The sequence below is a fragment of the Streptomyces antimicrobicus genome (genome assembly GCF_020532625.1).
In the GTDB taxonomy this organism is placed as follows: domain Bacteria; phylum Actinomycetota; class Actinomycetes; order Streptomycetales; family Streptomycetaceae; genus Streptomyces; species Streptomyces antimicrobicus.
In genome coordinates this window covers 1-46,141 of record NZ_JAJAUY010000037.1, presented here as the reverse complement: position 1 = coordinate 46,141, position 46,141 = coordinate 1, and the positions used below count along the sequence as shown (strand labels likewise).

Genomic DNA, 46,141 nt, shown 5'->3' with positions numbered 1-46,141 from the left:
CCGCATCCGACCGCCCCGACGCCCCCGCGGCCGCGGCGCAGCCCGCGCTGGCGCACCTGCACGGCCTGGAGCGGGTGCTCGTCGAGCTCGACTCCCCGCTGCGCAGCACCCGGCCCTCGCCGCTGGTCGGTTCCTGAGCCGCCCGCGCAAGCCCCTCGGCGCTACATCACCCGGAGGAGGTGTTCCTCCTCCGTCCGGCCCCCGCCCCTGACCTGCGGCATGTACAACGGGTGAGTGTCCACCGCACATTCATGCGGCAAATACAGGGTGGATCTGGCCGGACAGGGGGTAACCGCCCGGAATGGAAATACTTCACGAGCGCCTGACGACCGCTCAGACGGCGGACGCGGCGGAGGAGTTCATCCGGCTCTTCCACAGAGAGACCCCGGGGGCGGGTGATCCGGGCCATCGTATCGCGGCCGTACGCGCCGAGATCGAGGAAACCGGAACCTACCGCCACACCCCCGAGGAACTCGTGCACGGTGCCCGGGTCGCCTGGCGCAACAGCAACCGCTGCATAGGCCGGCTCTACTGGAACTCCCTGCGGGTGCGCGACCGCAGGGAGATCACCGGCGCCGACGAGATCGCCGCCGAGTGCGTGGAGCACCTGCGCGAGGCGACGAACGGCGGCCGGATCCGCCCGACCATCACGGTCTTCGCCCAGGAGACCCCCGACCGCCCCGGCCCGCTCATCTGGAGCGAGCAGCTGATCCGCTACGCCGGCTACGGCGACCACCCCTCGGTCACGGTAGGGGACCCCCGCAACCGGGAGCTCACCGAGGCCCTGCGGGCCCTGGGCTGGTCCGGCGGGGCCGGCACCCCGTTCGACCTGCTCCCGCTCGTGGTGCAGGGGTGCGACGACAAACCCCGCTGGTTCGACCTCCCCGCCGACGCGGTGCTGGAGGTGCCCATCGAGCACCCCGGCGAGGACCCCTGGGCGGACTGGGGCCTGCGCTGGCACGCGGTCCCGGCCATCTCCAACATGTGCCTGGAGATCGGCGGGGTCCACTACTCGGCGGCCCCGTTCAACGGCTGGTACATGGGCACCGAGATCGGCGCCCGCAACCTCGGGGACGCCGACCGCTACAACCTGCTGCCCCTGGTGGCCCGCAGGCTCGGCCTGGACACCGGCAGCGACCGCTCGCTGTGGAAGGACAGGGCGCTCGTCGAGCTGAACCGGGCGGTGCTGCACTCCTTCGACCGCGCCGGGGTCACCATCGCCGACCACCACTCGGAGTCCCGCCGCTTCCTGACCCACCTCGCCCGGGAGGAGCGCAAGGGCCGCGACGTCGGGGCCGACTGGTCGTGGATCGTGCCGCCGATCTCCGGCTCCGCCACCCCGGTCTTCCACCGCACCTACGAGGACCGGCAGGCCACGCCCGCCTTCGTGCACCACGAGGGTGCGGCGGACCGGGCCGCAGGGCGGAATCTGGTCTAGACCTTCTGCTACGGTCGGCGCACGGATCCGGCGCCGGACCGTCAGGAGAGGGGAACAGCGTGGGAAGTGGACTGCGGGCCCACATCGGCTCGTTCACGTCGGCGGGCGGCCGCGGGATCACCACCGCGGCCGTCGATCCGGCGACCGGCGGCCTGACCCCGCTCTCCGTCAGCGACGCCGTCGCCGACCCCTCGTACCTGGCGCTCTCCGCCGACGGCGGCGTGCTCTACGCCGTGAGCGAGAGCGAGCGGGGAGCCGTCCAGGCCTTCCGCACGTCCGCCGGGGGCGGGCTCACGGTCCTGGGTCCCGCCGCGCCGGTCGGCGGGTCCGGCCCCACGCACCTGTCCGTCGCCGGGAGGAGGCTGTTCACCGCGCACTACACCACGGGCGGCGTCGGTGCGCTCCCGCTGGCGCCGGACGGACGGATTTCGGGGGCCGCCACGGTCGTGCGCCACCGGGGCTCCGGCCCCGACCCGGACCGCCAGGGCGGGCCGCACGCGCACCAGGTGCTGCCCGACCCCGGCGGCCGCTGGGTGCTCGGCGTCGACCTCGGCACGGACTCGGTGCGGGTGTACGGTGCGCGGGACCCGGAGCTGCGCCTGCACGCGGAGACCGCGCTGTCGGCCGGCAACGGTCCCCGCCACCTCGCCTTCCACCCGGACGGCGAGGCGGTCTACGTGCTGGGCGAGTTGCGGCCGCTGCTGACCGTCTGCCGCTGGGACGCGGCGGCCGGGCGGCTGGAGGTGGTCGGAGAGGTTCCGGTGGCGCAGGAGGCGGCTCCGGGCGCCGTACGGGCCTACCCCTCGGCCGTGGTGGTCGCCCCGGACGGCCGGTTCGTCTGGGCCGCCGTCCGCGGCGCCGACACGATCGCGGTGCTGTCGCTCGCCGACGGACCGCTGCTGCCCCGCCCCACCGCCTGCGTGCCCAGCGGCGGCCACTGGCCGCGCGACCTCGCCCTCGGGCCGGCGGGCCGGCTCTACGCGGCCCACGAGCGCTCCGGTGACGTGACCTGGTTCGACGTGGACCCGGCCACCGGACGGCCCCACCGGGCCGGCTCGCTCGCGGTACCGGCGGCCACCTGTGTGGTCTTCGGCTGAGGCCCGCGGTCGCCGGGCGGCCGGGTCCGGTTGACCCGCGGCCGCCCGCGACGACACGAGGCCCGCACCCGTCGACCGACGGGAGCGGGCCTCGCGGCACGCGCCGGCCGTCCCGCGGCCGGCGGTGGTGTCAGTGGGCGCCGGCGTTCTGCGGCAGGCCGAGGGCGGCGCCGTACTGCGCCACCGCGAGCTTGCCGATGGCCGGGTACGCGCCGAGCACCTCGGCGGTGGCGCAGTCGGCCTCCTTGCAGGCGGTGTCCAGCAGGCCGTCGGCGGCCTCCGGGCCGATCAGGTACGGCGCGAGCGCCAGCTGCACCGAACCGGCGCCGCGCAGCTGCTGGGCGACCGAGGCGACCGAGCCCTCCTGGTCGAGGGCGGCGGCCATCACGGGCACCGCCAGCCGGGCGGCCAGCAGCATGCCGGTGATCCCGGCGGCCTGGACGGCCTCCTCGCCGCCGGTGGTGGCCAGGATGATGCCGTCCGCCGCGGTGGCGACGGTGAACAGCCGCGCCCGGTCCGCGCGGGCCAGGCCCGCCTCGGACAGCCGGACGTGCAGGCCCTCGGCCAGCAGCGGGTGCGGGCCCAGGACGTCGGCGAGCTCGACGGCCGCGGAGCTGTCCATCAGGGCCTGCCGGATGCGGCGCAGCAGGTCGGCGTCGGGGCCGGCCAGCAGCGGGACCACCACGGCGTCCGGGCCGGTGGGCGCCGGCACGTCCTGGCCCGCGGCCCGGGCGAACTCCGCGCGCGCGGCGCGCTCCTGCGCCACCGCGGTCAGCACGCCGGAGAGCGAGGGGAACTCAGGGGCGGAACCGTCCTGCGGGTCCTCGCCCTCCAGGTAGCCGATCCGCGCGTCCAGGCCGGGCAGCTCGGAGCGGCCGATGCTGAGGATCTCCTCCGCGAGCCCCCGCGCGGCGGCGGAAGGGGCACCCGGCACGGCGAGCACCAGCGCGGGCGCGCCCTCGGGCGCGACCGCGGGCTCGGGCCGGCGGTGCCTTCCGGTCGGGCGGGGTCGCGGCATTCGTACGGGCAGGCCGTTCGCGGGCCCAGTGGGGGTGCTCATGGCGCCGCATGCTACTGGCTTATCGGAACCAGGTGTTCGGGGAGGGGTGGGCTGAGTGTTATCTGTCCGTATTTATCCGGTGAAGAACTGACAGGTTCAACGGGCGGCCGGCAGACTCCAGTCCACGGGCTGCGCCCCTTGCCGCACCAGCAGGTCGTTCACCCTGCTGAAGGGCCGCGAGCCGAAGAAGCCGCGGTCGGCCGACATGGGGGAGGGGTGCGCCGACTCCACCGCCGGCAGGTCGCCCAGCAGGGGCCGCAGGTTGCGGGCGTCGCGTCCCCAGAGCACCGACACCAGGGGGGTGCCCCGCGCGACCAGGGCGCGGATGGCCTGCTCGGTCACCGCCTCCCAGCCCTTGCCCCGGTGCCCGCCGGGCTTGCGGGGCGCGGTGGTCAGGGCGCGGTTCAGCAGCAGCACGCCCTGCCGGGTCCACGGGGTGAGGTCGCCGTTGGCGGGCCGGGGGTGGCCCAGGTCGCTGTGCAGCTCGCGGAAGATGTTCTCCAGGCTGCCCGGGACCGGGCGCACCTCGGGCGCCACCGAGAACGACAGGCCCACCGCGTGCCCGGGGGTCGGGTACGGGTCCTGTCCCATGATCAGGACCCGGACCTCCTCGAAGGGCTGCTGGAAGGCGCGCAGGACGTGCGCCCCCGCCGGGAGGTAGGTGCGTCCGGCCGCGATCTCCGTGCGCAGGAAGTCGCCCATGGCGGCGATCTGCCCCGCCACCGGCTCCAGCGCGCGTGCCCAGCCTGCTTCGACGATCTCGTTCAACGGTCGTGCTGCCACATCGGGTCACTCTAGTGGCCGATCACCGCCGCCCGGACACACAGGACGTCCGGCAGGTGCGAGGCCAGCATCTGCCAGCTGTCGCCGTCGTCGGCGCTGGCGTACAACTCGCCGTTGCGGTTGCCGAAGTAGATGCCGGCCGGGTCGGCGTCGTCCGTGCACAGCGCGTCCCGCAGCACCGTGCCGTAGTGGTCGCCGTCCGGCAGGCCCGCCGTCAGCGGCTCCCACGTGGCGCCCGCGTCCCGGGTGCGGAAGACGCGGCAGCGGCGTTCGGCCGGGACCCGGTCGGAGTCGGCGTTCAGCGGGAAGAGGTAGGCGGTGTCCGGCCGGTGCGGGTGGGCGGCGACGGCGAACCCGAAGTCCGAGGGGAGCCCGGCGCCGATGTCCGTCCACCGTCCGCCGGCGTCGTCGCTGCGGTAGACCCCCCAGTGGTTCTGCAGGTACAGCCGGTCGGTGTCGCCGGCGTCCTGGGCGATCTTGTGCACGCACTGGCCGAACTCGGGGTGCTGGTCCGGCAGGAAGACGGCCGACACCCCGCGGTTGGACGGCGCCCAGCTCGCGCCGCCGTCCCGGGTGCGGAACACCCCGGCCGTCGAGACGGCGACCGTCACCGCGTCCGCGTCGGCCGGGTCCGTGATCACCGTGTGCACGGCCTCGCCCCCGCCGCCCGGCATCCAGTCCTTGCGGGTCGGGTGCTCCCACAGCGGCCGGACCAGCTCGAAGGACTCCCCGCGGTCGGTCGAGCGGAACAGGGCCGCCGGCTCCGTCCCGGCGTACACCACGTCCGGCGCCTCGGGGCCCGCCGGGTGCAACTGCCAGACCCGCTCCAGCGAGGCCCCGGTGTCCTTCGGGAACCGCACCGCCGGACGGGCCGGTTCCCGCCAGGTGGCCCCCAGGTCGTCCGAGGTGAACACCGAGGGCCCCCAGTGGGCGCTGTCCCCGCCCACCAGCAGCCGGGGCGTGGGCCCCCGCCGGTCGACGGCGACGGCGTACACGGCCTGGGCGTTGAAGTGCGGGCCGTCGAAGTGCCACGGACCGTCGTCCCGACGGCGCCCGACGAACAGGCCCTTGCGCGTTCCCACCAGCAGCAGCACATCGGTCATGGCCGCACCCTCCGGACGTCGGTGTCCTGAAAAAAGCGTCTTGCGGACAGTCTGCACCCGGCCACCGACAACGGTCCGGTCGCGCGATGCCGTGCCGCCCACCCTTTCCGCACCGCTGGTACGAGAGGTCTCGTACTACGAGAGATTTCGTAGTACGGTGTCTCTCGTACTTACAGGTCGAGGTCCTGGAGAGCCCCTCATGAGCACTGCCCTGTTCGAGCCCTGCACCCTCCGCTCGGTCACGCTGCCCAACCGCCTGTGGATGGCGCCCATGTGCCAGTACAGCGCGGAGGCCTTCGGGCCGAATGCGGGCGTGGCGAACGACTGGCACTTCACCCACTACGCGGCCCGCGCCACCGGCGGCACCGGCCTGATCCTCCAGGAGGCCACCGCGGTCTCCCCGGAGGGCCGGATCACCCCCTACGACCTCGGCATCTGGAACGACACCCAGGTCGAGGCGCTGCGCCGGATCACCGGGTTCCTCACCGCGCAGGGCACCGTGCCGGGCATCCAGCTCGCCCACGCCGGCCGCAAGGCCTCCACCGGCAGGCCGTGGAAGGGCGGCGCCCCCGTCGGCCCCGAGGAGCACGGCTGGCGGCCGAGCGCGCCGAGCGCCGTCCCGTTCGACGAGGGCCACCCGGTGCCGCACGAGCTCACCGTCGACGAGATCCACCGGATCACGGCGCAGTTCGCCGAGGCCGCCCGGCGCGCCCTCGCCGCCGGGTACCGGGTGGTGGAGATCCACGGCGCCCACGGCTACCTGATCGGCGAGTTCCTCTCCCCGCACAGCAACCGGCGCACCGACGCCTACGGCGGCTCCTACGAGAACCGCGTCCGCTTCGCCCTGGAGGTCGTCGACGCCGTCCGCGCCGTCTGGCCGGCCGACCTGCCGCTGTTCTTCCGGATCTCGGCCACCGACTGGCTGGCGGAGAACGGCTGGACCGTGGACGACACCGTGCGGCTGGCCGCCACCCTCCACGAGCACGGGGTGGACCTGCTGGACGTCTCCAGCGGTGGCCTGGCCCCCGGGGTCCGGATCCCGACCGGCCCCGGCTACCAGGTGCCCTTCGCCGCCCGGGTCAAGGCGGAGACCAGCCTGCCGGTGGCCGCGGTGGGCATGATCACCGAGCCCGAGCAGGCGGCGAAGATCCTCGCCAACGGCGAGGCCGACGCGGTGCTGCTGGGCCGCGAGCTGCTGCGCGACCCGTACTTCGCCCGCCGCGCCGCGCGGGAGCTGGGCGCGCAGGTGCGCACCCCCGACCAGTACCACCGGTCCTGAACCGGCACTTCGTACCATGGGGGAGGGGACAGACCACCGAGCGAGCGGAGCACAGCACATGACGGAACGTGAGGCGGCCCGCACCCTCCCCCATCCCGAGCCCGCCGACATCCGGCTCGAGGGCGTCCTGCACGCCCTCTCCGACCCGGTCCGGCTGGTGATCGTCCGGGAACTGGCCGACAGCGAGGACGAGTTGTCCTGCTCGCACTTCGAGCTGCCGGTGACGAAGTCGACCACCACGCACCACTTCCGGGTGCTGCGCGAGTGCGGTGTCGTACGTCAGACCTACCGCGGCACGGCCAAGATGAACGGCCTGCGCCGCACCGACCTCGACACGCTCTTCCCGGGCCTCCTCGACAGCGTGCTCACCGCCGCCGCCGCCGAGGAGGCCCGGCTGGCGCCGTAGGCACGCGACCGGTCGCCCGGCTCCGCTACGACGCGCCCGCAGCGCCCAGCAGCCCCGGCCAGTCCGGGATCTTCACCGAGCCCCGTCCCAGGGTCCGGCCCAGTTCCCGCTCGGCCGACTCGATCGCCAGCCATCCCGGCCACGTGACGGGCCGCAGCCCGGCCGCCCGGAGGGCCTCCAGCGGCTCGTCCGGCAGGTCGCGCCGGGCCAGCGCGCCGGCGTCCTGGAGCAGGGAGGAGGCGGTCTCCTTGGCGCACGGCCGGTTGGTGCCGATCACCCCGGTCGGCCCGCGCTTGATCCAGCCCGCCACGTACTCGCCGACCGACACCCGCCCGTCGCGGACCACCCGGCCCGCGGCGTGCGGCACGGTCCCGGTCGCCGGGTCGAAGGGCAGTCCCGGCAGCGGCACCCCCAGGTACCCGACCGAACGCAGCACCAGCTGCGCCTCGACGTCCTCGTACGTCCCGGTGCCCCGCACCCCGCCGCGCCCGTCCGGCACGGTCCGCTCGAACCGCACCGCGGCGGCCCGCCCGGCCCCGTCGCCGAGCACTTCGACCGGACGCAGGAAGAACCGCAGGGCGATCCGCCGCTCCGCGTCCCGCGGGCCCTGCTCCGCCCAGCCGCGCAGCACCTCCACGTTGCGCCGGTTCCCGGCGGGCAGAACGGCCGCCGGGTCGGTGTACGCCGGGTCCAGGGCCAGTTCGGCCGGGTCCACGTCGACGGCGACGCCCGGCAGGGTGCCCAGCTCGCGCAGCTCCTTGGTGGTGAACTTGCCCTGCGAGGGCCCGCGCCGGGCCACCATCTCCACCCGGCGCACGGCACTGCCGGCCAGGGCGTTCAGTGCCCCGTGCGGCATGTCGGTGGGGGCGAGCTCGGCGGCGCCGCGAGCCAGGACGCGGGTCACGTCCACGGCGACGTTGCCCGCCCCGACCACCACCGCCGCGTGCACCCGGGACAGCCCGAACGCCTCGTCCTCGGCGTCGGGGTGGGCGCTGTACCAGGAGACGAACGAGGTCGCCGAGTGCACCCCGGCCAGGTCCTCGCCGGGGATGCCCAGGGTGCGGTCGCGGGCGGCCCCCACGCAGTACACCACCGCGTGGTACAGCTCCCGCAGCCGTGCCGTGCTCAGCTCCGGTCCGCCGACCTCGACATGGCCGAGGAAGCGGATGCGCTCGTCCTCCAGCACCCCGCGCAGATTGCCCTGGAGCGACTTGATCTTCTCGTGGTCGGGGGCCACGCCGTAGCGCACCAGCCCGTACGGGCACGGGAGGCGGTCCAGCACGTCCACCCGGACCCCGGGCACCTCGCGCTGCGTGACCAGCGCCTGGGCGGCGTAGACCCCGCTGGGCCCGGATCCGACGACGGCGACACGAAGCATGGCGGAGCTCCTCACCACGTTGGTTCCCAGGATGGCACCTGCCCCTGCCGGCGTCAGCCCATCGCGCGCATCCGGTGGATCTCGGCCGTCTGCTGCACCACCACGTCGTTCGCCATCTCCTCGACGGTGACGTTGTTGCCGCCCGCCAGTACCTCGCCGGCCATCTTCAGGGCGCCCTCGTGGTGGGCGATCATCAGGGTCAGGAAGAGCCGGTCGAAGGCGGCGCCCCGGGCCTCGGAGAGCTCCTTGAGCTGCTGCTCGGTGGCCATCCCGGGCATCGCGTGGTGGTCGTGCCCGCCCGCTGCGGCGGCGGGCGCGGGGTGCTTGGCCAGCCACCCTTCCATGGCCCCGATCTCCGGCTTCTGGGCCGCCGAGATCCGTTCCGCGAGCCGCTTGACGGCGTCGCCCGAGGCCCGGTCCGGGGCCAGGGCCGTCATGGTCAGCGCCTGCCGGTGGTGCTCGATCATGTGCCGCACGTAGCCGTGGTCGGCCGCGTTGGGGCTGTCGTCAGGGCGTTCCTTCGCGGCCTGCTCGGGCGAGAGCGTGCGCGCGTCCTCGCCGGGACGCCCGGGGGCGATCACCACCGGCCGGCCGTCCGCGGCGGCGTCCGGGCCGTCGCCGTCCTGACAGCCGGCCAGGACCAGGACGAGCGAGACGACGACGCCCGCGAACGCGGTTGGCCGCAGTAACCCTTTTGCCATGTCCATGAAAAGGAAGATACTGCCCGGGTCTGCACGTACTCCAGACGTACCCCAGGGAGAGCACCGTGACGACTTCCCACCCCCACCGGGTGCGACGCAGGAGCCTGGGGGTGGCCGCGACCGCGGCCGGACTCCTCGCCACCCTGCTGGCCGCCGGACCCGCGGCCGCCACACCCGACCCCGGCGACCTGCGGATCACCCCCGGCGCCCGGTCCGCGACCGGTTCACCCGGGCAGGACCAGATCGTCCACAGCCCGAACGTCAAGCACCTGACCACGGTCCCGAGCCCCGACCCGGAGCGCATCAACACCGACCTGGCCTTCCAGGGCCGGTACGCCTACGCCGGCAACTACAACGGCTTCACCATCTACGACATCGCCGACCCCAAGGCCCCCAAGACGGTCACGACCGTGCTCTGCCCCGGTGGCCAGAACGACATCTCGGTCTCCGGCGACCTGCTCTTCCTCTCCACCGACTCCTCGCGCAGCGACGACTCCTGCAACAGCATCTCCCAGCCCGCGACCGAGAAGTCGTCGTGGGAAGGCATCAAGATCTTCGACATCAAGGACAAGAAGAACCCCAAGTACATCAAGTCCGTCGAGACAGCCTGCGGTTCCCACACGCACACCCTGGTCCCCGGCGACCGGGACCTCTACCTCTACGTCTCCTCGTACTCCCCGAACGAGGCCTATCCCGACTGCCGGCCGCCGCACGACGGCATCTCCGTCGTCAAGGTGCCCCGCAGGACGCCCGAGCAGGCCGCCGTGGTCGCCTTCCCGGTCCTCTTCCCCGACGGCGGCAACCCCGGCGCGCCCACCAACCCGGGGGTGTCGAAGACCACCGGCTGCCACGACATCACCGTGCTGCCCTCGAAGGACCTGGCCGCCGGCGCCTGCATGGGCGACGGCATCCTCTTCGACATCAGCCGGCCCGAGCAGCCCCGCGTCATCGACCGGGTGCAGGACAACGTGAACTTCGCCTTCTGGCACTCGGCCACCTTCAACGAGCGCGCCGACAAGGTGGTGTTCACCGACGAACTCGGCGGCGGTGGCGGCGCCACCTGCAACGAGGCCACCGGACCCCACCGCGGCGCCGACGGCATCTACGAGATCCAGGGCCGCGGTGACCAGCGCAAACTGGTCTTCCGCAGCTACTTCAAGATCCCGCGCCACCAGGCCGACACCGAGAACTGCGTCGCCCACAACGGTTCCCTGGTCCCGGTCGGCGGCGGCCGCGACATCATGGTCCAGGCCTGGTACCAGGGCGGGGTCTCGGTCTGGGACTTCACCGACTCCACCCGGCCCCAGGAGATCGCCTACTTCGAGCGCGGCCCGCTCACCACGGACACCCTGAGCCTGGGCGGGTCCTGGTCGGCGTACTACTACAACGGCCACATCTACTCGAACGACATCGTCAAGGGCCTCGACGTGCTCAGGCTCGACGACTGGCGCACCGCGCCGGCGAAGTGGGTGTGGCTGGACCGGCTGAACGTGCAGTCGCAGCCCGAGTACCACTGAGCCCGGTGGGGTCCGGGGAGCCGACGGCCCCGCCCTCAGAGGAGTGACGTTCCGCCGGGCGGTGCGCCGTCCGGCGGGACACCCAGCTCCCAGTCCAGCCCGTAGCGCTGGAACAGCTCGGCCCGCAGCCGCGCGAGCGGCATCGGCGCACCGGGCAGCAGGAGGGCGAACACCGCGCCCATCAGCAGCGCCCGCAGCATCGGGTAGTCGGTGTCCACGTCCGTGCTGCCGTAGCGGGAGAGGGTCTCCCACAGCAGTTCGGCCAGCCGCTGCTGCTCCGGGCACTGCACGAAGCCCTCGGCCTGGAGGATGCCCGCCATGTGCGTGCGCAGGAGCAGCGGCTGGTCGCGGGCCAGGCCCAGGACGGCGTCGACCGCCCGGGCCAGCAGCTCCCGGCCGGCGTCCGCCCCCGAGGGGAGCGGCTCGCGCTCCAGGGCCGCCCGCAGGGTGCGGTGCATCAACCGGTGCACGGCCGACTGCAGCAGCTGGCGCTTGCCGGGGAAGTAGTACGAGACCAGTCCGCGGGCGGCGCCGGCCCGTTCGGCGATGTCACCCAGGGTGGTCGCCTCGTACCCGCGTTCGGCCACGAGCTCCACGGTCGCCTGGAGGAGCCGCTCCCGCGAGCGTCTCCGCAATTCTTCATTGACCGATGCGCTGCGCGGGGACATGCTTACTCCTGCGTTGACTGGCTCGCAGCCAATATACTCAGCGCAGGATTCCGGTGTTGGGGCGACGCGGGGGATCGCCTCAACACCGGTCTCGGCATGCTCCGGTACGCCCGGGCCGCTCAGCGTTCCTCGAAGACCAGGTCCTCCGGCGGCACGCTCAGCCGCACGCTCTGCCCGTCCACCTCCACCACCGTGGACAGCCCCGTGAACTGGCCGCGCGGGAGCACCAGCACCCGGTCGGCCCGCTGGTCCAGGAACGCCCCGAACCCCCCGAGCGACGGATCGCCCGCCCCCAGCGTCAGGTAGTCGGCCAGCCGCCGGAACAGCTTCGGCAGCACCACCGTGCTCTCGCTCAGCGACGCCAGCCCGTCGATCTTGGCGCCGCTCAGGGTCTGGTCCAGCGGCCACACCCCGAGCCCCTCCTGGCGCGCCGCGGCCACAGCCGCCGTCATCTCCTCGCGCAGGTCGACGTAGAGCTTGGTGTAGTACGTCGGGTAGGCGAGCCCCCGCCGCAGCTGGTGGACGTTGGCGGTCTGGCGCAGCAGGGGCACGTCCACGTGGAGCGCGCTCCCGCTCGGCGCGGGGGCCGGGCCGCGTCCGGCGAGGGCCACGCAGCGGCCGTTGACGTCGGCGCCGCGGGTCAGGACGTAGCCGGGGACGGCGGCGGGCTCGGCGGAGCTGACGGTGCCGTGGGCGTCGCGCAGCACCGACAGGAAGCCGAGCCAGCGGATCAGCTCGTCCGCCGCCGCCTCGGCGTACGGGGGCGGCTGGTGCAGCTCGGCGCCGTGCGCCGGCACGTAGTGCGTCTCCAGGGCGTCGATGCCGTCCAGGCGCAGCTGGGCCGAGCCGGCCTTGTTGCGGCGCACCGGGTGCGGACCGGGGACGAGGTCCCAGTGGGCCGGGTCGTCCGGCACGAACCGCACCGAGTCCCCGTCCGGCCGGGCCCCCAGGACCCGGAAGCTTCCCTCGATCACGAGCATGGGCATGGCGGCCTCCCGGGGGCACCGTACGGGCGAGTGGCGGACCGTGAGCGAACCTGCGGACGAATCCACGAACGAATCTGCGGGCGAACGTGCGGGCGAACCTGTGAGCGGACCCGCATCAGGATCGCGGTTGTCCGGCCGCGGGAGAAGAGGGCACCTCGACCGGGGCCGGCCGCCGTGCCCCGCCGAGCGCGACCAGTGCCACCACCGTGCCCAGCAGCCAGCCGCCCACCACGTCGGACGACCAGTGCACCCCCAGGTAGATCCGGGTCAGGCCGACCCCCACGACCGAGACCACCACCGCGAGCCGGACCGGGCGGGAACGGGGGAACAGCGCCAGCAGCAGCACGCACACCGCCGCCGCCGTCAGGGCATGGCCCGACGGGTACGCCGCGTACTCGGCGGAGGCCACCGGGTCCGGCCACAGCGGTCGCGGCCGCCCCACCAGCGCCTTCAGCCCCTGCGACACCAGCGCGGCCGCGACCGTCGCAGCGAGCCAGCGGACGGCGAGCTCGCGCTGCCCGCGCAGCAGCAGCCACGCCACGGCGAGGGCGGCCAGGACGCGCATGGTCCACGGGTCCCACACCCAGTCGCTGAGCACCCGCACCACGGCCACCCAGCCGGGATGCGCCACCGCGTGGGCGTGCAGAATCTCGGCGATCCGCGCGTCGGCGGTGAGCAGAGCCCGTGGGCGCAGGACGACCAGCACGGTCAGGACGACGGCGAGCACGGTGCTGACGAGGGCGGTGAGGCGTACGGGACGGCTGTGCATGCCTTGGATCCTCGCACCCTCGGACGTCCCGACCGCGGACCCGTCCGCCGCCGCGCCCGCGCCGGCCCCGCCCCGCACGGCGGCTACAGCGCCCGCAGCCCCGGGACGAACGCCACCAGCAGCGGCACCGCCGGAACCAGCGTGGCCAGCGCCGCCACCCGCAGCCGCCGCCCGGCGGACAACCGCGGGGTGGCCGCGAGCAGCCGCCGTACGCGCTGCGGCACATGGTGGTCCGCCGGGGCGCACGGCCCGAACACCCCGCGGTCCTCGTTGAGTCCGACGAGCGCCAGCGCGACCGTGAGCCGGCCGAACCGCCGCGAGGCCACGTCGTCGGCCGCCAGCTCGACCAGCCGGTGCATCTGCGCCTCGAACGCGGCGAACACCGGCACCTGCGGGAACCCGCCGGCGAGCGCCCGCGAGCAGTGCAGCAGCCAGTCGTGCCGCGCCGCCGCGTGCCCCTGCTCGTGGGCCAGGACGGCGTCCAGCTGGCGCCCCTTGAGCCGGCGCAGCGCGGCCGTCGTCACCACCAACTGAGGTGCCGGGCCCGGCAGCCACCACGCGTCGGGCCGCTCGCCCTCCAGCAGCACCAGCCGCTCGCCGCCCGGGTCCTCGCCGGGCAGCAGCGGTGCGCGCACCAGGAGTTCGGTCCGTCGCGCCGCGCGCCGGGCGCGGGCCCGCAGCACCTCGCGGGTCAGCATCGCCCCGCTCCACACCGCGCCGCCGGCCAGCACCACCGCCGTGCCGGCCGCCCACGGCCCGCCCGCGCCGAGCGCGTACGCCTCGACCACCCCGTGCGGGGCGGTGGCGAACAGCCGGCCCCGCACCGCCTGCCACGCCGCCGCCGCACTGAGCAGCATCGACAGTCCCAGGCACAGCAGCACCGCGGCCACCACGCACTGCCACATCCACAGCGCGACCACGGGTTCGCGTTCGGGCCAGTCGGCACGGGCCAGCAGACGGGGGGCGACCATCGCGGTCAGGGCGCCGAGCAGCAGGAGAACGGCGGGGACCATCATGCCTCTCAGCCTATGAGCGGGGGACGACCCGCGGGTACGGTCCGGTGTCATTGGTGACGCAGGACACGTTTGCCGCGGCCGCCACCCCGGCACCCCTGCGCCGGCGGGGACTTCACCCCGCGCGGCGCGCCGCACGCACGGCGGGCCTCACCCCGCGAGCAGCATCGCGAACATCCCCAGTCCCATGGCGAGGCGGCACGCGCGGGTCAGCTCGCCCGCCCCGCCGGGCACCGCCGCGCCGGGCACCGCCGCCCCGGCGACCGGCGCGGGGCCGCCGCCCGCCGGTACCAGGCGGGCCCCGACCAGCAGCACGTACCCGGCGAAGTAGCACAGCAGCGCCCCGGTCAGCAGCGGTACGCCCGCCGCGGCGTGCCCGTGCCCCTGACCCGGCCCGGCGGCGGAGGCGGCCAGCGCCATGTAGAGCATGGCCGCCGAGCCGACCAGGTGGTGGGCGTGGTGCACACCGCCGCGCAGCAGCCACAGCGCGTGCACGGCGGCCGCGCCGAAGACCGCCACCAGCGCCCAGGACAGACCCGGCCCGACCGGCAGCGGCGCCGCCATCGCCGCCATCCCGAAGCCCATCACGGCCTCCCCGGACGCCACCGCGGCCGCCGGGCCCCGGCCCGCTCTGCGCACCCGGCCCAGGCAGTACGCGCCGCTGGCCGCGCACAGCAGTACCAGCAGCCAGGAGAGGACGGACGTCGTGGGACCGTGCACGGGACGACCTCCCGGATCGACCGACGGTGTCATCGAAGTGATGCCCGCCCGTCGCCGGGCGCACGCCGCCGCCGGGTTACCCTCTGCCCATGGACACCGCCGACGCCCCCACCGCCGCCCTGACCTTCCGCCCCGCCGAGGAAGCGGACGTCCCCGCCCTGGTGGAGCTGGTGGAGTCCGCGTACCGCGGCGAGGGCAGCCGCGCCGGCTGGACGACGGAAGCCGACTACCTCGACGGCCAGCGCACCGACGAGGGCGGCGTGCGCGAGGTCATCACCACCCCCGGCAGCGTCCTGCTCGTGGTCGAGCGCGATGGCGAGCTGGTGGCCTGCTGCCAGCTCGAACACCGCGGTGACCACGCCTACTTCGGCATGTTCGCGGTCCGCCCGACCCTCCAGGGCGCCGGTCTCGGCCGGGAGATCCTCGCCGAGGCCGAGCGCCGGGCCCGGGAGCAGTGGGGCGCCACGCAGATGCGCATGACCGTGGTCAACGTCCGGGACGAACTCATCGCCTACTACGAGCGGCGCGGCTACCGCCGCACCGGCGAGCTGAGCCCCTTCCCGTACGGCGACGAGCGCTTCGGCATCCCGCTGCGCGACGACCTCGCCTTCGAGCTGCTGGTCAAGCCGCTCTGACGCGGCGGCCGCGCGCACCGCACCGCGCGCAGCCGCGCGCACCGCACCGCACTGCACGCCGGGGCCCGCGCCCCGGACGCGCCCCGCGCCGCTCGCGTGCGCCCCGCACGCGCCGCCGCCCGCGCCCCGCGCCGCTCAGGCCGTGAACCGCCCGGTCCGCCGGATCTCGGGGAAGCCGGTCGCCGCCCCGTCCAGCTCCAGCGCGCGGGCCAGCCGCAGCTGCTCCTGGGTGTCGACCGTCCAGCCGGTGACCTTCAGGCCGGCCGTGTGCGCGGACTCCACGGTCTCCAGCGTCAGCCGGCGCAGCTGCAGAGCGACCGTTTCGGCACCCGCCGCCAGCGCCCGGTCGACGATGTCCTCGCCGTGGTGCCCGGCCGTCAGCACGGTCCGTACCCCCGGCACCAGCCGGGCCGTCTCCACGAGCACCGCGTCGTGGAAGGACGACACCGCCACCCGGCCCGTCAGGTCCAGCCGCCGCAGCGCCTCGGCGAGCGCCCGGGCGGTGGCCGGGTCCTGGACCGAGGCCTGCAAGGGGGCCCTCACCGCCTCCAGCACCTCCTCCAGGACCGGCACCCGTTCCCCGAGCCCGGCGTCCAGCTCGCGCAGTTCGGCCAGGGTCAGGTCGGCGACGGCGCCGGTGCCGTCGGTGGTGCGGTCCACCTCGGCATCGTGCAGGACGACGAGGGCGCCGTCCTTGCTGAGTCGCAGGTCCAGCGCGATGACGTCCATGCCGGAACGTTCCGCGCGCACGAACGACCGCAGGGTGTTCTCCGGTTCGACACCCATGACCCCGCGGTGACCGATGGTGAGGAAAGTCAAGGTTCTCTCGCTTCCGTCGACGGCGGCTCCCGCGCGGTCACGGTGTCCCGACCCGGACCGCGCGGTGAGGAGGCAGCCTAGTCCTCCGGCGCGGCGTTGGGACCGCCCGTGCACGGCCCCGCGAAGGCCGTACGACCGGTTCCCGCCAGGGCTGTGCGGGCCCGCGGGCGCCCGTCCGGGTCACCCGCCCGTGGGCGCGTCCTCAACGCCTTGACCAGGGCCGGAGCGGGCGGCCTCCACGGCTGCCAGGTCCTCCAGCAGCGCGTCCGCGAGCTCCAGTTCCGCCAGGTGCTGCCGCTCGCTCCAGCGCAGCGCCAGCAGCGGGAAGGCCCACTCCCCGACATCCCCGGCCTGCGCCATCGCGGCGCGTACGCAGGCCAGTTCGGCCCGGGTCCGCTCCTGGTGCCCGGCCACCAGGGCGCGCAGCCGCGCCGGGTCGGCGAGATGACCGAGCCAGATCCGCAGCAGCAGCCCGTGCTTGAGCACCGGCGGCCCGGCCTCCGCGGTGTCCGCGGCCCAGTCGGCCAGCGCCGCGCGCCCGGCCCCGGTCAGCGCGTACCGCCGCTTGGCCCGGGCCTCCTCGGGGCCCGACCGGCTGGAGGCGACGAGCCCGAGCCCTTCCAGCCGGCGCAGTTCGGCGTAGATCTGGCTGATGGCGGGCGCCCAGTAGAAGAAGCGCAACGAGGAGTCGGCCCATTTCTTCAGCTCGTACCCGGTGCGCTCGCCGGGGAAGGAGAGCAGCCCCAGTACGGCCCAGGCGGTGGGCGACAGCTCTTGCTTCCTCGCTTTCTGACGACTAGTCATATTCCTGATTGAAGTAGGACCGGACACCGGACGCAACCCTGGAGGCGTCGTGAAGTTCTCCGTGATCTTCGAGGCCCAACTGGCCGATCCCACCGTCGAGCGCGAGCACCAGGTCATCCACGACTGCGTCGAACAGGCCGTGCTCGCCGAAGCCGTCGGCTTCGACCGCGTCTGGGCCGTGGAGCACCATTCGCTCAAGTGGTACGCCCACATGAGCGCTCCGGAGGTCTTCCTCTCGTTCGTCGCCGCCCGGACGTCGACCATTCGCATCGGCCACGGCGTGGTGTGCATGCCGTTCAACTTCAACCACCCCGCCCGGGTCGCCGAACGGGCGGCCATGCTCGACCTGCTCTCCGGCGGGCGGCTCGACCTCGGGGCCGGGCGCGGCGGGACCGAGCAGGAGACCAGCCTGTGCGGGGTCGACCGGGAGCGGACCACCCAGGAGGTGGAGGAGGCGCTGCGGATCATCGGGCGGGCCTGGCAGGACGAAGAGCTCGAATACCACGGCGAACTGATCGACATCCCGCCGCACCCGATCCTGCCCCGCCCGCGCCAGACGCCCCACCCGCCGCTCTTCCTGGCGTGCAGCCGCGCCGAGACCCTGGTGCAGGCGGCCGAACTGGGCGTCGGTGCCCTGGTGATGGGCTTCGCCGGGCCCGGCTCGATCGCGCAGATGCGCGGCGTCTACGACGCGGCGATCGCCGGCCGGGACGGCTCACGGTTGGTCTCCACCGCCGTCAACGACCACTTCTCCGTGCTGTGCCCGACCATCGTCCTCGACGACCGGGAGCGGGCCCGCCGCATCGGCACCCGGGGCCAGCGGTTCTTCGCCCAGGCGATCGGCCACTGGTACGGCGGCGCCGGCGTCCCGGACGAGGCCGTGGTGCCCGGCGCCGACGAGGCGGCGGAGCTGCGCCGGGCCGCCGAGCAGGTCGTGGCCCGGCTGCACGAGCAGGCCGTCCCCGTGCGGCCCTCCGCGACCGCCACGTTCAACGCCGACCACGCCTACGGCACGGCGGACGACGCGATCGCGTACGTCGAACGGCTCAAGGCGGCCGGGGCGGACGAGATCATGTGCCTGGTCCAGATGGGGACCGTGCCGCAGGAGGCCTGCCTGGAGACGCTGCGGCAGTGGGGCGAGAAGATCATCCCGCAGTTCCGCTCCGCCTGAGCACCGTCCCACCGCACCCAGTCCGACCCTCCCGAGAGGAGCGACGTGTCCGGCACCAGCGACCGGCTCGACCCGCGGGCCCGCCCCTTCGTCCGTGCCTTCTCCGCCGTCTTCCCCGACGTCGGCGGCGCCGTCACCGACGCCGTCGAGGCCCGGCGAATCATGGCGGCCACCCCGCCGCCCGCCACCCCGCCGCCCGCCGTGGGCGCCGTCGTGGACCGCACCGTCCCCGGCCCGCCCGGGGCGCCGCCGATACCCGTGCGCATCTACCTTCCGGACCCCGGCCGCCGTCCAGGACCGCGGCCCACCGTGGTGTTCTGCCACGGCGGCGGCTTCGTCCTGTGCGACCTCGACACCCACGACCGCACCGCCCGCAACCTCTGCCGGGCCGCCGGCGCCGCCGTGGTCTCCGTCGACTACCGGCGCGCCCCCGAGCACCGCTTCCCCGCCGCCGTCGAGGACGCCCACGCCGCCCTGTGCTGGGCCGGCGAGCACCTCGGCGAGCTCGGCGGCGACCCCGGGGCGCTGGTGGTGGCCGGGGACAGCGCGGGCGGCAACCTCGCCGCCGCCTCCCTGCTGCTCGCGGCCGAGCGCGGCGGCCCGCCGGTCGCGCTCCAGGTGCTGGTCTACCCCTCCCTCACGGCGTCGCTGGACAGCGACTCCTACCGCCGCAACGCCACCGGCTACTACCTGACCACCGCGCACGTGCGCTGGTTCTGGGAGCAGTACCTGGGGCCCGGCGAGGACGGGAAGCACCCGCTGGCGTCCCCCCTGAACGCCGGGCCGGAACTCCTGGCCGGCCTGCCGCCCGCCCATGTGGTGGTCGCCGGGTGCGATCCGCTCGCCGACGACGGGCCGGCGTACGACCGACTGCTTCAGGCCAGCGGAGTGACCTCTTCCGTGGACCTCCACCCCGGGATGTTCCACGGGTTCCTGGCCCTGCCCGAGTACCTGCCCGCGGCCCGCGACGCACTGGACCGGATCGGCGGAGTCATCCGTTCCCTGGTTACGGACGGGAAGACTTCCGGCGAAGCAGGGGGTCGCGCCGAATAATTTCCCGCACACCCTCTTGAGCAGGAGAGCCTCGCGCGCATACGCTGTCTTTACGTGAGGTTCTCCTGTGGAGGAAGTGACATGACGGAAACTCTTGTGCCGGGCGTGGGCGGTGGCGCGATAACCGCCGGTACGCGGGTGGTGGACCACCCGGCGTGGCCCGAGCTCAAGGCCGCCGTGGAGGAGATCCGGCCCTGGCAGTCCGCGGACGGGTCCATCGACTTCGAGGCGGAGGGCGCCCCTTCCCGGGCCGCCGCCGAGGCCGCGGTCGAGCGGGTCGCCGCGGGTGTCGAGGCGCTCTCCCCGCTGCTGCCGCACGCGACCGACTACCACAAGGCGCTCGTCGCCGACCTGCGCAAGTGGGTCGCGGACGGCTTCGGCGTGCCCGACTTCCTCGACTCCCTGATGGCCTTCCACCCGGCCGCCGAGCGCGTCGACGGGCTCCAGCACCTCGTCGTGTTCCCCATGTACACGCAGAACGGCAACCCGGACCGCAACCTGGAAGCCGTCGTCCTGCGCATGGTGTGGCCCGAGTGGCTCGCCGAGCTGGAGCGCACCCGCTACGACAACCCGCTCTTCCTCGGCATCACCTTCGAGGACTTCACCCCGGGCTACGACACCAACTCCGCGGTGCTCTTCCCGGAGACCATCGCCGTGCGCGAGGCGCCCGAGCGCTTCACGTGGGGCGGCATCTTCTGCGACCGCGAGGCCGCCCGCTACCGCAAGGTGACCGCGGCCGCCGTCGAGATCCTCGGCATCGAGCTGCCCGAGGACATCGCCCGCATGGTCGAGGACCAGGAGCGCTGCGAGAAGGCCTTCGTCCTGTGGGACATGGTCCACGACCGCACCCACAGCCACGGCGACCTGCCGTTCGACCCCTTCATGATCAAGCAGCGCCAGCCGTTCTGGATGTACGGCCTGGAGGAGCTGCGCTGCGACCTCACCGCCTTCAAGGAGGCCGTGAAGCTGGAGTCCGAGGGCAACGAGCACGGCCGCGACGTGCAGTATGCCGTCCTCTTCGACCGGATGTTCCGCTTCCCGGTCTCCGGCGACCGCAACCGCAACTACGACGGCCTCGGCGGCCAGCTCCTCTTCGCCTACCTCCACAAGCACGACGTCGTGCGCTGGACGGACAACAAGCTGAAGATCGACTGGATGCGCGCCCCGCAGGTCACCAACGAGCTGTGCGCCGAGATCGAGAAGCTCTACCGGGACGGCATCGACCGCCCCAAGCTCGTCCACTGGTTCAAGGCCTACGAGCTGGTCTCCACCTACCTGGCCCCGCACCCGGGCTCCAAGTGGGCCAAGGGCCCCGACGCCCTCGACCTGACGCAGCCGCCGCGCAAGCTCGTCGACGACGTGCTTCCCGACGAGTTTCCGCTCAGCATGTTCTACGAGGCCCTCGCCAAGAAGCTCAAGGGCGTGATCGCCTCGACCAAGGGCATCACCGCCCTGAACGCCGAACACGCCGAGCGGGTCGCCGCGTGAGCGACCGCGCACAGGAGGCTTCCAGCATGAACGCGTCCCCGAACGGCAACGGGAACGGACAGCTCAGCGGCGCGGTCGTGGCCGTCGCGGGGGCCGGTGGCCCCGCCGGCCAGGCCGCCCTGCTGCGGCTGGCCGAGGCGGGCGCCACCGTCGTGGCCGCCGACGCCGACCCGGCCCGCCTGGCCGAGGCCGTCGACGCCGCCCGCTACGCCCACGGCGGCGCCACCGTCACCGGTGACACCGTGGACCTGCTCGACCTCGACGCCACCAAGGCGTGGGCCGACCGCACCGAGAAGGAGTTCGGCCGGATCGACGGGCTGGTCCACCTCGTCGGCGGCTGGCGCGGCAGCAAGTCCTTCACCGAGACCGACCTCGGCGACTGGGACTTCCTGGAGAAGCTGCTCATCCGCACCGTGCAGCACACCTCGATCGCGTTCCACGACGCCCTGGTCCGCTCCGGCAACGGCCGCTACGTCCTGGTCAGCCAGGTCGGCGCCCACCAGCCGGTGGCGAACAACGCCGCGTACAACGCCGGCAAGGCGGCCGCCGAGGCCTGGACCCTCGCCATGGCCGACTCCTTCCGCAAGGCGGGGGGCGAGGAAGGCCCGAGCGCCGCGGCTGCGATCCTGGTCATCAAGGCACTGGTGCACGACGCGATGCGCGCCGAGCGTCCCAATGCGAAGTTCGCGGGCTTCACCGACGTCAAGGAGCTGGCCGAGGCCGTCCTCGGCGTCTGGGACCGGCCCGCCCCGGAAGTGAACGGACAGCGTCTGTGGCTCACCCCGCAACCGTAAGGACCGACGCCCGCCGCCACCACGACCCCTCGGTGCGCGGTTTCGCGAGCGACAACTACGCGGGTGCCCACCCGGAGGTCCTGGCGGCCATCGCCCTCGCCAACGACGGCCACCAGGTCGCCTACGGCGAGGACGACTACACCGAGCACCTGCAGAAGGTCGTCCGCAGCCACTTCGGCCCGTACGCGGAGGCCTTCCCGGTCTTCAACGGCACCGGCGCGAACGTCACCGCCCTCCAGGCGATGACCGACCGCTGGGGCGCGGTGATCTGCGCCAGGACCGCCCACATCAACGTGGACGAGGGCGGCGCGCCGGAGCGGATGGCGGGCATCAAGCTGCTCGCCGTCCCCACCCCGGACGGCAAGCTCACCCCCGAGCTGATCGACCGGGAGGCCTGGGGCTTCGAGGACGAGCACCGGGCGATGCCGCAGGTCGTGTCGATCACCCAGAACACCGAGCTGGGCACGGTCTACACCCCGGACGAGATCCGGGCGATCTGCGAGCACGCCCACGGGCTCGGCATGAAGGTCCACCTCGACGGCGCGCGGATAGCCAACGCCGCGGCCTCGCTCGACGTGCCGATGCGGACGTTCACCAACGCGGTGGGCGTCGACGTGCTCTCGTACGGCGGCACGAAGAACGGCATGCTCTTCGGCGAGGCCGTGGTGGTGCTCAACCCGGACGCGGTCCGGCAGATGAAGCACGTCCGCAAGATGTCGATGCAGCTGGCGTCGAAGATGCGGTTCGTCTCCGTGCAGTTGGAGGCGCTGCTGGCCAAGGACCTGTGGCTGCGCAACGCCCGGCACGCCAACACCATGGCCCAGCGGCTCGCCGACGGCGTCCGCCAGGTCGACGGCGTGGAGATCCTCTACCCGGTGCAGGCGAACGCGGTCTTCGCGCGCCTGCCCCAGGAGGTCACGCGGCGGCTCCAGCAGCGCTACCGGTTCTACTTCTGGGACGAGGCCGCCGGCGACGTGCGCTGGATGTGCAGCTTCGACACCCAGGAGGAGGACGTCGACGGCTTCCTCCAGGCGCTGAAGGAAGAGATGGCCCGCTGATCGCATAGCGGTCAGGTATTCCGCATACGCATGCTCCTGGTCCGTGGAACGGGTCCAGGAGCATGCGCATGTGTCCCTGCGCCCGCAGCAGGGCGGCCGGGGCGTGGGCCTTGGCCCGGACCGCGAGCGGCTGGCCTTCCCGGTCCGCCCCGAGCTGGGCGAGCTCGACCACCCGACCCTCTACGCCGCCCCGCACCCGGTCACCGTCCGGCCCTGCGGACCTCGGCCGACCTGACGGAGCTCTGGGCGAACCTCCCGGCCGCACTGCCGCGGTGGCCCCGCACTGCCGCGGTGACCCCGCGCTGCCGCGGTGACGACACGCACTGCCGCGGGGGCCGCGGACGCCGGGCTCAGGACGCGCCGGACTCGCGCACCTGCGCCGCGGTCGGCGCCGTCCCGCCGAGGTGGGCCGGCAGCCACCAGGAGTCGTGCGGACCCTTGGGCTTGGCCGGGTACGCCTTCTGCGCGGCCTCCAGCAGCTCCTGCACGCGCTCGCGCAGCCGCCGCGTGATCGCGCCGGCGTACTGGTCGACCGGCGCCTCGATCGGCTCGCCCACCCGCATCGTCACCGGGATGTGGCTGCGCCGCAGGTCCTTGGGCCGGCCCTTGGTCCACAGCCGCTGCGTGCCCCACAGCGCCACGGGGATCAGCGGAACGCCCGCCTCCTGCGCCATGCGGGCGGCACCCGACTTGAAGCTCTTCAGGGTGAACGACTGCGAGATCGTCGCCTCGGGGAAGACCCCGATGATCTCCCCGCTGCGCAGCGCGGTCAGCGCCTGCTGGTACGCCGCCTCGCCCTGCTTGCGGTCCACCGGGATGTGCTTCATCGCGCGCATCAGCGGGCCGGACACCTTGTGCCGGAAGACCGACTCCTTGGCCATGAAGCGCACCAGGCGCTTGGACGGCCGCGCGGCCAGTCCGGCGAAGATGAAGTCGAGGTAGCCGATGTGGTTGGAGACCAGCACGGCCCCGCCCGCGCGTGGCACGTTCTCGGTGCCCTTCATGTCGATGCGGATGTCCAGCGCCCGGAAGAGCGTGTGCGCCGCGCCGATGACGGGGGGGTAGACGAGTTCAGCCATCGAGGGGGAGGCCCCGCTTTCTGCCTTGGGAGGTGCTCCCGGCCGGAAGTTACGCCAACGTAGGTAACGTGGCCAGGTGGATCGTGCCCCAAACGGCAGGCCGCTGGCCAGTTGGCCGAGCCCGTCCCCGGGGAGATTCTTGTCACCCCGGGAATGCCGCGCACCGGACGGGCGCTCGGATCATCGTACGAGTTTGCGGACGCGGTGGACAGGAGTGCAGGTGCCGGGGCAGGCGGAGACGGGACGGGGGCCGGGCCGGGAGCCCGGCCAGGAGCCGGTGCGGCCGGGGCGGGAGCCGGTGCGGCTGAGCGCGGCGGAGCTGGGCGCTCCGCTGGGCGGACGGGCCACCCTCGTCCAGTTCTCCAGCGCCTTCTGCCAGCCTTGTCGGGCCACCCGCCGGATCCTCGCCGAGGTCAGCGCCATGGTCGGTGGCGTCGCGCACATCGAGATCGACGCCGAGCAGCACCTCGCCCTGGTCCGCTCCCTCGGCATCGAGAGGACCCCGACCGTCCTCGTGCTGGACGCGGCCGGCACCGTCGTGCGCAGGGCGGCCGGCCTGCCCCGCAAGGCGGACGTCATCGGGGCGCTGGGCGCGGCGGTACGACCGTGGCACCCGGCGTGACACGCCTGACATCTGTCCGTACGCGCTTGACTGCGCGGCGCACCGATCGACAGTCTGGCCAGCGGAAATCGCACCGGAAGGAAATCAGCTCCTCATGACGGCCCCCACGGCTCACTCGGTGTCCCCGGCCCCTGCCCTGGCCGGATCTCCCGAGCTGCTGCGCTCCGTCTTCCGGCAGCACGCGGCCGGGGTCGCGGTGATCACGGCCGTGGACGCCGGGCGTCCGGTCGGTTTCACCGCCACCTCCCTCAACTCGGTCTCCGCCGATCCTCCGTTGCTCTCCTTCTCCATCGGCACCGGTTCCTCCAGCTGGCCGGCCATCGCGGGTTCCGAGCACGTCGGGGTCCACATACTCGCCGAGCAGCAGCGGGAGCTGGCGGGGCTGTTCGCGCGCAGCGGCGCGGACCGCTTCGGCGCCGGCACCCGGTGGCGGCCGGGCCCCGAAGGGGTGCCCGTCCTGGACGGGGTGCTGGCCTGGCTGGTGTGCCGGGTGGTGGCGCGGGTGCCCGCGGGGGAGCACCGGGTGGTCATCGCGGAGGCGGTGGCGGGCCACTCGACCGGGGACGTCCGGGCGGACGGCCGGCCCCTGCTGTACCACCAGGGTCGCTTCAACGCGCTGCGCGACTGAATCGTCCCTGCTGGGGCGGGTTCGGGCGGCGTTGGCAAGGTCACAGTCGACCGGCCTTGCCTGGGGGTGGGGCGCACGCTGTACTGACGAGTAACATTTGGTTCTGAGCGCGGGCCGCCCCGATCGGGAACCGCCCAGTAAGGCGCCTATGCTGCCTCCATAAGGCAGCACCGGAAAAAGACGATGCAGTAGGAGAGCCGGCGTGAGCTTGAGGATCGTTGTCTGTGTGAAGTACGTGCCCGACGCCACCGGCGACCGGCAGTTCGCCGATGACCTGACCGTCGACCGCGAGGACGTCGACGGCCTGCTGTCGGAGCTCGACGAGTACGCCGTCGAGCAGGCGCTCCAGATCTCCGAGAACTCGGACGACGACGTGGAGATCACCGTCCTCACCGTCGGCCCCGAGGACGCCAAGGACGCGCTGCGCAAGGCGCTGTCGATGGGCGCCGACAAGGCCGTCCACGTCGAGGACGACGACCTGCACGGCACCGACGTCATGGGCACCTCGCTGGTGCTGGCCAAGGCGATCGAGAAGGCCGGCTACGACCTGGTCGTCACCGGCATGGCGTCCACCGACGGCACCATGGGCGTGCTCCCGGCGATCCTGGCCGAGCGCCTGGGCGTCCCGCAGGTCACCCTGCTCTCCGAGGTCGCCGTCGAGGACGGCAAGGTCACCGGCCGCCGCGACGGCGACGCCGCCAGCGAGCAGCTCGAGGCCTCCCTCCCGGCGGTCGTCTCCGTGACCGACCAGTCCGGCGAGGCCCGCTACCCCTCCTTCAAGGGCATCATGGCCGCCAAGAAGAAGCCGGTGGAGTCCTGGGACCTCTCCGACCTCGACATCGAGGCCGAGGAGGTCGGCCTGGAGGGTGCCTGGACCGCGGTGGACTCCGCCGCCAAGCGTCCGGCCCGCACCGCCGGCACGATCGTCAAGGACGAGGGCGAGGGCGGCAAGCAGCTGGCCGAGTTCCTGGCCGGCCAGAAGTTCATCTGAGGAACTTCGGTCACCTCAACCGCCCCCTCACACTTCGTAACAGCAGGAGAGCAGTCCCATGGCTGAAGTTCTCGTCTACGTCGACCACGTGGACGGCGCCGTCCGCAAGCCCACCCTCGAGCTGCTGACGCTGGCCCGCCGCATCGGCGAGCCCGTCGCCGTCGCCCTGGGCGCCGGTGCCGCCGACACCGCCGCCGTGCTCGCCGAGCACGGTGCGGTCAAGGTCCTCACCGCCGACGCCCCCGAGTTCGCCGAGTACCTCGTCGTCCCGAAGGTGGACGCGCTGCAGGCCGCGTACGACGCGGTCTCCCCGGCCGCCGTGCTCGTCCCGTCCTCCGCCGAGGGCAAGGAGATCGCCGCGCGCCTCGCCGTCCGCATCGGCTCCGGCATCATCACCGACGCCGTGGACCTGGAGGCGGGTGAGGAGGGCCCGGTCGCGACGCAGTCCGCGTTCGCCGCGTCCTTCACCACCAAGTCCCGCGTGTCCAAGGGCACCCCGGTCATCACCGTCAAGCCCAACTCGGCCCCGGTCGAGGCCGCCCCGACCGCGGGTGCCGTCGAGGCCCTCGCCGTCACCTTCGGCGCCCTCGCCACCGGCACCAAGGTCGTCTCCCGCACCCCGCGCGAGTCGACCGGCCGCCCCGAGCTGACCGAGGCCGCGATCGTGGTCTCCGGCGGCCGCGGCGTCAACGGTGCCGAGAACTTCCACATCGTCGAGGAGCTCGCGGACTCCCTCGGTGCCGCCGTCGGCGCCTCCCGCGCCGCCGTCGACGCCGGCTGGTACCCGCACACCAACCAGGTCGGCCAGACCGGCAAGTCGGTCTCCCCGCAGCTGTACATCGCCACCGGCATCTCCGGCGCGATCCAGCACCGCGCCGGCATGCAGACCTCGAAGACCATCGTGGCCATCAACAAGGACGCCGAGGCCCCGATCTTCGACCTGGTCGACTACGGCGTGGTCGGCGACCTCTTCCAGGTCGTCCCGCAGCTGACCCAGGAGATCAAGGCCCGCCAGGGCTGATCCCCGGCGACTCGCCTGACCTGCGTCGATGCACCGGCCCGGGGCCGCGTGGTGACACTCACCACGCGGCCCCGGGCCGTTTGCTGCAACCATTGACTGAGGAGAAGGCCCTGACTAAATTCTGCTATGCGGATCAATGCTTCCGTGAAGCGGAAAATAGGAGAGTGCAGGATGGGTCAGCAGGAGAAGGTCGCGACGAGCCTCGCGGGCGCGGTCAGCGAGGAGATCAGCGCTTCCCTGAAGCCGGTGGACGCGGAGCTCGCCCGCCGCTACCCGGGCGACCCCGGCACGCGCCAGCCGATCCACACCGTCTACGTCCCCGGTGACGTCTTCGCCGCCGACACCATCCGCTCCTGGGGCGACCAGGCACTGGCCGCCCTCGACGAGCACGCCCCGGACGCCGCCACCTTCGGCAAGGTCCTCGGCATCTCCGACGAGCTCGCCGGCACCGTCTACGAGCGCGTGCGCGCCAAGCTGGCCACCGAGCCCGTCGAGGACCTGCGCGTCGACTTCGAGGACGGCTTCGGGGTCCGCTCCGACGAGGAGGAGGACCAGGCCGCCGCCCGCGCAGCCCGGCTCGTCTCCGAGGCCTTCTCCAACGGCACCAACGCCCCCTACATGGGCATCCGGATGAAGTGCATGGAGGCCAACGTCCGCGACCGCGGCCTGCGCACCACCGACATCTTCCTCTCCGGGCTGCTCGCCCACGGCGGCCTCCCCGAGGGCCTCGTCCTCACCCTGCCGAAGGTGACGTACGCCGAGCAGGTGTCCGCCTTCGTCCGGCTGCTGGAGGCCTTCGAGACCACCCGCGGCCTGCGCCCGGGCCGGCTCGGCTTCGAGATCCAGATCGAGACCAGCCAGTCCATCCTCGCCTCCGACGGCACGGCGACCGTGGCCCGGATGATCGACGCCGCGCAGGGCCGCGCCACCGGCCTGCACTACGGCACCTTCGACTACAGCGCCTGCGTCGGCGTCTCCGCCGCCTACCAGGCCAGCGACCACCCGGCCGCCGACCACGCCAAGGCGATCATGCAGGTCGCCGCCGCCGGCACCGGCGTACGCGTCTCCGACGGCTCGACCAACGTGCTGCCCGTCGGCACCACCGAGAAGGTCCACGAGGCCTGGAGGCTGCACTACGGCCTGACCCGCCGCGCCCTGGCCCGCGCCTACTACCAGGGCTGGGACATGCACCCGGGCCACCTCCCCACCCGCTACGCCGCCGTCTTCACCTTCTACCGCGAGGGCCTGGAGGCCGCCGCCGCGCGGCTGAAGGCGTACGTCGCCAAGATCGAGGGCGACGTCATGGACGAGCCGGCCACCGCCAAGGCCCTGGCCGGCTACCTGGTCCGCGGCCTGGACTGCGGCGCCGTCGGCGCCGACGAGGTCACCGCCCTGACCGGGCTGACCCGCGCCGAGCTGGACGCCTTCGCGATCCCGCGCCGCTCGGCCACCCTGACCGCCAACGCCTGACCCCGCCCGGCAGCACGGCCGGACACCGGAGGACTTCCCCTCCGGCGTCCGGCCGTCGCCGTGTCAGCGGGCGTTGTCGCCGTGTCAGCGGGCGTTGACGTAGAGCTGCGGCGAGAACCGCGTGCAGGCACTGCCGTTGCACGCCTGGACCAGGAAGTTGTAGTCCCGGCCGGGTGCTTCCACGGTCCACATCCGCCGCGGACCCGGCGCCATGCGGATGTCCTGCCAGTCGGTGGTGTCCCACTGCATCCGGACGATGTAGTGGGTGAGGTTGGCGGAGTACCCGCCGAAGTACAGCTTGATCACGTTGTCGCACGAGTCGTAGATCGCACCGATGTACGGACTGTTGCTGAACTTGTACCGGGGCGGCGTCCCTCCGGTGTTGGTCCCGCCCTTGGGCGGGAAGCCGTTGGTGGTCCGGCACTGTGCCGCCGGGGCGGACTGCGCGGCCTGGGCCGCGGGCCCCGTCAGGATGCCGGTCGCGAGGACGAGAGCCGAGGCGAGCGCCGTGACGGCGCGGCGCCGGGCGAGTACGGACATGGCTCACTCCATCCCTGGAACGCCTGGAACGCCTGGTACGTGCAACGTCCGCCGATGAGCCCGCCCCCGGAAAACCCCCTTTCAGGCTACGCCCGGTGAGGCCGGCCGGCCCGTCGGGGCAGACCCCCGGCCCGGCCGCCGCCCCTCCCGGCCGGTCAGGCTCCCGGGGGGATCTCGCCCGAGCCGCGGGGGATCAGGCGGGTCGGCAGCTCGGTGCGGGCCGGGCGCGGGGTGGCGCCCGTGAGGCGGTGGAAGAGCCGGTCCGCGGCCACCCGGCCGAGGGCGGCCGCGTCCTGGGCGACCACGGTGACCCCCGGGCGCAGGAGGTCGGCCAGCTCGAAGTCGTCGAAGCCGACCAGGGCGACCGGCCGGGGCAGGCCCGCCAGGACCCGGACGGCGGTCACCGTCACCCGGTTGTTGCCCGCGAAGAGGGCCGTGACCGGCTCCGGCCCGGACAGCATGGCCGTGGCCGCCCCGGTGACCCGCTCCGGATCCGTGGAGCCGAGGGAGACCCACGAATCGGCCACCGGAAGACCGGCCTCCGCCATGGCGGCGCGGTAGCCGCGCAGCCGTTCGGTGGCCGTGTGGATGCGCGGATGGTCCCCCACGAACCCGATCCGGCGGTGGCCGTAGGCGATCAGATGGGCCACACCGGCGCGGGCCCCGCCGTAGCTGTCCGAGAGCACCACGTCCGCGTCGATCCGGCCCGCCGGCCGGTCCACGAACACCGCCGCCATCCCGGCGCCGATCTCCGGCTCCAGGTAGCGGTGGTCGTCCCCGGCGGGGATCACGATCAGCCCGTCCACCCGGCGCGCGCACAGGGCCAGCACCAACTCCCGCTCCCGCTCCGGGTCCTCGGCGCTGGAACCGTTGATGAGCAGCGCGCCGTGGGCCCGCGCCACCTCCTCCACGGCCCGGCTCAGCGGCCCGTAGAACGGGTCCGCGAGGTCCTCCAGGACCAGGCCGATGCTCGCCGTGCGGCCCTTGCGCAGCACCCTGGCGCTGTCGTTGCGCCGGAAGCCCAGCGCGTCGATGGCCTCCTGGACCCGCCGCTCGGTCTCGGGGGTGACGCCGGGCTCGCCGTTGACGACCCGGGAGACCGTCTTCAGACCGACCCCCGCGCGGGCTGCCACGTCCTTCATCGTCGGCCGCCGGCCGTAGCGGGGCTCGGACGGGCGGCGGGAGTGCGGCACGGTACGTGGACCTCCGGTGCTGACGACCTTGACGAGCCGAGCATAAGCACCTCGGCCGATAAGCGGGTTTCCGTGACAGGGTGGGGCGGGCAGGCCACAGGGGGCTTCGGACGAGGCATGGGGAGAAGGATCATCGTGATTGTCTGGATCAACGGCACGTTCAGCGCCGGGAAGACCAGCACGGCCCGCGAGCTGACCGGACTCCTGCCGGAGAGCACCCTGTACGACCCTGAGCTCGTCGGCGGCGCGCTGCGCCGGCTGCTGCCGCGCGACCGGCTCGCCGGCGTGACCGACTACCAGGACCTGCCCAGCTGGCGCCGGCTGGTGGTGGACACGGCCGCGGCGCTCCTGGCCGAGCTGGGCGGCACCCTGGTCGTGCCGATGACGCTGCTGCGGCAGGAGTACCGGGACGAGATCTTCGGCGCGCTCGCCGCCCGCCGGATCCCCGTCCGGCACATCGTGCTGGACCCGGGTGAAACGATCCTGCGGGAGCGCATAGCGCAGCGCGTCGAGCCCGGCCTGACCGAGGCCGAGAACGAGGTCCGGGTCCGCGCCTGGGCGTACGACCACATCCCCGCCTACGCCGCCGCGCTCGCCGGCTGGCTCGGCCGGGACGCCCTGGTGGTGGACAACGGCCACCTGACGCCCCGGCAGACCGCCGAACGGATCGCGGAGGCGGTCCGCACCGACGCCGCCGCCGTCTGCGACATCGTCCAGACTCCCGAACCCACCCGGGAGACCGTCGCCGCCGGAGTGCTCCTGTTCGACGAGGAGGACCGCGTCCTGCTGGTGGACCCCACCTACAAGCCCGGCTGGGAGTTCCCCGGCGGCGTGGTCGAGTCCGGCGAGGCCCCCGCGCAGGCCGGGATGCGGGAGGTCGCCGAGGAACTGGGCGTCACCCTCGACCGGGTGCCCCGGCTGCTGCTGGTGGACTGGGAGCCGCCGTGCCCGCCCGGCTTCGGCGGCCTGCGGCTGCTGTTCGACGGCGGCCGGCTCTCCCCGGCGGCCCGCGCCGGCCTGCGGCTGCCCGGCCCGGAGCTGCGGGCCTGGCGGTTCGCCAGCGAGCCGGAGGCCGCCGACCTCCTCCCGCCGAACCGCTACGCGCGCCTGCGCTGGGCCCTGCGCGCCCGCGAACGCGCCACGGTCCTCAACCTGGAGGCGGGCACCCCGGTCGGCTGAGCGCCGTAGGCGGGGCGGGGCTGCTTGCGGCGCCGGGCTACGGGCGGGCGCCCCGCTCCTTTCGGGTGGTGGGTTCCGCGGGGGTGGCGGCCACGGCCGCGTGCAGGGCCGCCGCCGTGCCGTGCACCAGGGGATCGCCGTGACCGAAACAGGCCACGACCGGCTCCAGCGCGGCCAGCCGCCGGAACGAGGCGAGCGCCCGGGCCCGGTCGACGTTGAAGACGCCCAGCATCACCGGCCCGACCGCCGCGACGCAGTCGCCCGTGAACAGCACGCCGTGCCGCGGCAGGTGGACGCCGATGCTGCCGTCGGTGTGACCGGGGGCGTGGACGACGTACGCGCCGCCGCCGAACTCCAGCCGGTCGCCGTCCTCCAGCTCGCGGTGCACCGGGACCGGCGGCGCCTCGGGGACGGTGAGCCCGTGCGCGTACAGCGGCAGCTCCCAGTCCAGCAGGACCGGCTCGGGCACCGGCCGCTCGCCGCGCACCACCGGCGCGTCGAGGCGGTGCGCGAGCACCTGCGCGCCCCACCGGTCCGCCAGTTCACCGGCCGCGCCCACATGGTCGCGGTGGCAGTGGGTCAGCACGATCCGCTCCAGCCGGGCGGGGTCGAGCCCGAGGGACCGTATCGCCCCCTCGATCAGGTCCGCGGAGCCGGCAGGGCCGGCGTCGATCAGGGTCAGGGCCCCGCCGTCGCGCCAGAGGTACGCCTGGCCGATGGGGAAGCGGAGCATGTGCAGCCGGTCGGGGACGACTTCTACGAGATCCATGGGGCGACCGTAGGACGCCCGGGACTCCGAGACGGCCGCGCTTCACCCTGAGCGGAGTACGCCCAGAGCGCAGTGCGCCCTGGGCGTACGGGCGGGCAGGCCGGCCACGTGCCCGCGGTGCCCGGTGCCCCCGTGCCCCCGTGCCCGCAGGCACCCGTGCCGGTGCGCCCGCGTGCCGAGTCGGCGTCAGCTCTGCTTCGAGCGGGCGTAGTTGACGAGGAACAGGGCCTCCACGACCGACAGGCGCTCCAGCTCCTCCGGGGAGACGCTCTCGTTCACCGCGTGGATCTGCGCCTCCGGCTCGCTCAGCCCGATCAGCAGCATCTCCGCGTCCGGGTAGAGGGAGGTCAGCGCGTTGCACAGCGGAATCGATCCGCCCATGCCGCTGATCTGCATCTCCTGGCCGGGGTAACCGACCTCCATCGCCGCCGCCATCGAGGCGTACGCCGGGCTGCTGGTGTCCGCCTGGAAAGGCTGACCCTGCCCGACGACCTCCAGCTCCAGCCGCGCCTTCCACGGCGTGTGCGCCCGCAGGTGCGCCTCCAGCAGCTTGATGGCCTCCTGGGTGTCGACGCCCGGCGGGATGCGCAGGCTGACCAGCGCGCCCGCGCTGGCGTGCACCGACGGGGTGGCGCCGATCACGGGCGGGCAGTCGATGCCCAGGACCGTCACCGCCGGACGCGCCCACAGCCGGTCCGCCACCGTGCCGCCGCCGATCAGCTCGACGCCCTCCAGCACCTTCGCGTCCGCCCGGAAGTCCTCCTCCGGGTACTGCAGCCCCTCCCAGACGCCGTCCTGCGCGAGGCCGTCCACGGTGGTCGAACCGTCCGCCGCGCGCAGCGAGTCCAGCACCTTGATCAGCGCGGCCAGCGCGTCGGGAGCGGCCCCGCCGAACATGCCCGAGTGCAGGTTGCCCGCCAGCGTGTCGATCCGGATCTTCATCAACGTCATGCCGCGCAGGGTCGCGGTCACCGTCGGCAGGCCCGTGCGGAAGTTGCCCGCGTCGCCGATGACGATGGCGTCGGCGGTCAGCAGCTCCGGGTGCGCCTCGGCGTACTGCTGGAGACCGCCCGTGCCCTGCTCCTCGGACCCCTCGACGATCACCTTGACGCCGACCGGCACCCCGCCGTTCGCCTTCAGCGCGCGCAGCGCCAGCAGGTGCATGATGAACCCGCCCTTGCAGTCGGCGGCGCCGCGCCCGTACCAGCGGCCGTCGCGCTCGGTCAGCTCGAACGGGGGCGACACCCAGGCCGCCTCGTCCAGCGGCGGCTGGACGTCGTAGTGGGCGTACAGCAGCACCGTCGGCGCGCCCTCGGGGCCCGGCAGGTAGCCGTACACGGACTGCGTGCCGTCAGGGGTGTCGAGCAGCGCCACGTCCTGGAAGCCCTCGGCGCGCAGCGCGCCGGCCACCCAGTTCGCCGCCTTCTCGCTCTCGCTGCGCGGGAACTGGGCCCAGTCCGCCACCGACTGGAAGGCCACCAGCTCGGCGAGCTCCTGCTGGGCGCGGGGCATCAGCGAGGCGACGGTCTCGGCGATCGGGTGCGACGACATGGGCACGCTCCTCATGGGTGCGACGTTGTTCTACGTGAGCCGGGTACGGCGGACGACAGTCCGATCCTCGCACAGCGGGACCGGGCGGACGCGGGCCGTAGGATTTGCCCGGCAGCGGAGCCGATCGGGGAAACGGGAGCAGCAGCACATCGTGAGCAGCGACGACGTACGCGACGAGGGCGGACAGGCCGCACAGGAGACGGGCGGGGCGGACGCGGGGAGCGGCGGGCAGGCCGGGGTCTGGGACGTGGTCGTGGTGGGCGCGGGCCCGGCCGGCGCGTCGGCCGCGCACGCGGCGGCGGTCGCCGGCCGCCGGGTGCTGCTGCTGGAGAAAGCCGAACTGCCCCGCTACAAGACGTGCGGCGGCGGCATCATCGGGCCCTCGCGCGACGCCCTGCCGCCGGGCTTCGTGCTGCCGCTGAAGGACCGGATCCACGCCGTCACCTTCTCGCTGGACGGGAAGTTCGCCCGGACCCGGCGGTCGAAGGGCATGCTGTTCGGGCTCGTCGACCGGCCGGAGTTCGACGCCGCCCTGGTCGCCGCCGCGGAGAAGGCCGGGGCCACCGTGCGCACCGGCACGGCGGTCGCGCGGGTCGAGCAGCACGGCGCGGCGGTGCCGGACCGGCGCACCGTGGCGGTCGTCCTCGCCGACGGCGAGGTGGTCCTGGCGCGTGCCGTGGTCGGCGCTGACGGCAGCGCGAGCCGGATCGGGGCCCATGTGGGCGTCGAGATGGACCAGGTGGACCTCGGCCTGGAGGCGGAGATCCCCGTGCCGGACACCGTCGCCGAGGACTGGAAGGGCCGGGTGCTCATCGACTGGGGCCCGCTGCCCGGCAGTTACGGCTGGGTCTTCCCCAAGGGGGACAGGCTCACCGTCGGCGTCATCTCCGCCAAGGGCGACGGCGCCGCGACCAAGCGCTACCTGGAGGACTTCATCGCCCGGCTGGGCCTGGCCGGTTTCGAGCCGGAGGTCTCCTCCGGGCACCTGACGCGCTGCCGCAAGCCGGACTCGCCGCTCTCGCGCGGGCGGGTCCTGGTCGCCGGGGACGCGGCCGGGCTGCTGGAGCCGTGGACCCGGGAGGGCATCTCGTTCGCGCTGCGGTCCGGGCGGCTGGCGGGGGAGTGGGCCGTACGGATCGCCGAGGCCCAGGACGCGGTGGACGCGCGCCGCCAGGCGCTGAACTACGCCTTCGCCGTGAAGGCCGGCCTCGGTGTGGAGATGGCGGTCGGCAAGCGGATGCTGACCGTCTTCGAGTCCCGCCCCGGCCTGCTGCAGGCGATCCTCACGGGCTTCCGCCCGGCGTGGCGCACGTTCGCCCGCATAACCCGCGGCTCGACGACCCTGGGTGACCTCGTCCGCACCCACCCCCTGGCCCGCAGGGCCCTCCACACCCTGGACCGGCGGGGGGCGGGGCGGGGGTAGGAACGGGCTGGGCTCGGGGCCTGGGGCGGTGCGGGGCGGAGCTCGTGCCGTGCCGGGGCGGGCGGTCCCCCGGAGTCGCCGGATTTTGCGTCCGGCGGGGAGGGGGCTTCGTCCGGGAGGCAGCTCGTATGCCGTGCGGTCGAACGGCCGAGGGCGGACGCCGCGTCGGCCTCGTGTTCCGTGCCTGCGTCAGGCGCTCAGCGACGTGGGAGTGACCCGGCTCGACCGCGTCACTGTCTGCCTCCGGGCGGCCAGGTGATCCGGAACGAGCGACCCGGAGCCGCGTCCGTACTGCTCGCCGTGGGCGGCCCGGGGGATCCCCTCGGGCCGCCCACGGCAGCGTGCGGACAGGGGCAGTGAGCGGCCCGGGCTCCGGGTCGGGAGTGCGGTCAGGGGGCGGTGAGAGCGAAGTCCTGGCTCGTGTGGTTGGTGGCGTTGGGGCTCTCGATGTTGGTGGTCGTGGCGATGTTGTTGAACATCGGGATGACGCCGTTGAGGGTGATCGGCAGGATCGACCCCGAGTCGTCGCCGTCCCCGTCCCCACCGTTTCCGTTTCCGCATTCGCCGCCGGTGATCGCGGTGACGTCGCTGTCCGTTTCCGGGAGGATGGGGTTCGGCAGCGTACCGTCCTCGGACACCGTGACCCTGTTGGTGACGCTGCAGGGAGCATCCTCGGGGACGTTGACGGTCAGGAGGATCGTCGCAGTCTGACCGGCGCCCAAGGCGTCGGCGCTGCAGGTCAGTACGGTCATGCTGCCCACGATGCTGCAACTGAACGGGGCTCCGGCCTGCACGCCGGCAGCGCGCAGACCTCCCGGAAGCTCGTCGGAGACGAAAATGCGGCGGGTGGCTTCCGAGCCGGGGTTGCTGACGGTGATGCGATAGACGCCCTGCTCGCCCCGGGCGAAGTCGCCCTCGTGCGTCTTCGTGATCCTCAATTGCGCCTGGGCATGAGCAGGTGTCACGCCGGTCACGAACGGCACCACCACGCTCAGTCCCAGGACCGTGGCGAGGCCGGCCATCCGATGCCACAACGCCCGTGTGTTCATGTAAAGCCTCCTGTCCGGTGAAGGTCCGCGGTCCACCAGCACCGGCCAGGAACGACAAACCCGGCCCCACCGGCCACCGCCTGCCCCCGCAACGACACCCGCATCCCGTGGACACGGCGCCCGCGACACCGTCACTCGTTCACCGAACCGATCGCCACCGACCAGCCCAAGCGGGACCGCCGGCTACGCGAAGCCCCGCTCCCGTTCCCCGCCCGTGGCCGCCGCGGTGCGCCAGGAACGGTCAGAGGCCGCCGTCGTCGCTCGGGCGGCGGAGGAAGCGCCACAGGAGGTGGGTGGCGCGGAGGGCGAAGACCGTGGCGGCCAGGACGCTTCCGCCGAGCACGAGGGCCTGCTCCACCCGGTGCGGCAGCGCGAACAGCAGGGCCGGGCCGGCGACCGCCCCGTACACCAGTGCGGCCGCGAACATGCCGCTGAACAACGCGTAGCCGATCTCGATCGTGATCGCGTCACGCTCGGCCTGCGTCCGCCTGCCCCGTCGTGCCGGGCCGTCTCCTGGTGCCGAGCGGCCCCCTGGTGCCGGGCCGCTGTCCCGTCGTGCCGGGCTGTCCCCGCTCCCGCTCCCCATGCAGGCAGTGTCCCCGCGCGCACCCGTCGTCACACCGCCGCTCGCCCTCGGCGAGCGGGATCGTGGAAGCCCCGACGCGGCTCCCACGATCCCGCGTGCGTCAGATCCCCGCGTGCGTCAGATCCCCGCGTTCTCGATCCACAGCCGGGCCAGCGACGTGTCGCCGCTGACCTCGGGGCCGGTCAGCGGCCGGCGGTTCCACAGCGCCGTGTACAGCCACTGGGCGGTGCCGACGATCTCGCAGTCGGCCGGGCCCTCGTCGCCCACCACCGTGCGCGCCGGCTCCGGCGACAGGTGGACGGTCCACACCGCGCCGGTGTCGGCGGCCCGGATCCGCATCGTCCGGGGCTCCTCCGTGCGGACCAGGCTGCGCGTGCGGGCGTGGAAGCCGGTCAGCAGCTCGTCCACCCCGTCCTCGGCGAACCGCGCGTCCACGGGTGAGAAGGCGATGCCCAGCGCCGCCTCCGCGTCCATCCGGTGCACCGTGGTCTCGTGCGCCTGCCGCCGCGCCCAGAACGCCAGCGGCGAGGACGGGGCCGTCGGCAGGAACGTCCAGGTCTGGAGGTCCGCAGGAGCCTCGCGCAGCGCCCGCACCAGGTCGGCGTGGCCCTCGCGGAACCAGGCCAGCAGTTCGGACCCGACCAGTTCCGGGGCGTCCGGGAAGGGCAGGCGCTCCATCACGGCCTCCAGGAGGTAGCCGGCCGCCCAGCGGTGCACCGAGCCGGTGTGCCGCAGCAGGTCGGTCACCCGCCAGCCCGGACAGGTCGGCACATGGGCGTCGAGCCCCGCCCGCTCGGCGGTGTCGGCGAGCAACTGCCCTTCGCGTTCCAGCGTCTTGACGAATTCACTGATCTCCAAGATCTCCATGAGCCGAGTGTCGCAGCCGACGCGGCACACTGGGGACACATGGACGACGAACTGTTCCCGCGCGAGCGGACCGAGGTCGCCCCCGGCGCGGTCCACGTGCCCGGCTGGCTCGACCTGCGGCGCCAGCGGGAGCTGGTCGAGGCCTGCCGGGAGTGGGCCCGTCCGCCCGCCGGGCTGCGTACGGTACGCACCCCGGGCGGCGGCACCATGACCGCGCGGCAGGTGTGCCTCGGGCTGCACTGGTACCCGTACGGCTACGCCCGCACGGCCGTGGACGGCGACGGCGCCCCGGTGAAGCCGATGCCCGGCTGGCTCGCCGAGCTGGGGCGCGAGGCGGTGGCCGCGGCGTACGGGCCGCCGGTCGAGGGCGGCCCGGCGCCGGCCGCCCCGCCCGGCCCGGACCCCAACCCCGTCCAGGGCTCCGTTCACGGCCCCGTCGGCGACCGTGCCTACGACCTCGCGTACGACATCCCCTACGACATCCCCTACGACATCGCCCTCGTCAACTTCTACGACGGCGACGCCCGCATGGGCATGCACCGCGACGCCGAGGAGCGTGCCGAGGACCCGGTGGTGTCGCTCAGCCTCGGTGACAGCTGCGTGTTCCGGTTCGGCAACACCGTCTCCCGCGGGCGCCCGTACCGCGACGTCGAGCTGCGCAGCGGCGACCTGTTCGTCTTCGGCGGCCCCTCCCGGCGCGCCTACCACGGGGTGCCCAAGGTCCTGCCCGGCACCGCTCCACCCGAGCTCGGGCTGACCGGCCGGCTCAACATCACCCTGCGGGTGGGCGGGCTCGGCTGAGCACGCCGCGGGGTCGCCGGGAGGGCGCCGGCGGGCCGCCGGGGGTGGCCGTCCGACCGGGGTCAGGGGTGGCCGTCCCGCCGGGGGCAGGGATGGCCGTACCCCCGAGGCAGGGGGTGGCCGTACCGCCGCGGCCGATCATGCGAGGATCGCTGTCATGAACGGCAACGCGGCCCCGCGACGGGTGGGGGACGGGACGACGACCTCCGCGCGCACCAAGCTGGAGCGGGGGCGCGGCGCCCTCGGCCCGGCACTGGAGCTCGTGCACACCGGCCGGGCGCCCACGCGGGCGGTCCTGACGGCCGAGCTGGGCGTCACCCGGGCCACGGCCGGGGCCGTCGCCGCCGAGCTGGAGGCGCTCGGCCTGATCCGGGTGGACTCCAGCCCGCGCGGGGCCGGTGGTACGCAGGGCCGGCCCTCGCACCGGCTGTCGGTGGCCGAGGACGGTCCCGTCGCGCTCGCCGCCCAGGTCCACCCCGACGGCTTCCGGGCCGCGCTCGTCGGTCTCGGCGGGCGCATCGTCGCCACCGCCCCCGGCCAGGTCACCGTCTCCGCCGACCCCGCCCAGGTGCTGGGCGCCGTGGTCGAGGCGGGCGCGGAACTGCTGGCGGCCAGCGGCCGGCGCTGCATCGGGGCGGGCCTGGCGGTCCCCTCGGCGGTCGCGGAGCCGGAGGGCACGGCCCTCAACCCGCTGCACCTGGCCTGGCCGCCCGGCTCGCCGGTACGGGCGGTCTTCGCGGAGTGCGTCAAGGCCGCCGGGATCGACGGGCCGGCCATGACCGGCAACGACGTCAACCTCGCCGCGCTCGCCGAGCACCGGCACGGCGCCGGCCGCAGCGCCCAGCACCTGCTGTGCGTGGCCACCGGCCACCGCGGCGTCGGCGGCGCGCTCGTCCTCGACGGACGGCTGCACAGCGGCAGCTCCGGCCTGGCGCTGGAGGTCGGCCACCTCACCGTGAACCCGGAGGGGCGGCCCTGCCACTGCGGCAGCCGGGGCTGCCTGGACGTGGAGGCGGACCCGCTGGCCTTCCTCACCGCGGCGGGCCGCAACCCCGGCCCGGAGGTCTCGCTGCTCGCCCAGGCCCGGGACCTGCTGCGCACCGAGTACGCCGACCCGTCGGTCCGCGCGGCGGCCGAGGAGCTGATCGACCGGCTCGGGCTCGGGCTCGCCGGCCTGGTGAACATCCTCAACCCGGACCGGATCATCCTGGGCGGCCTGCACCGCGAACTGCTCCAGGCCGACCCCGAACGGCTGCGCGCCGTGGTCGCCGACCGCAGCCTGTGGGGCCGCAGCGGGGGAGTACCGATCCTGCCGTGCACCCTGGACCACAACAGCCTGGTCGGCGCGGCGGAGCTGGCCTGGCAGCCGGTGCTCGACGACCCGCTCGGCGCGCTGGGGGCGCTGTCCGCGCCCGGGCCGACGGGCTGACGGGGGCCGGCTTGGGCGGACCGGGCCGGCGGGGCGGTGAGCGGACGGGCCCGGGCAGGAGCTCCCCGGCGGGGCCGGACCGTCCGGCAGTGATCGTCACGCCGTGACCGTCACCGTGACCGTGTCCGGGCGGGCCACGGCGGTGGCCACCACCAGCGGCGGCGCGTTCTCGCGGACCGGCGTCGTCCGGATCCGGAGCGGGCGGCCCGGCGGCGTGGCCGCGGGCGTGGCGCGCAGGGAGAACCAGACGACCTTGCCGACGCTGTCCGCCCGGTGCCGGGCACCCCACGCCTCGCTGACGGCCTCGACCAGGGCGAGACCGCGCCCGCAGGTCCCCAGCGGGTCGGCGCTCTTCAGCTCGGGCAGCCGGGGGTCGTTGTCGTGGACGGACACGGTGAGCCGGCCGAGCAGCAGTTCGAGCTCCACGACGCACGCCTTGTCGGGCTGCGCGTGGACATGGACGTTGCTGAGCAGTTCCGTCACGCCCAGCGCGGCCCGGTCTATGAGCGGATCGAGCTGCCAGTAGCGCAACTGCGCCGCGACGATGCGCCGGACCTGGCCGATCCTGGCGGGCAAGGCCTGCAGTTCCACGACGCAGTGCCTGCGTGAATGACTGATCACGGCTGCGACTCCCCGACGTGAGTGTTACGGGTGCTGCACCCTCAGTGACGACCCCATCAGGGTTACGCAGGGCCTCCCGCAACGCAACCGAAAGGGATCCATATGGATCCCCAAAGTGACTGTTTGTGCAGGTGGGAGGGGTACATTGCGGAATGCGAGGGGGTTCGAACGCAACGAGGAGCACCGCACATGAGTACGACAACCACCGCTGTCACCGTGGACGTCGACCGCAGCGACGCGGGGTACCGCGACTGGCTGAAGGAAGCCGTCCGCAAGGTCCAGGCCGACGCCAACCGGTCCGCCGACACGCACCTGTTGCGGTTCCCGCTCCCTGAGGAGTGGGGCATCGACCTCTACCTCAAGGACGAGTCCACCCACCCCACCGGCTCCCTCAAGCACCGCCTGGCCCGCTCGCTGTTCCTCTACGCCCTGTGCAACGGCTGGGTGCGCCCCGGCCGCCCGGTCATCGAGGCCTCCAGCGGTTCCACGGCGGTGTCGGAGGCGTACTTCGCCAAGCTGATCGGCGTCCCCTTCATCGCCGTGATGCCGCGCACCACCAGCCCCGAGAAGTGCCGGCTGATCGAGTTCCACGGCGGCGAGTGCCACTTCGTCGACGACCCGATGAAGATGTACGAGGAGTCGGCCGCGCTCGCCGAGCGCACCGGCGGCCACTACATGGACCAGTTCACGTACGCCGAGCGGGCCACGGACTGGCGCGGCAACAACAACATCGCGGAGTCCATGTACGAGCAGCTGCGGCTGGAGCGGTTCCCGGAGCCCGCCTGGATCGTGGCCACGGCCGGGACCGGCGGCACGTCCGCGACCATCGCCCGCTACGTGCACTACATGCAGTACGACACCCGGATCTGCGTCCCGGACCCGGAGAACTCGGTCTTCTTCGACGGGTGGACCCGGCACGACCCGGACGTGACCGGCGACTGCGGCTCGCGGATCGAGGGCATCGGGCGCCCGCGGATGGAGCCGAGCTTCGTGCCGGGCGCGATCGACCGGATGATGAAGGTCCCGGACGCGGCGAGCGTCGCCGCCTGCCGGGCGCTGGAGCAGGCCATCGGCCGCAAGGCGGGCGGCTCGACCGGTACCGGCCTGTGGTCCGCGCTGAAGATCGTCTCGGAGATGGTGGCGGAGGGCCGCACCGGCAGCGTGGTCACCCTGCTGTGCGACCCCGGCGACCGGTACCTGGACAAGTACTACTCCGACGACTGGCTGGCGGCGCAGGGCCTGGACATCGCGCCGTACGCCAAGACCGTCGAGACCCTGCTGACCACCGGGGTCTGGCGCGAGCCGACCGCCTGACCCGGCGGTCCCGCGTGCGCGGACGGCCCGTCCGGGGGGCCGGCCGTCCGCGCACCACCACAGGCCCCTCGTCGAGGGCCCACCACAGGCTCCTCGTCAGGGGCCCACCACAGGCCCCGCGTCGCGGGGCGGCCGCCCCCTCCGCGCCGTCAGCCCGGCTGCTTCGCCAGGCGCGCGTCGAGGGCGCGTACCGCCGAGCGGAAGGACAGGCCGAGGCCCGGCCGGGCCGCGGTGAGCGCCAGGCGGAACGGCGCCGGGCCGTCGGCGGCGAACGTCCAGCGGACCCGGGTGCCCGAGCCCGCCGGGCTCAGCCGCCACTCCTCCAACAGGGCCCGCACGCCCGGGGCGTTGGTGGTGTCCACCCGGTACGCGTACCGCCGTTCCGGTTCGGCCGCCATGATCGTCTCCTCGAAGCGGACACCCCCGCGCAGCAGTACCTCGCGGCCGTCCCCGCGCCGCGTCGGCCGGGCCAGGGCCACCGCGCCGAACCACTGCGACCAGCCCGGCACGTCCTCGGCCAGCGCCCGGTAGACGGCCTCGGGCGCAGCCGTCGTGCGCGTCTCGAAGACGAGCCGCACCGGGGCGGTCTCGGTGAAGTCCAGGCCTACGGGGCGCAGCGCGCGAGCCATGAGGTGTACCCCTTCGCACAGGTGGATCGGGCGGGTCGGCGGACGTGCGCGCACACGATAGCTGGCGGCCCGTCAGATGTCTGCGCCGGCCCGGACGTCGGCCCGGACGCCGACCTGGACGCGGGCGCGGACACCTGCCCCGGCCGACCGGGCACCTGCCCGGAGCCGACCCGGCCACCCGTCCGGGCACTGGGCAACTGCCGCCCGCGCACGGGATGCTGGACACCCCGCCGTGCCCGGGAGGGAACCCGCCGTGCCGCACCGCACCACAACGTCCCGGTCCCCCTCAGCCGTTGCCCCGCTCGCCCTCGAACTCCACGTCCACGGGGTGGCCGGAGCCTCCCCCGAGGACCTCCTCGACGACCCCCGCACCGTGCGCGTCACCGGTGACGCCACCGCCGCCGTCTTCCGCCGGGCCGCCGACGCCGACGCCGAGGCCCACCCCGAACGCCACCGCGACCGGCCGGTGCCCGAGGCCTACTGCTGGTCCAGGCTGACCTCCGGCAACGGCACCCGCGCGCTGTGGCTGCTGCTCCTGCCCTTCATGGTGGCCAACCTGGCCCACTGGGCCCGCCCCGCCGCCCCCGGCTCCCCGCGCACCGCCCGTGCCTACGGCGTCCTGGTCCGGGTCGTCGCGCTCACCCTGACCGTGCTGCTCGTCGCCGCCGCCGGGGAGGTGAGTCTGGACCTGATCGCCTGGCAGTGCGCGGGCTCCGCGCACTGTGCCGCCTCCCGCTCGTGGTTGGGCTTCCTCGCCCCCGCCGAGGGCGGCTGGTGGTCCCCGCCCGGCCGCCGGCTGGCCCTGGGCGCGCTGCTCCCGGCCGCCTTGACCCTGCTCCTGTGGTACCTGTCCCACCGGACCTGGAGCGCCTACGAGTCCCAGCCCCCGCCGCCGGGCACCCCCGACCCGGACGGCGACGACGGCGGCGCGCCCGCGCTCGGCCGGCCCGGCTTCTGGTACGGCCGCCGGCTCGTGGCCCGGCTGCGCGCCGCGCACACCGCGGCCGGACTGCTCACCGTGGCTGCCGCCGTGGCCGTACCGGTGGCGCGTCACGACCAGGCGGCCGCGGGCCCGGCCGGGGCCGCGGGGTCCGGGTCGCCGGTGCTCGCCGCCGCCGGCTGGGCCGTCGAGGCCCTGCTCGCGGTCGGCGCCGCGGCCGTGCTGTGGGTCGTGGTCCGGCGCGGCCGCAGCGAGGCCTGCCCGGACCACCGGCCGGACCGGGCCGCCGTCTCCTGGCTGCCCGGCTGCGCGCTCGCCCTGCTGGCCGCCGTGCTGCTGTACGCCGGCTGGTCGCGGCCCGGCTGGAACTCGGCCGGGCGGCTGCCCGGGGACGCGTTCTTCGGGCTGCTCACCGTCGGCCAGGGGCTGTGCGTGCTGGCCCTGGCGCTGGTCGCCGCCCGGCTCCACCGGCGCGCGCCCGCGCCCGGCGCCGCGCTGGGCGGTCTCGGCGGGCCCGCGATCGCCCTGCTCGCGTGCGCGCTGGGCGGGGTGATGACCGGCGGGGTGGCGGGCCGGGTCGCCGACTGGCTCGACGGCGGCGCCGTCCCCGGCCGGGCCGGTGCGCCGCTGCCCGGGCCGCCCGTGCTGCTGTCCTGGCAGGCCGCCGCACTGCCCCCGCTGCTCGCCCTCCTGGCGGTGCTGGCCTGCGCGTTCGCCCTGCGCGGGGCCCGGCTGCGGAGCCGGATCGCCGCGACCGTGGCCGACGAGTACCCCGGCGCCGTGTACGACCGGGCCCGCAGCCGGCGCATCGCCGGGGCCCGGGCGGCCGCCTCGCTCACCGACTCCGCCCCCTGGCTCGTCGCCGCGGTCTGCGGACCGACCCTGCTGCTCGGCGCGGTCGCGGTCGCCGGGGCCTGGCTGACCGGTGAGGTGCCCGCCGAGGCCGCGCGGAGCGGCCCCGCGCCGGTGGCGGCCGCGGCGCGGGCCGCCGAGGCCGCCGGGTCCTGGCTGATCGGCTTCGGCTTCCTGCTCTTCGTCACCTGGGGCCGGCGCGCCTACCGGGACGCCTCCGCCCGCCGCACCGTCGGCATCCTCTGGGACGTCGGCACGTTCTGGCCGCGCGCCGCGCACCCGTTCGCGCCGCCCTGCTACGCCGAACGGGCCGTGCCCGACCTGACCTGGCGGATGACCACCTGGACCGGGCGGACCGGCGGCCGGCTGGTCCTCTCCGGGCACTCGCAGGGCAGCGTGCTCGCGGCCGCCGCCGTGTGGCAGCTGCCCCCGGCGGTGCGCCGCCGCGTGGCCCTGCTGACGTACGGCTCGCCGCTGGCCCGGCTCTACGGGCGGTGGTTCCCCGCCTACTTCGGCACGGTGCCGCTCACCGCCCTGCACGGCGGGGTGGACTGCTGGCGCAACCTGTGGCGGGCCACCGACCCCATCGGCGGACCCGTGCTCGGCGGCACCGCGGACGGCGCCGACGTGGACCGGGGGCCGCTGCTGGACCCGCTGGCCTACGGACGCACCGAGCGGCACCCGCTGCCGGCGCCGATCCTCGGCCACTCCGACTACCGGGCCGATCCGGTGTTCGCCGCCGAACGCGACGCGCTGCTGGCCCGGCTGGCCCGGCTGGCGCGACTGACCCCTGCCCCTGCCCGGGCGCCGGCGCCGGACGACGCGGTGCCGGACGACGCGGCGCCGGACGGGACCGGCGTGCCGGGGCCGCGGGACGGCGCCGGACCGCCGCTGGGTGACGGGGCGGGGGACGGCGCCGGCCCACCGGTCGGTGACGGGCCGCCAGCCGGTGAGCCGCGGGACGGTGCCCGGCCACCGGTCGGCGACGGGCCGCCAGGCAGTCACGAGCCCCCGGACGCCGACGGGCCGCGGATCAGCGGCGGGCCGCCGGCACCGGCAGGTCCGCCGGGAACAGCAGGGTGAGGTCGTCCGTGCTCGGCTCGGTCAGCTGGGCCACCCGCCCGGCGTGCCGCTCGACCATGGCCTCGAAGGTCTGCCGGGCGGTGCGGCCGTTGCCGAACGCCGGCCCCTTCGGCAACTCCGTGAAGTACGCCAGCAGGGCCTCGGAGGTGCCCGGGCCCAGCCGGTACTCGTGCTCCTCCGCCTGCTGCTCCACGATCCGCAGGAGCTCCTGCGGGCCGTAGTCGCCGAAGGTGATCGTCCGGGAGAAGCGGGACGCCACACCCGGGTTGACGGTCAGGAAGCGCTCCATCTCCGCCGTGTACCCGGCGACGATGACCACCACCGCGTCCCGGTGGTCCTCCATCAGCTTCACCAGCGTGTCGATCGCCTCGCGCCCGAAGTCCCGCCCGGAGTCCTCCGGCGCCAGCGCGTACGCCTCGTCGATGAACAGCACGCCGCCACGGGCCCGTTCGAAGGCCTCCTGGGTGCGGATCGCCGTCGATCCGATGTGTTCACCGACCAGGTCCACCCGGGACACCTCCACCAGATGGCCCTGCTCCAGCACGCCCAGCGAGGCCAGGATCTCGCCGTAGAGCCGGGCGACCGTGGTCTTGCCGGTGCCGGGGGAGCCGGTGAACACCAGGTGCCGGCGCACGGAGGCGGCCTTCAGCCCGGCCTCCTGGCGGCGCCGGCCCACCTCGATCATGTCGGTCAGCGCCCGCACCTCCCGCTTGACGCTGTCCAGGCCGACCAGGGCGTCGAGCTGGCCGAGCGCCTCGGCCGCG

Annotated in this window: 46 protein-coding genes; 23 read left to right on the top strand and 23 right to left on the bottom strand. The window is 74.2% G+C overall.

Annotated elements, in window-relative coordinates:
• Window positions 1-301: 301 nt before the first annotated feature.
• Together LG632_RS12630 and LG632_RS12625 are read left to right on the top strand one after the other, a co-directional pair.
• On the top strand, window positions 302-1,438 hold the full coding sequence (locus LG632_RS12630) for a nitric oxide synthase oxygenase (protein ID WP_226727101.1): 1,137 nt from the start codon (window positions 302-304) through the stop codon (window positions 1,436-1,438).
• A 59-nt stretch (window positions 1,439-1,497) separates the two neighbouring features.
• On the top strand, window positions 1,498-2,535 hold the full coding sequence (locus LG632_RS12625; protein ID WP_226727100.1) for a lactonase family protein: 1,038 nt from the start codon (window positions 1,498-1,500) through the stop codon (window positions 2,533-2,535).
• 130 nt (window positions 2,536-2,665) lie between these two features.
• Here LG632_RS12625 and LG632_RS12620 read toward each other — a convergent pair whose 3' ends face one another.
• From LG632_RS12620 to LG632_RS12610, 3 genes are all read right to left on the bottom strand, one after another.
• On the bottom strand, window positions 2,666-3,595 hold the full coding sequence (locus LG632_RS12620; protein ID WP_226727099.1) for a sirohydrochlorin chelatase: 930 nt from the start codon (window positions 3,593-3,595) through the stop codon (window positions 2,666-2,668).
• Between the two features lie 96 nt (window positions 3,596-3,691).
• Window positions 3,692-4,378, bottom strand: a complete 687-nt coding sequence (locus LG632_RS12615) for a uracil-DNA glycosylase (protein WP_226727098.1) — start codon at window positions 4,376-4,378, stop codon at window positions 3,692-3,694.
• Window positions 4,379-4,389: 11 nt separating this feature from the next.
• Window positions 4,390-5,481: a WD40/YVTN/BNR-like repeat-containing protein gene (locus LG632_RS12610; protein ID WP_226727097.1), complete on the bottom strand. Its 1,092-nt coding sequence runs from the start codon at window positions 5,479-5,481 to the stop codon at window positions 4,390-4,392.
• A 199-nt stretch (window positions 5,482-5,680) separates the two neighbouring features.
• Between LG632_RS12610 and LG632_RS12605 the strand changes: the two genes are divergently transcribed.
• Both LG632_RS12605 and LG632_RS12600 read left to right on the top strand, forming a co-directional pair.
• Window positions 5,681-6,760 (top strand): NADH:flavin oxidoreductase/NADH oxidase, encoded by a 1,080-nt coding sequence (locus tag LG632_RS12605; RefSeq protein ID WP_226727096.1) that lies wholly within the window; start codon window positions 5,681-5,683, stop codon window positions 6,758-6,760.
• Window positions 6,761-6,818: 58 nt separating this feature from the next.
• On the top strand, window positions 6,819-7,166 hold the full coding sequence (locus LG632_RS12600; protein ID WP_226727095.1) for an ArsR/SmtB family transcription factor: 348 nt from the start codon (window positions 6,819-6,821) through the stop codon (window positions 7,164-7,166).
• Window positions 7,167-7,191: 25 nt separating this feature from the next.
• Here the strand turns inward: LG632_RS12600 and LG632_RS12595 are convergent, their stop codons facing one another.
• Both LG632_RS12595 and LG632_RS12590 read right to left on the bottom strand, forming a co-directional pair.
• Window positions 7,192-8,544: an FAD-dependent oxidoreductase gene (locus LG632_RS12595; RefSeq protein ID WP_226727094.1), complete on the bottom strand. Its 1,353-nt coding sequence runs from the start codon at window positions 8,542-8,544 to the stop codon at window positions 7,192-7,194.
• Between the two features lie 53 nt (window positions 8,545-8,597).
• Window positions 8,598-9,251, bottom strand: a complete 654-nt coding sequence (locus tag LG632_RS12590) for a DUF305 domain-containing protein (RefSeq protein ID WP_226727093.1) — start codon at window positions 9,249-9,251, stop codon at window positions 8,598-8,600.
• A gap of 59 nt (window positions 9,252-9,310) precedes the next feature.
• Between LG632_RS12590 and LG632_RS12585 the strand changes: the two genes are divergently transcribed.
• Window positions 9,311-10,762, top strand: coding sequence for an LVIVD repeat-containing protein (locus LG632_RS12585; RefSeq protein WP_226727092.1), 1,452 nt, complete (start codon window positions 9,311-9,313; stop codon window positions 10,760-10,762).
• Between the two features lie 35 nt (window positions 10,763-10,797).
• Here the strand turns inward: LG632_RS12585 and LG632_RS12580 are convergent, their stop codons facing one another.
• From LG632_RS12580 to LG632_RS12560, 5 genes are all read right to left on the bottom strand, one after another.
• Entirely contained in the window at window positions 10,798-11,430 is a 633-nt protein-coding gene (locus LG632_RS12580; protein ID WP_226727091.1) for a TetR/AcrR family transcriptional regulator, read from the bottom strand.
• A 119-nt stretch (window positions 11,431-11,549) separates the two neighbouring features.
• On the bottom strand, window positions 11,550-12,416 hold the full coding sequence (locus LG632_RS12575; protein ID WP_226727090.1) for a thermonuclease family protein: 867 nt from the start codon (window positions 12,414-12,416) through the stop codon (window positions 11,550-11,552).
• Window positions 12,417-12,531: 115 nt separating this feature from the next.
• Complete coding sequence (locus tag LG632_RS12570) at window positions 12,532-13,185, bottom strand: phosphatase PAP2 family protein (RefSeq protein WP_226727089.1); 654 nt, start codon at window positions 13,183-13,185, stop codon at window positions 12,532-12,534.
• An 83-nt stretch (window positions 13,186-13,268) separates the two neighbouring features.
• On the bottom strand, window positions 13,269-14,201 hold the full coding sequence (locus LG632_RS12565; RefSeq protein ID WP_226727088.1) for a M56 family metallopeptidase: 933 nt from the start codon (window positions 14,199-14,201) through the stop codon (window positions 13,269-13,271).
• A 147-nt stretch (window positions 14,202-14,348) separates the two neighbouring features.
• On the bottom strand, window positions 14,349-14,918 hold the full coding sequence (locus tag LG632_RS12560) for a DUF5134 domain-containing protein (protein ID WP_226727087.1): 570 nt from the start codon (window positions 14,916-14,918) through the stop codon (window positions 14,349-14,351).
• Window positions 14,919-15,007: 89 nt separating this feature from the next.
• On the opposite strand from LG632_RS12560, the gene LG632_RS12555 reads away from it, so the two are divergent.
• On the top strand, window positions 15,008-15,553 hold the full coding sequence (locus tag LG632_RS12555; protein ID WP_226727086.1) for a GNAT family N-acetyltransferase: 546 nt from the start codon (window positions 15,008-15,010) through the stop codon (window positions 15,551-15,553).
• A gap of 135 nt (window positions 15,554-15,688) precedes the next feature.
• Here LG632_RS12555 and LG632_RS12550 read toward each other — a convergent pair whose 3' ends face one another.
• Both LG632_RS12550 and LG632_RS12545 read right to left on the bottom strand, forming a co-directional pair.
• Complete coding sequence (locus LG632_RS12550; protein WP_226727085.1) at window positions 15,689-16,372, bottom strand: glycerophosphodiester phosphodiesterase; 684 nt, start codon at window positions 16,370-16,372, stop codon at window positions 15,689-15,691.
• A gap of 180 nt (window positions 16,373-16,552) precedes the next feature.
• A complete protein-coding gene (locus LG632_RS12545) occupies window positions 16,553-17,176 on the bottom strand; it encodes a PadR family transcriptional regulator (RefSeq protein ID WP_226727084.1) in 624 nt (207 codons plus the stop codon).
• Window positions 17,177-17,225: 49 nt separating this feature from the next.
• On the opposite strand from LG632_RS12545, the gene LG632_RS12540 reads away from it, so the two are divergent.
• The 6 genes from LG632_RS12540 (at window position 17,226) to LG632_RS12515 (ending at window position 22,975) form a co-directional block, all read left to right on the top strand.
• Window positions 17,226-18,347, top strand: coding sequence for an LLM class flavin-dependent oxidoreductase (locus LG632_RS12540; RefSeq protein WP_226727083.1), 1,122 nt, complete (start codon window positions 17,226-17,228; stop codon window positions 18,345-18,347).
• Window positions 18,348-18,392: 45 nt separating this feature from the next.
• Window positions 18,393-19,400, top strand: coding sequence for an alpha/beta hydrolase (locus tag LG632_RS12535; protein ID WP_226727082.1), 1,008 nt, complete (start codon window positions 18,393-18,395; stop codon window positions 19,398-19,400).
• A gap of 81 nt (window positions 19,401-19,481) precedes the next feature.
• Window positions 19,482-20,888, top strand: coding sequence for a DUF6421 family protein (locus LG632_RS12530; protein WP_226727081.1), 1,407 nt, complete (start codon window positions 19,482-19,484; stop codon window positions 20,886-20,888).
• Between the two features lie 26 nt (window positions 20,889-20,914).
• The gene (locus tag LG632_RS12525; RefSeq protein WP_226727080.1) at window positions 20,915-21,682 is read left to right on the top strand and encodes an SDR family NAD(P)-dependent oxidoreductase; all 768 of its coding nucleotides are present in this window, start codon (window positions 20,915-20,917) and stop codon (window positions 21,680-21,682) included.
• Window positions 21,661-22,740 carry a threonine aldolase family protein gene (locus LG632_RS12520; protein ID WP_226727079.1) on the top strand — a complete coding sequence of 360 codons (1,080 nt, stop codon included), beginning with the start codon at window positions 21,661-21,663 and terminating at the stop codon, window positions 22,738-22,740. Before LG632_RS12525 ends, LG632_RS12520 begins: the two co-directional genes overlap by 22 nt.
• Window positions 22,741-22,810: 70 nt before the next feature.
• Window positions 22,811-22,975: a hypothetical protein gene (locus LG632_RS12515; protein ID WP_226727078.1), complete on the top strand. Its 165-nt coding sequence runs from the start codon at window positions 22,811-22,813 to the stop codon at window positions 22,973-22,975.
• 115 nt (window positions 22,976-23,090) lie between these two features.
• On the opposite strand, the gene LG632_RS12510 is transcribed toward LG632_RS12515, so the two are convergent.
• Complete coding sequence (locus LG632_RS12510; RefSeq protein ID WP_226727077.1) at window positions 23,091-23,819, bottom strand: lysophospholipid acyltransferase family protein; 729 nt, start codon at window positions 23,817-23,819, stop codon at window positions 23,091-23,093.
• 277 nt (window positions 23,820-24,096) lie between these two features.
• Here LG632_RS12510 and LG632_RS12505 point away from each other — a divergent pair, with 277 nt between their 5' ends.
• The 5 genes from LG632_RS12505 (at window position 24,097) to LG632_RS12485 (ending at window position 28,551) form a co-directional block, all read left to right on the top strand.
• A complete protein-coding gene (locus LG632_RS12505; protein WP_226727106.1) occupies window positions 24,097-24,441 on the top strand; it encodes a thioredoxin family protein in 345 nt (114 codons plus the stop codon).
• Window positions 24,442-24,535: 94 nt separating this feature from the next.
• The gene (locus tag LG632_RS12500) at window positions 24,536-25,069 is read left to right on the top strand and encodes a flavin reductase family protein (RefSeq protein WP_226727076.1); all 534 of its coding nucleotides are present in this window, start codon (window positions 24,536-24,538) and stop codon (window positions 25,067-25,069) included.
• Between the two features lie 202 nt (window positions 25,070-25,271).
• Window positions 25,272-26,060 carry an electron transfer flavoprotein subunit beta/FixA family protein gene (locus tag LG632_RS12495; protein WP_226727075.1) on the top strand — a complete coding sequence of 263 codons (789 nt, stop codon included), beginning with the start codon at window positions 25,272-25,274 and terminating at the stop codon, window positions 26,058-26,060.
• A gap of 58 nt (window positions 26,061-26,118) precedes the next feature.
• Window positions 26,119-27,081, top strand: coding sequence for an electron transfer flavoprotein subunit alpha/FixB family protein (locus LG632_RS12490; protein WP_226727074.1), 963 nt, complete (start codon window positions 26,119-26,121; stop codon window positions 27,079-27,081).
• 171 nt (window positions 27,082-27,252) lie between these two features.
• Entirely contained in the window at window positions 27,253-28,551 is a 1,299-nt protein-coding gene (locus tag LG632_RS12485) for a DUF6986 family protein (RefSeq protein ID WP_226727073.1), read from the top strand.
• Window positions 28,552-28,635: 84 nt separating this feature from the next.
• Here LG632_RS12485 and LG632_RS12480 read toward each other — a convergent pair whose 3' ends face one another.
• Window positions 28,636-29,091 (bottom strand): hypothetical protein, encoded by a 456-nt coding sequence (locus tag LG632_RS12480; RefSeq protein WP_226727072.1) that lies wholly within the window; start codon window positions 29,089-29,091, stop codon window positions 28,636-28,638.
• Window positions 29,092-29,246: 155 nt separating this feature from the next.
• A complete protein-coding gene (locus LG632_RS12475) occupies window positions 29,247-30,233 on the bottom strand; it encodes a LacI family DNA-binding transcriptional regulator (RefSeq protein WP_226727105.1) in 987 nt (328 codons plus the stop codon).
• A gap of 186 nt (window positions 30,234-30,419) precedes the next feature.
• Between LG632_RS12475 and LG632_RS12470 the strand changes: the two genes are divergently transcribed.
• Window positions 30,420-31,463, top strand: coding sequence for an NUDIX hydrolase (locus LG632_RS12470; RefSeq protein ID WP_226727071.1), 1,044 nt, complete (start codon window positions 30,420-30,422; stop codon window positions 31,461-31,463).
• Between the two features lie 37 nt (window positions 31,464-31,500).
• Here LG632_RS12470 and LG632_RS12465 read toward each other — a convergent pair whose 3' ends face one another.
• On the bottom strand, window positions 31,501-32,232 hold the full coding sequence (locus LG632_RS12465) for an MBL fold metallo-hydrolase (protein WP_226727070.1): 732 nt from the start codon (window positions 32,230-32,232) through the stop codon (window positions 31,501-31,503).
• 186 nt (window positions 32,233-32,418) lie between these two features.
• Window positions 32,419-33,783: a dipeptidase gene (locus LG632_RS12460; protein ID WP_226727069.1), complete on the bottom strand. Its 1,365-nt coding sequence runs from the start codon at window positions 33,781-33,783 to the stop codon at window positions 32,419-32,421.
• Window positions 33,784-34,030: 247 nt separating this feature from the next.
• On the opposite strand from LG632_RS12460, the gene LG632_RS12455 reads away from it, so the two are divergent.
• A complete protein-coding gene (locus LG632_RS12455) occupies window positions 34,031-35,206 on the top strand; it encodes a geranylgeranyl reductase family protein (RefSeq protein ID WP_226727104.1) in 1,176 nt (391 codons plus the stop codon).
• Between the two features lie 389 nt (window positions 35,207-35,595).
• Here the strand turns inward: LG632_RS12455 and LG632_RS12450 are convergent, their stop codons facing one another.
• From LG632_RS12450 to LG632_RS12440, 3 genes are all read right to left on the bottom strand, one after another.
• The gene (locus LG632_RS12450; RefSeq protein ID WP_226727068.1) at window positions 35,596-36,255 is read right to left on the bottom strand and encodes a DUF11 domain-containing protein; all 660 of its coding nucleotides are present in this window, start codon (window positions 36,253-36,255) and stop codon (window positions 35,596-35,598) included.
• Between the two features lie 241 nt (window positions 36,256-36,496).
• On the bottom strand, window positions 36,497-36,841 hold the full coding sequence (locus LG632_RS30215) for a DUF6332 family protein (protein WP_264201727.1): 345 nt from the start codon (window positions 36,839-36,841) through the stop codon (window positions 36,497-36,499).
• Between the two features lie 117 nt (window positions 36,842-36,958).
• Window positions 36,959-37,699, bottom strand: a complete 741-nt coding sequence (locus LG632_RS12440; protein WP_226727102.1) for a maleylpyruvate isomerase family mycothiol-dependent enzyme — start codon at window positions 37,697-37,699, stop codon at window positions 36,959-36,961.
• Between the two features lie 48 nt (window positions 37,700-37,747).
• Here LG632_RS12440 and LG632_RS12435 point away from each other — a divergent pair, with 48 nt between their 5' ends.
• Both LG632_RS12435 and LG632_RS12430 read left to right on the top strand, forming a co-directional pair.
• The gene (locus tag LG632_RS12435) at window positions 37,748-38,509 is read left to right on the top strand and encodes an alpha-ketoglutarate-dependent dioxygenase AlkB family protein (protein ID WP_226727067.1); all 762 of its coding nucleotides are present in this window, start codon (window positions 37,748-37,750) and stop codon (window positions 38,507-38,509) included.
• 157 nt (window positions 38,510-38,666) lie between these two features.
• The gene (locus LG632_RS12430) at window positions 38,667-39,938 is read left to right on the top strand and encodes an ROK family protein (RefSeq protein ID WP_226727066.1); all 1,272 of its coding nucleotides are present in this window, start codon (window positions 38,667-38,669) and stop codon (window positions 39,936-39,938) included.
• 96 nt (window positions 39,939-40,034) lie between these two features.
• Here LG632_RS12430 and LG632_RS12425 read toward each other — a convergent pair whose 3' ends face one another.
• Window positions 40,035-40,559, bottom strand: coding sequence for an ATP-binding protein (locus tag LG632_RS12425; protein WP_226727065.1), 525 nt, complete (start codon window positions 40,557-40,559; stop codon window positions 40,035-40,037).
• Between the two features lie 189 nt (window positions 40,560-40,748).
• Here LG632_RS12425 and cds1 point away from each other — a divergent pair, with 189 nt between their 5' ends.
• Window positions 40,749-41,873, top strand: coding sequence for an L-cysteine desulfhydrase Cds1 (gene cds1, locus LG632_RS12420; protein ID WP_226727064.1), 1,125 nt, complete (start codon window positions 40,749-40,751; stop codon window positions 41,871-41,873).
• Window positions 41,874-42,022: 149 nt separating this feature from the next.
• Here the strand turns inward: cds1 and LG632_RS12415 are convergent, their stop codons facing one another.
• Window positions 42,023-42,502 (bottom strand): SRPBCC family protein, encoded by a 480-nt coding sequence (locus LG632_RS12415; protein WP_226727063.1) that lies wholly within the window; start codon window positions 42,500-42,502, stop codon window positions 42,023-42,025.
• Window positions 42,503-42,755: 253 nt separating this feature from the next.
• Between LG632_RS12415 and LG632_RS12410 the strand changes: the two genes are divergently transcribed.
• Window positions 42,756-45,377 carry a hypothetical protein gene (locus tag LG632_RS12410; protein WP_226727062.1) on the top strand — a complete coding sequence of 874 codons (2,622 nt, stop codon included), beginning with the start codon at window positions 42,756-42,758 and terminating at the stop codon, window positions 45,375-45,377.
• Here the strand turns inward: LG632_RS12410 and LG632_RS12405 are convergent.
• A partial coding sequence (locus tag LG632_RS12405; RefSeq protein WP_226727061.1) for an AAA family ATPase occupies window positions 45,328-46,141 on the bottom strand: 814 nt, incomplete at its 5' end. The genes LG632_RS12410 and LG632_RS12405 overlap by 50 nt on opposite strands.

What these genes read in the sequence shown, in the direction of transcription:
- LG632_RS12630 (WP_226727101.1), top strand. Translation starts at nt 302, where the DNA reads ATGGAAATACTTCACGAGCGCCTGACGACCGCTCAGACGGCGGACGCG.
- LG632_RS12620 (WP_226727099.1), bottom strand. Translation starts at nt 3,595, where the DNA reads ATGAGCACCCCCACTGGGCCCGCGAACGGCCTGCCCGTACGAATGCCG.
- LG632_RS12610 (WP_226727097.1), bottom strand. Translation starts at nt 5,481, where the DNA reads ATGACCGATGTGCTGCTGCTGGTGGGAACGCGCAAGGGCCTGTTCGTC.
- LG632_RS12605 (WP_226727096.1), top strand. Translation starts at nt 5,681, where the DNA reads ATGAGCACTGCCCTGTTCGAGCCCTGCACCCTCCGCTCGGTCACGCTG.
- LG632_RS12600 (WP_226727095.1), top strand. Translation starts at nt 6,819, where the DNA reads ATGACGGAACGTGAGGCGGCCCGCACCCTCCCCCATCCCGAGCCCGCC.
- LG632_RS12595 (WP_226727094.1), bottom strand. Translation starts at nt 8,544, where the DNA reads ATGCTTCGTGTCGCCGTCGTCGGATCCGGGCCCAGCGGGGTCTACGCC.
- LG632_RS12590 (WP_226727093.1), bottom strand. Translation starts at nt 9,251, where the DNA reads ATGGACATGGCAAAAGGGTTACTGCGGCCAACCGCGTTCGCGGGCGTC.
- LG632_RS12580 (WP_226727091.1), bottom strand. Translation starts at nt 11,430, where the DNA reads ATGTCCCCGCGCAGCGCATCGGTCAATGAAGAATTGCGGAGACGCTCG.
- LG632_RS12575 (WP_226727090.1), bottom strand. Translation starts at nt 12,416, where the DNA reads ATGCCCATGCTCGTGATCGAGGGAAGCTTCCGGGTCCTGGGGGCCCGG.
- LG632_RS12570 (WP_226727089.1), bottom strand. Translation starts at nt 13,185, where the DNA reads ATGCACAGCCGTCCCGTACGCCTCACCGCCCTCGTCAGCACCGTGCTC.
- LG632_RS12565 (WP_226727088.1), bottom strand. Translation starts at nt 14,201, where the DNA reads ATGATGGTCCCCGCCGTTCTCCTGCTGCTCGGCGCCCTGACCGCGATG.
- LG632_RS12555 (WP_226727086.1), top strand. Translation starts at nt 15,008, where the DNA reads ATGGACACCGCCGACGCCCCCACCGCCGCCCTGACCTTCCGCCCCGCC.
- LG632_RS12545 (WP_226727084.1), bottom strand. Translation starts at nt 17,176, where the DNA reads ATGACTAGTCGTCAGAAAGCGAGGAAGCAAGAGCTGTCGCCCACCGCC.
- LG632_RS12530 (WP_226727081.1), top strand. Translation starts at nt 19,482, where the DNA reads ATGACGGAAACTCTTGTGCCGGGCGTGGGCGGTGGCGCGATAACCGCC.
- LG632_RS12525 (WP_226727080.1), top strand. Translation starts at nt 20,915, where the DNA reads ATGAACGCGTCCCCGAACGGCAACGGGAACGGACAGCTCAGCGGCGCG.
- LG632_RS12510 (WP_226727077.1), bottom strand. Translation starts at nt 23,819, where the DNA reads ATGGCTGAACTCGTCTACCCCCCCGTCATCGGCGCGGCGCACACGCTC.
- LG632_RS12500 (WP_226727076.1), top strand. Translation starts at nt 24,536, where the DNA reads ATGACGGCCCCCACGGCTCACTCGGTGTCCCCGGCCCCTGCCCTGGCC.
- LG632_RS12490 (WP_226727074.1), top strand. Translation starts at nt 26,119, where the DNA reads ATGGCTGAAGTTCTCGTCTACGTCGACCACGTGGACGGCGCCGTCCGC.
- LG632_RS12485 (WP_226727073.1), top strand. Translation starts at nt 27,253, where the DNA reads ATGGGTCAGCAGGAGAAGGTCGCGACGAGCCTCGCGGGCGCGGTCAGC.
- LG632_RS12480 (WP_226727072.1), bottom strand. Translation starts at nt 29,091, where the DNA reads ATGTCCGTACTCGCCCGGCGCCGCGCCGTCACGGCGCTCGCCTCGGCT.
- LG632_RS12475 (WP_226727105.1), bottom strand. Translation starts at nt 30,233, where the DNA reads ATGAAGGACGTGGCAGCCCGCGCGGGGGTCGGTCTGAAGACGGTCTCC.
- LG632_RS12465 (WP_226727070.1), bottom strand. Translation starts at nt 32,232, where the DNA reads ATGGATCTCGTAGAAGTCGTCCCCGACCGGCTGCACATGCTCCGCTTC.
- LG632_RS12460 (WP_226727069.1), bottom strand. Translation starts at nt 33,783, where the DNA reads ATGTCGTCGCACCCGATCGCCGAGACCGTCGCCTCGCTGATGCCCCGC.
- LG632_RS12450 (WP_226727068.1), bottom strand. Translation starts at nt 36,255, where the DNA reads ATGAACACACGGGCGTTGTGGCATCGGATGGCCGGCCTCGCCACGGTC.
- LG632_RS30215 (WP_264201727.1), bottom strand. Translation starts at nt 36,841, where the DNA reads ATGGGGAGCGGGAGCGGGGACAGCCCGGCACGACGGGACAGCGGCCCG.
- LG632_RS12435 (WP_226727067.1), top strand. Translation starts at nt 37,748, where the DNA reads ATGGACGACGAACTGTTCCCGCGCGAGCGGACCGAGGTCGCCCCCGGC.
- LG632_RS12430 (WP_226727066.1), top strand. Translation starts at nt 38,667, where the DNA reads ATGAACGGCAACGCGGCCCCGCGACGGGTGGGGGACGGGACGACGACC.
- cds1 (WP_226727064.1), top strand. Translation starts at nt 40,749, where the DNA reads ATGAGTACGACAACCACCGCTGTCACCGTGGACGTCGACCGCAGCGAC.
- LG632_RS12415 (WP_226727063.1), bottom strand. Translation starts at nt 42,502, where the DNA reads ATGGCTCGCGCGCTGCGCCCCGTAGGCCTGGACTTCACCGAGACCGCC.